42 protein-coding genes, 1 tRNA gene and 2 pseudogenes are annotated in these 53,583 nt (G+C 66.1%); 32 read left to right on the top strand and 13 right to left on the bottom strand.

Annotated elements, in window-relative coordinates; genetic code table 11:
* The 4 genes from ACIQ7H_RS11215 to xseA form a co-directional block, all read right to left on the bottom strand.
* The coding region (locus ACIQ7H_RS11215; RefSeq protein WP_395791425.1) for an IMPACT family protein at positions 1-505 on the bottom strand (505 nt) is incomplete at its 3' end.
* Complete coding sequence (locus tag ACIQ7H_RS11220) at positions 502-1,341, bottom strand: hypothetical protein (RefSeq protein ID WP_395791427.1); 840 nt, start codon at positions 1,339-1,341, stop codon at positions 502-504. The genes ACIQ7H_RS11220 and ACIQ7H_RS11215, both read right to left, overlap by 4 nt.
* Positions 1,342-1,400: 59 nt before the next feature.
* On the bottom strand, positions 1,401-2,006 hold the full coding sequence (locus ACIQ7H_RS11225) for an RNA polymerase sigma factor (protein ID WP_395791429.1): 606 nt from the start codon (positions 2,004-2,006) through the stop codon (positions 1,401-1,403).
* Between the two features lie 33 nt (positions 2,007-2,039).
* Positions 2,040-3,323 (bottom strand): exodeoxyribonuclease VII large subunit, encoded by a 1,284-nt coding sequence (xseA, locus tag ACIQ7H_RS11230; RefSeq protein WP_395791499.1) that lies wholly within the window; start codon positions 3,321-3,323, stop codon positions 2,040-2,042.
* Between the two features lie 463 nt (positions 3,324-3,786).
* Between xseA and ACIQ7H_RS11235 the strand changes: the two genes are divergently transcribed.
* Both ACIQ7H_RS11235 and ispG read left to right on the top strand, forming a co-directional pair.
* Positions 3,787-5,472 (top strand): hypothetical protein, encoded by a 1,686-nt coding sequence (locus ACIQ7H_RS11235; protein WP_395791431.1) that lies wholly within the window; start codon positions 3,787-3,789, stop codon positions 5,470-5,472.
* 14 nt (positions 5,473-5,486) lie between these two features.
* Positions 5,487-6,695 (top strand): flavodoxin-dependent (E)-4-hydroxy-3-methylbut-2-enyl-diphosphate synthase, encoded by a 1,209-nt coding sequence (gene ispG, locus ACIQ7H_RS11240; protein ID WP_395791433.1) that lies wholly within the window; start codon positions 5,487-5,489, stop codon positions 6,693-6,695.
* Between the two features lie 146 nt (positions 6,696-6,841).
* Here the strand turns inward: ispG and ACIQ7H_RS11245 are convergent, their stop codons facing one another.
* Positions 6,842-7,738: a diguanylate cyclase gene (locus ACIQ7H_RS11245; RefSeq protein ID WP_395791435.1), complete on the bottom strand. Its 897-nt coding sequence runs from the start codon at positions 7,736-7,738 to the stop codon at positions 6,842-6,844.
* A 252-nt stretch (positions 7,739-7,990) separates the two neighbouring features.
* Here ACIQ7H_RS11245 and serC point away from each other — a divergent pair, with 252 nt between their 5' ends.
* The 19 genes from serC (at position 7,991) to ACIQ7H_RS11340 (ending at position 32,229) form a co-directional block, all read left to right on the top strand.
* A complete protein-coding gene (gene serC / locus ACIQ7H_RS11250; RefSeq protein ID WP_395791437.1) occupies positions 7,991-9,076 on the top strand; it encodes a 3-phosphoserine/phosphohydroxythreonine transaminase in 1,086 nt (361 codons plus the stop codon).
* Positions 9,077-9,251: 175 nt separating this feature from the next.
* Complete coding sequence (locus tag ACIQ7H_RS11255) at positions 9,252-10,412, top strand: phosphoglycerate dehydrogenase (protein ID WP_395791439.1); 1,161 nt, start codon at positions 9,252-9,254, stop codon at positions 10,410-10,412.
* 65 nt (positions 10,413-10,477) lie between these two features.
* Positions 10,478-11,704, top strand: a complete 1,227-nt coding sequence (gene pheA, locus ACIQ7H_RS11260; RefSeq protein ID WP_395791441.1) for a prephenate dehydratase — start codon at positions 10,478-10,480, stop codon at positions 11,702-11,704.
* Between the two features lie 13 nt (positions 11,705-11,717).
* The gene (gene aroA, locus ACIQ7H_RS11265) at positions 11,718-13,040 is read left to right on the top strand and encodes a 3-phosphoshikimate 1-carboxyvinyltransferase (protein WP_395791443.1); all 1,323 of its coding nucleotides are present in this window, start codon (positions 11,718-11,720) and stop codon (positions 13,038-13,040) included.
* A gap of 365 nt (positions 13,041-13,405) precedes the next feature.
* The gene (locus tag ACIQ7H_RS11270) at positions 13,406-14,614 is read left to right on the top strand and encodes a reverse transcriptase family protein (protein ID WP_395791445.1); all 1,209 of its coding nucleotides are present in this window, start codon (positions 13,406-13,408) and stop codon (positions 14,612-14,614) included.
* A gap of 39 nt (positions 14,615-14,653) precedes the next feature.
* Entirely contained in the window at positions 14,654-15,334 is a 681-nt protein-coding gene (gene cmk, locus ACIQ7H_RS11275) for a (d)CMP kinase (protein WP_395791447.1), read from the top strand.
* A 203-nt stretch (positions 15,335-15,537) separates the two neighbouring features.
* A complete protein-coding gene (gene rpsA, locus ACIQ7H_RS11280) occupies positions 15,538-17,211 on the top strand; it encodes a 30S ribosomal protein S1 (RefSeq protein WP_395791449.1) in 1,674 nt (557 codons plus the stop codon).
* 270 nt (positions 17,212-17,481) lie between these two features.
* Positions 17,482-17,775, top strand: coding sequence for an integration host factor subunit beta (locus ACIQ7H_RS11285; protein ID WP_395791451.1), 294 nt, complete (start codon positions 17,482-17,484; stop codon positions 17,773-17,775).
* 95 nt (positions 17,776-17,870) lie between these two features.
* Positions 17,871-18,146 (top strand): lipopolysaccharide assembly protein LapA domain-containing protein, encoded by a 276-nt coding sequence (locus ACIQ7H_RS11290; RefSeq protein WP_395791453.1) that lies wholly within the window; start codon positions 17,871-17,873, stop codon positions 18,144-18,146.
* The gene (gene lapB, locus ACIQ7H_RS11295; RefSeq protein ID WP_395791455.1) at positions 18,143-19,315 is read left to right on the top strand and encodes a lipopolysaccharide assembly protein LapB; all 1,173 of its coding nucleotides are present in this window, start codon (positions 18,143-18,145) and stop codon (positions 19,313-19,315) included. Before ACIQ7H_RS11290 ends, lapB begins: the two co-directional genes overlap by 4 nt.
* Positions 19,316-19,356: 41 nt before the next feature.
* Complete coding sequence (locus tag ACIQ7H_RS11300) at positions 19,357-20,328, top strand: glycosyltransferase family 4 protein (protein WP_395791457.1); 972 nt, start codon at positions 19,357-19,359, stop codon at positions 20,326-20,328.
* On the top strand, positions 20,328-22,223 hold the full coding sequence (locus tag ACIQ7H_RS11305) for a polysaccharide biosynthesis protein (RefSeq protein WP_395791459.1): 1,896 nt from the start codon (positions 20,328-20,330) through the stop codon (positions 22,221-22,223). Before ACIQ7H_RS11300 ends, ACIQ7H_RS11305 begins: the two co-directional genes overlap by 1 nt.
* A gap of 48 nt (positions 22,224-22,271) precedes the next feature.
* Positions 22,272-23,180 (top strand): UTP--glucose-1-phosphate uridylyltransferase GalU, encoded by a 909-nt coding sequence (galU, locus tag ACIQ7H_RS11310; RefSeq protein ID WP_395791461.1) that lies wholly within the window; start codon positions 22,272-22,274, stop codon positions 23,178-23,180.
* A 451-nt stretch (positions 23,181-23,631) separates the two neighbouring features.
* Positions 23,632-26,031 (top strand): WD40/YVTN/BNR-like repeat-containing protein, encoded by a 2,400-nt coding sequence (locus ACIQ7H_RS11315; protein ID WP_395791463.1) that lies wholly within the window; start codon positions 23,632-23,634, stop codon positions 26,029-26,031.
* 134 nt (positions 26,032-26,165) lie between these two features.
* Positions 26,166-27,509, top strand: a complete 1,344-nt coding sequence (rimO, locus tag ACIQ7H_RS11320) for a 30S ribosomal protein S12 methylthiotransferase RimO (protein ID WP_395791465.1) — start codon at positions 26,166-26,168, stop codon at positions 27,507-27,509.
* A gap of 2 nt (positions 27,510-27,511) precedes the next feature.
* The gene (locus ACIQ7H_RS11325; RefSeq protein WP_395791467.1) at positions 27,512-28,363 is read left to right on the top strand and encodes a DUF3025 domain-containing protein; all 852 of its coding nucleotides are present in this window, start codon (positions 27,512-27,514) and stop codon (positions 28,361-28,363) included.
* A gap of 96 nt (positions 28,364-28,459) precedes the next feature.
* A complete protein-coding gene (locus ACIQ7H_RS11330; RefSeq protein WP_395791469.1) occupies positions 28,460-28,906 on the top strand; it encodes a hypothetical protein in 447 nt (148 codons plus the stop codon).
* A 225-nt stretch (positions 28,907-29,131) separates the two neighbouring features.
* Positions 29,132-29,455 carry a low molecular weight protein tyrosine phosphatase family protein gene (locus ACIQ7H_RS11335; RefSeq protein WP_395791501.1) on the top strand — a complete coding sequence of 108 codons (324 nt, stop codon included), beginning with the start codon at positions 29,132-29,134 and terminating at the stop codon, positions 29,453-29,455.
* A 206-nt stretch (positions 29,456-29,661) separates the two neighbouring features.
* Positions 29,662-32,229 (top strand): M12 family metallo-peptidase, encoded by a 2,568-nt coding sequence (locus ACIQ7H_RS11340; RefSeq protein WP_395791471.1) that lies wholly within the window; start codon positions 29,662-29,664, stop codon positions 32,227-32,229.
* A gap of 146 nt (positions 32,230-32,375) precedes the next feature.
* On the opposite strand, the gene rnt is transcribed toward ACIQ7H_RS11340, so the two are convergent.
* Positions 32,376-33,035, bottom strand: coding sequence for a ribonuclease T (gene rnt / locus ACIQ7H_RS11345; RefSeq protein ID WP_395791503.1), 660 nt, complete (start codon positions 33,033-33,035; stop codon positions 32,376-32,378).
* A 309-nt stretch (positions 33,036-33,344) separates the two neighbouring features.
* On the opposite strand from rnt, the gene ACIQ7H_RS11350 reads away from it, so the two are divergent.
* On the top strand, positions 33,345-33,980 hold the full coding sequence (locus tag ACIQ7H_RS11350) for a M24 family metallopeptidase (protein ID WP_395791505.1): 636 nt from the start codon (positions 33,345-33,347) through the stop codon (positions 33,978-33,980).
* Between the two features lie 278 nt (positions 33,981-34,258).
* Here the strand turns inward: ACIQ7H_RS11350 and ACIQ7H_RS11355 are convergent, their stop codons facing one another.
* On the bottom strand, positions 34,259-34,963 hold the full coding sequence (locus tag ACIQ7H_RS11355; RefSeq protein ID WP_395791507.1) for a PP2C family protein-serine/threonine phosphatase: 705 nt from the start codon (positions 34,961-34,963) through the stop codon (positions 34,259-34,261).
* A gap of 256 nt (positions 34,964-35,219) precedes the next feature.
* On the opposite strand from ACIQ7H_RS11355, the gene ACIQ7H_RS11360 reads away from it, so the two are divergent.
* Positions 35,220-35,310 (top strand) — tRNA-Ser (locus ACIQ7H_RS11360).
* Between the two features lie 356 nt (positions 35,311-35,666).
* On the opposite strand, the gene ACIQ7H_RS11365 is transcribed toward ACIQ7H_RS11360, so the two are convergent.
* Together ACIQ7H_RS11365 and ACIQ7H_RS11370 are read right to left on the bottom strand one after the other, a co-directional pair.
* Positions 35,667-37,424 carry an ABC transporter ATP-binding protein gene (locus tag ACIQ7H_RS11365; protein ID WP_395791473.1) on the bottom strand — a complete coding sequence of 586 codons (1,758 nt, stop codon included), beginning with the start codon at positions 37,422-37,424 and terminating at the stop codon, positions 35,667-35,669.
* A 219-nt stretch (positions 37,425-37,643) separates the two neighbouring features.
* Positions 37,644-38,147, bottom strand: coding sequence for a macro domain-containing protein (locus ACIQ7H_RS11370; RefSeq protein WP_395791475.1), 504 nt, complete (start codon positions 38,145-38,147; stop codon positions 37,644-37,646).
* 443 nt (positions 38,148-38,590) lie between these two features.
* Between ACIQ7H_RS11370 and ACIQ7H_RS11375 the strand changes: the two genes are divergently transcribed.
* Positions 38,591-40,174: an IPTL-CTERM sorting domain-containing protein gene (locus tag ACIQ7H_RS11375; RefSeq protein WP_395791477.1), complete on the top strand. Its 1,584-nt coding sequence runs from the start codon at positions 38,591-38,593 to the stop codon at positions 40,172-40,174.
* A gap of 184 nt (positions 40,175-40,358) precedes the next feature.
* Here the strand turns inward: ACIQ7H_RS11375 and ACIQ7H_RS11380 are convergent, their stop codons facing one another.
* Complete coding sequence (locus ACIQ7H_RS11380) at positions 40,359-40,844, bottom strand: Slp family lipoprotein (RefSeq protein WP_395791479.1); 486 nt, start codon at positions 40,842-40,844, stop codon at positions 40,359-40,361.
* A gap of 2 nt (positions 40,845-40,846) precedes the next feature.
* Complete coding sequence (locus tag ACIQ7H_RS11385; RefSeq protein WP_395791481.1) at positions 40,847-41,746, bottom strand: 23S rRNA (adenine(2030)-N(6))-methyltransferase RlmJ; 900 nt, start codon at positions 41,744-41,746, stop codon at positions 40,847-40,849.
* Positions 41,747-41,863: 117 nt separating this feature from the next.
* Here ACIQ7H_RS11385 and ACIQ7H_RS11390 point away from each other — a divergent pair, with 117 nt between their 5' ends.
* The 5 genes and pseudogenes from ACIQ7H_RS11390 (at position 41,864) to ACIQ7H_RS11410 (ending at position 48,431) form a co-directional block, all read left to right on the top strand.
* Complete coding sequence (locus tag ACIQ7H_RS11390) at positions 41,864-43,681, top strand: DUF885 domain-containing protein (protein WP_395791483.1); 1,818 nt, start codon at positions 41,864-41,866, stop codon at positions 43,679-43,681.
* Between the two features lie 349 nt (positions 43,682-44,030).
* Positions 44,031-44,432: pseudogene (locus tag ACIQ7H_RS11395) on the top strand (nuclear transport factor 2 family protein).
* Between the two features lie 356 nt (positions 44,433-44,788).
* The gene (locus tag ACIQ7H_RS11400) at positions 44,789-45,829 is read left to right on the top strand and encodes a TerC family protein (protein ID WP_395791485.1); all 1,041 of its coding nucleotides are present in this window, start codon (positions 44,789-44,791) and stop codon (positions 45,827-45,829) included.
* A gap of 91 nt (positions 45,830-45,920) precedes the next feature.
* Positions 45,921-47,723, top strand: a complete 1,803-nt coding sequence (locus ACIQ7H_RS11405; protein WP_395791487.1) for an AbgT family transporter — start codon at positions 45,921-45,923, stop codon at positions 47,721-47,723.
* A 285-nt stretch (positions 47,724-48,008) separates the two neighbouring features.
* Positions 48,009-48,431, top strand: a complete 423-nt coding sequence (locus ACIQ7H_RS11410; RefSeq protein ID WP_395791489.1) for a universal stress protein — start codon at positions 48,009-48,011, stop codon at positions 48,429-48,431.
* A gap of 371 nt (positions 48,432-48,802) precedes the next feature.
* Here ACIQ7H_RS11410 and ACIQ7H_RS11415 read toward each other — a convergent pair whose 3' ends face one another.
* Positions 48,803-50,260, bottom strand: a complete 1,458-nt coding sequence (locus ACIQ7H_RS11415) for an amino acid permease (protein WP_395791491.1) — start codon at positions 50,258-50,260, stop codon at positions 48,803-48,805.
* A gap of 741 nt (positions 50,261-51,001) precedes the next feature.
* The gene (locus tag ACIQ7H_RS11420; protein ID WP_395791493.1) at positions 51,002-51,394 is read right to left on the bottom strand and encodes a YkgJ family cysteine cluster protein; all 393 of its coding nucleotides are present in this window, start codon (positions 51,392-51,394) and stop codon (positions 51,002-51,004) included.
* A gap of 328 nt (positions 51,395-51,722) precedes the next feature.
* On the opposite strand from ACIQ7H_RS11420, the gene ACIQ7H_RS11425 reads away from it, so the two are divergent.
* From ACIQ7H_RS11425 to ACIQ7H_RS11435, 3 genes and pseudogenes are all read left to right on the top strand, one after another.
* The gene (locus tag ACIQ7H_RS11425; protein ID WP_395791495.1) at positions 51,723-52,922 is read left to right on the top strand and encodes a pyridoxal phosphate-dependent aminotransferase; all 1,200 of its coding nucleotides are present in this window, start codon (positions 51,723-51,725) and stop codon (positions 52,920-52,922) included.
* Positions 52,923-53,273 (top strand): glutaredoxin family protein, encoded by a 351-nt coding sequence (locus ACIQ7H_RS11430; RefSeq protein ID WP_395791497.1) that lies wholly within the window; start codon positions 52,923-52,925, stop codon positions 53,271-53,273. It begins immediately after the preceding gene.
* A 62-nt stretch (positions 53,274-53,335) separates the two neighbouring features.
* Positions 53,336-53,583 (top strand): annotated as a pseudogene (locus ACIQ7H_RS11435) (malate dehydrogenase); the annotation flags it as partial.

Consider the following 53,583-nt stretch of genomic DNA (forward strand, 5'->3'; position numbering starts at 1 on the left):
GACTGCCGACCACGCGCAACCGCGACATCGACAGCTTGCTGCCGATCGAGGGCTGGGCGCCGATCTGCAACTGAGGCTCAGCACGGCGAGTGGGGAAGCGGTAGGTGGCTTGGGCGGACGCATACGTGGCTTCGACGGTGAGGCGCTCCGCAGTGCGCAGGCATTCGGCTGCACAGCCACCGTAGGCGCGAACCAGGCCACCGGCGCCGAGCTTGATGCCGCCGTACCAGCGAGTCACCACCGCGACGACGCCATCCAGCCCTTGCCCATCGATTGCTGCGAGGATCGGTCGACCCGCGGTACCCGCCGGCTCGCCGTCGTCGGACGAGCGGTAGGCGCTGCCGATCCGGTAGGCCCAGCAGTTGTGGGTGGCGTCCGGGTCTGCGACCTGCTGCAGGTGGAGCAGGGCCGCCTCGGCGCTGTCGATCGACGCAGCCTGGCAAACGAAGCGGCTGCGTTTTACCTCCAGCACGTAGCGCGCCGGAACGGCCAGGGTGATGCTCACCGCGGCTCGCTGAGCAGCGGCCTCAGGTCGGCCGGAACCACCAGATAGGGATAGCTGCGCACGAATTCCTGCAGGCTGCGCCGAGCCTGCTCGGCCTGGCCGGCCGCGCGCCGCGCACGCACGCGCTCCAGCCATTCGGTGGGCGGCAGGCGTGCATCCAGCTGCAGCGGTGGGAATCCGTGCGCATCGACGTTGTCGGCGGCGCGAATGCGGCTGCCGGTGACTTCGATCGCTTCGAGACGGGTGTCAGCCGCGGCGCCCGCCTCAGCTTGATCTGCTCCACCCAGCGGGGCGGCGCGAGCTTCTGCCGCCAGCGCGGGCTCCGGCGGCGGTGCGGGCTCCGGCGGCGTTGCGGGTGATGGGGCAGGCGGGGCTGCTGCAGCGGGCGCCATCTGCGGTTCAATCGCCGCCGGGGGGGGCGACTGCGCGTCAGCGCGCGCCGGTGCCGCTGCACGTCCGAGTCTCGAAGCCTCCGCGTCGATGAGCTTGGCGCGCTCGACGCCGGTCGGCTCCGGGCTGGCTGGCGCGGCTGCCGGGCGTTGGATCACCTCAATCTGCATCGATTCTTCCAAGGCTGCCGACCGCGTTTGGGACTCGCGGGGTGCCGGGGCTGGTTCGACCGAACCCGGGCCATGCTCGGCGAGTTGCCAGCCGATACCGGCCGCCAACACCGCTCCGGCAACGCTACCCATGGCCAGCCAGCGGCTGCGCGGACGTGGGCTGCGCCGGGTGACGGCCGGAGCCGTGGCAAGTGCCGCATGCGCCAGCGCCAGGATTCGTGCATCGAGTTCGGCGCTGGGTTCGGCTGCGGGCAGGCGCCGCAGCGCTTCGGCCATGGCGCGTTCTTCTGCGTCCAAGGGCCCAGGTGGCGCTGTGTTCGGGGGCGGCAGGGGCGTCATCGGCGCAACCGTTCCTTGAGTTTGTCCAGCGCGTAGCGCAGCCGGGACTTGACAGTCTCGCGTCCGGCGCCGGTGATCGCGCCGATCTCCTCCAGCGAGAGCTCCTGCTCCAGACGCAGCTGCAGCGCGATGCGCTGCTCGTCAGGCAGTTCGGCCAGCGCCAGCTGCAGGCGCCGCGCCTGTTCGAACTCGCCCAGGGTTTCCTCCGGTGTCAACGCAGCATCTGCACCAAAGGGGTTGTCCTGGGTGTCGGCGGCCTCGGCCGGTTCATCGACGGCGATTTCTGGACGCTGGCGCCGGTACTGGTCGATCAGCAGGTTGTGCGCGATCTGGTACAGCCAGGTGGCGAAGCGCGCCTCCGGGCGATAGCGCGCGCGTGCCGCGATCACCCGGCTCCACACGTCCTGGAAACACTCTTCGGCGGTCTCACGGCGGCCGAGGCCGCGCTGCAGAAACCGCAGCAGGCCGCCGCGGTGGCGCCGGTACAGGGTTTCGAAGGCGGTGGCATCGCCGCCAGCAAATCGCAGCATCAGCTGCTCGTCGCTGATCTCGTGCTCAGCCGTGGCCGGCGCGGCCGCCGCGCCGCCGTCAAGCAACTGCATCGGCTTGCCTCTGCACGGGCCGCGGCATCGTGCTCATTCGCTGCGCACGCCGATCTCGCCATCGGCCAAGCGCACGCGCAGTGCTTGCCCGCTGCTGACTTGGGCCACGCTGTGGACCACGCTGCCGCTGTCCGGGTCGAGCACGATCGCGTAGCCGCGGCCGAGCGTCGCCAGCGGGCTGACCGCGGCCAGGGTCCGGGCCAGCGCATCGCAGCGTTGGCGCCGTCGCTGCAGCGTGACCAGCACGCCGCGCTCCAAACGGCCGATCAATTGGCCGATCTGCAGCCGCTGCTGCGGCAGCTTCTGCGCCGGTGCTGACAGCTGCAGCCGGCGCTCGAGCTGGTTCAGCCGCTCGCCCAGCAGGCGGCTCTGGCGGCTGCGCCACAGCGCGGTCCGCGTACGCAAGGCCTCGATCCGCTCGCGCACACGTTGCAGGCGTAACGACGGCGCCTGTGCGCGCAGGCGCAGTTCCAGTTGGTCCAGACGTTGAGCCTGCCGTGACTGCAACTGCTGATGGCTGCGATGGACGCGAAGCGCAAGCATGCGCAGTCGCTGCAGCAGGGCGAGCTTGTCCGGCACCAGCAGCTCGGCGGCGGCCGAGGGCGTTGGTGCCCGCAGATCGGCGACCCAGTCGCTGATGCTGAAATCGATTTCGTGCCCGACCGCTGACACCACCGGGGTCGAAAGCCCGGCGATGCAGCGCGCCAGCGCCTCGTCGTTGAACGCGAGCAGGTCTTCAAGCGAACCGCCGCCGCGGGTCAGCAGCAGAGCGTCGTAACGGCCGCAGGCGTCGGCTCGACGCAGCATGTCGATCATCTGCGCCGGGGCCTCTTTGCCCTGCACCAGGACCGGCAGCAGCTCGACCTCGATCAAGGGAAAGCGCCGCGCCAGCACGCTGAGTACATCGCGGATCGCGGCGCCGGTCGGTGAGGTCACGACCGCCAAGCGATGCGGTGGCACCGGAACCCGACGCTTGCGCTCGGCGGCGAACAGGCCTTCGGCTTCCAGACGCGCCCGCAGGGCCTCGAAGGCTCGGCGCAAGGCGCCTTCGCCGGCGGGCTCAAGATGCTCAGCGATCAGTTGGTAGTCACCGCGCGGCTCATACAGAGATAGTCGTCCGCGCACCAGCACCTGCTGACCGTCGCCGGGCACGAAATCCAGCCGATGACTGCGGGGCTTGAACAAGGCGCAGCGGACCTGGGCGCGCGCGTCCTTCAGCGTGAAGTACACGTGCCCGGAAGCGGGGCGCGAAACGCCGGACAGTTCGCCCTCCACCCAGACCAAGGGGAACGCGCCTTCCAGCAGATCGCGCGCCATCGCGTTCAGGCTACTGGGGCTGAGTACCGGACGTTGGAGGGCAGGCGAGTTCACGAAGGCCAGACAGTTCCGGGGTTATGCCAAGCAGGCGCGAAGGTCGGGGCGGCATCCTAACCCGGACCGCAGTGTCGGTCTGCCGTCGCCGCGCTTGGACAGCGCTGCGGCCTCGACTTTGCATCCACCCGACCTGCGGGTCGGAATCTGGATCTGCCGGCCCGCACGGCGGTGGACTCTTGGCCACGATCCAATCGTGCGGGTGTTGCGAGCGCACCTGGCGCAGGCCGAGTCGTCTGCTCGGCCCGGTTTGATCGGAGAGTGGCGACCAGCGGAGCAGCGCAAGGCACCGGCGGATCCGTGGCCCGACCGTTCGGAAATCGACAGGCTGTTAGACTCGTCGCCGAGCTTCGAAGCACGGCGATGAGATTGATCTCCGCCGAAGCATATCGTTGAGGATGGCGTACGCATGACTGAGTCTTACAAGCAGCTCGGCGAGCAACTGCCTGATCGGTCGGGAACGACGTCCGGCAGTTTCCCCATCGAGCCGAAGGCCGTCGCCCGCTGGGTCGAGGATCTCCCTCGCGCAAATCCCCAAGTCACGCTGGCACGTCTCGCCGATGCGTTCGGCCAGCTGCGCCGTCGCGGTCTGTCGGGTGGCCTGCGCGCGGCCATCCTCGACATGCTGCGGCCGGTGGTGCTTGAGGCCATCCAGTTTCTGGATCGTCAGCTGCAGACCAGCAATTTTCCGCTGACGCCACAGGCCTCGCAGGCCGCCGAGGCGTGTCTGAATCTGCATCGCGAGATGGCCAACGGCTATCGCGCCGCTCTGCATGAGGCGTTGGCGCCCAGCGGATCGGTGTCGTTTCTGCGCCGTGGCGCCACCGCCCAGGTGTTGGTGCGCGCTGCCCTGCATCACGTGCGCCTGCTGTCGCTGTCGTATTTCCTCTATCGCATGCCGCTGCCGGGCGTGTGGTTCGGCCTGCATTCGATCTACCGCTTCGCACGCGCAACCGGAATGGCCGCCAAGAGCGTCGATGAGCCACACGATGGCGGCAGTCGTTCGGTGGAGCAGCTCTACCTGCAGTCGGTCTTGTTGGCGCTGTCCAATCCGTTCCGGTTCAGTCAGCGCGAACAGCACGACCTGTGGCCGATCAGCCGTGATCTGGTCGGCGAGATCGAGCTGTCGGACACCTGCCCGCACGATGGCGCGTTCGCTGTGCCGGTGATGACCGATCGCGGCCCCGGCTACATCCCAGAGGAGCGCGAAGGCGGCGTCGAGAGCGTGCTGTGGCTGGATCTCGGCCCGTTGCGCGCGCTGCTCGAAGCGCCGCTGCAGCACTCCGGCATCGAACAGGTCAGCCTGAAACTCAAACGTCAGAAGCGCAGCCTGGGCGCGCCGGCCGAGCTGATGCGACGGCTGCGTGCCGGCTGGGGCACGGCCGCCGAGCGCCGCGCCCGCCGACTGGGTGCAACCCACACTCTGGATACCGTGATCGGTCTGAGCGGCTTGCATTACTTCCTGTCGGGCGAAAGCGATTTCGACAGCTTCATGCATCAGGTCACCGGCCACCGCGTCGGTGCTGCACCGCATGCAGCGTGGGCGCAGGCGACTCAAGAGACGGTCAAATCATCGCGGGTGCGCGCGCAGGTGCTCGACCAGAGCCTCGGCGGCTATCGACTTCTGTGGGCGCGCGAGACCGGCATTCGCATTCGGGTTGGCGAGCTGATGGGCCTCACCATCGCCCATGAAGAAGACGATCCCTTGTGGATGGTCGGGGTGGTGCGATGGATGCGCTATCACGGTGATGGCTCGGTCGATGCCGGCATTGAACTGCTGGCTCGGCGCGCGCGCGCGGTGGGCTTGCGCGCGCTGGACATGCTTGGCACGCCCAAGCCGCCGCAGCGTGGAGTCGCGATTGAATGGCTGCGCGATGCGGGCACCGATGCCAGCTACTTCGTCGCCCCCTCGCAGATCGACAACGCGGTCAGCCGCATCGAGGTGGCCGGGTTGGCCTCCACCAAGGACGATTTCGATTCCCCCGCGGGCGAAGTGATCTCGTTCTTCAATCAGCTCACCGCCGTTGAACAGGCCGGCGACTATGTTCTGATACGCGCCTTGCGTGGCAGAGAAATCGATTCAGCGGTGGCCTAATGTCCGAGCTTCAAATGATCGAGCGTCGCACGACGCTCCGCACCCTCGTGGGTTCCGTCGCCGTCGGTGGTGGTGCACCGGTGGTGGTGCAATCGATGACCAATACCGACACTGCTGATGTGGCCTCGACCGCCAAGCAGGTGGGGGAGCTGTGGCGCGCCGGTTCGGAGCTGGTGCGGATCACGGTGAATACCCCAGAGGCCGCCGCCGCGGTGCCGCGCATCCGCGACCGGCTGGCGATGATGGGCATCGAGGTGCCGCTGATCGGCGACTTCCACTACAACGGCCACCTGCTGCTGGCGAATGAACCCGCCTGCGCGGAGGCCTTGGCCAAGTACCGCATCAATCCCGGCAATGTCGGCTTCGGGCGCAAGCGTGATACCCAGTTCGCGCAGTTGATCGAGTTCGCCCTGCAGTACCGCAAGCCGATACGGATCGGCGCCAATTGGGGCTCGCTGGACCAGGATCTGGCCGCGCGTCTGATGGATGAAAACGGCGCGCGCGCCGAGCCCTGGGATGCCGCGCGGGTGCTGCGTGAGTCCTTGATCCGTTCGGCGCTGGATTCGGCCGAGCGCGCCGTCGAGATCGGGCTTGCGCCGGAGCAGATCATCCTGTCCTGCAAAGTGTCCGGCGTGCAGGATCTGATCGCCGTCTATCGAGATCTGGCGCGGCGCTCACGGTTTCCTCTGCATCTGGGTCTGACCGAGGCCGGCATGGGCTCGAAGGGCATCGTCGCGTCCACCGCGGCGTTGGCGATCCTGATGCAGGAAGGCATCGGCGACACCATCCGCGTGTCGCTGACGCCTGAGCCCGGGCAGTCGCGTACGACCGAGGTGATCGTTGCGCAGGAAATGCTGCAGACCTTGGGCTTGCGTGCATTCACGCCGCTGGTCACCGCCTGCCCGGGCTGCGGCCGCACCACCAGCGAGTTCTTCCAGGAGTTGGCGAAGCAAGTGCAGACGCATGTCCGCGCACGCATGCCTGAGTGGAAACTCAAACATCCCGGCGTGGAGAACCTCACGCTGGCGGTGATGGGCTGCATCGTCAACGGCCCCGGCGAAAGCAAGCACGCCAACATCGGCATCTCGCTTCCCGGCACCGGCGAATCCCCGGTCGCGCCAGTATTCATCGACGGTGAGAAAGCCGCGACGCTGCGCGGCGACCACATCGTCGAAGAGTTCATCGGGATTATCGAGGACTATGTTGTGGGGCGCTACAAGTAGCGGCTTGTTCGGGATTCGGGATTCGGGATTCGCAAAAGCCTCGCGAGCCGTTCCGCGCGCTGTTTCAAAGCCTGCGACGCGAATCATCGCCCCTGCAGCCAGACACCGCCGGCTCTGACGAATCCCGAATCCCCAATCCCAGCCCGTCAGGGCTCGCAACACACCCGATTGCGCCCTTCATCCTTGGCCCGATACAGCGCCGAATCGGCGGCCTTCATCAGCCTGGAACGGTCGCCGCGGTCTGAGCGGGCCTGGGCGATGCCGACGCTGACGGTGATGTGCTGTGGCACTCCGCCCGGGTGGAACAGGGTGCCGGCAACTGCACAGCGAAACTGTTCGGCGAACTCTCTCGCGCCTTCCAGATCCGTTTCCGGGAGAAGCACCGCAAACTCCTCGCCGCCGATGCGCGCAGCGACGTCTTCGCGTCGGACCTGGCTGCGCAGAATCGCTGACATCTGTTTCAGCACGCCGTCGCCGGCGATATGCCCGTAAGTGTCGTTGACCGGCTTGAACAGATCGACGTCGATGATGCACAGGCTCAGCGGCCGGCCGTGGCGCAGGGCGCGGGCGATCTCGGTGTCGAGCTGCTCGGCGAAATGGCGGCGGTTGTAGAGGTCGGTCAGTGGGTCGTGGGTGGCGAGCTGGTAGACCTCTTCGTGGTAGCGCGCCTCAAGGCTGGCGTGGCTGATGAACTTCAGCAGGATCTCGCCGACGGTGATGTGGTCGCCGTCCACCAGCACCGCCTCGGCGCGCGGTTGATCGTTGACGCGGGTCGGGTTGGTCGCGCCAAGGTCACGCACTCGATAGGTATCTCCATCGCGCCAGACTTCGCAGTGCCGCCGCGACACGCTGGCGTGAGGAATGTGCAGGCGCGCTTCGGGCGTGCGTCCCACCAGCACTGGATCGGTCTCGACGTCCACACGCTTGCCCAGGCCTTCCCCGTGGATCACCACCAGGCAGGCCGAATGGTGCTGGGTGGGCTGCGCTGGGCCGGGGCTCAGCACGGTCCGTTGGGTGGTGGGATTGTCCGAGGACGGGAGCATGGTGGGACGCAGTGGTCGGCAGTGGGCGAATCAGCCGCCGAAGAGTAGCACCGAGGCCGCTGGTCGAGAACGCGGGCGCCTGTGCTGATGGGTGTCATGCCTGATTCTCGTTCCTTCCTGGCAGGTTGCATGTGTCGTCAACGGCCGCTTTGGCGCTTGTTTCCCATGCCCTGGCGCGGCCCTTTCTTGCTGCAGGGCAGCATGCTAGCCTCCGATGGATTCAGTGATTCTTCCTCCTGCGGAGCCCCCAGCATGTCGCGAACCTTCAACTTCAGCGCCGGCCCCGCCGCGCTGCCCGAACCTGTTCTTCTGCAGGCCCAGCGCGAGCTGCTCGAGTGGAGCGGTGAGCGCGCCTCCGTGATGGAAGTCAGCCATCGCGGCGCCGCATTCGTTGCTGCGGCCGAGGAGGCAGAGCGCGATCTGCGCGACCTGCTGAGCGTTCCATCGAACTACAAGGTGCTGTTCCTTCAGGGCGGCGCCACCCAGCACTTCGCGCAGATTCCGATGAATATCGCCGGTGTCGATCGCGTCGCCGACTACATCGTCACCGGCGCCTGGGGCCAGAAGGCGGTCGCCGAAGGCAAGCCCTACGTGCGCGCTCAGGTCGCCGCGACTTCGGAAGCCGGCAACTTCACCTCGATCCCGGCGCGCTCGGAGTGGCAGCTGTCCGCCGAGGCTGCGTATGTGCACTACACCCCGAACGAAACCATCCACGGCGTCGAGTTCCATCAGGCCCCGGAGGTCGGAGACGTGCCGCTGGTCGGCGACTTCTCGTCGACCCTGCTGTCGCGCCCGATCGACGTCGCGCATCACGGCATCATCTACGCAGGCGCGCAGAAGAACATCGGCCCGTCCGGTCTGGTGGTGCTGATCGTGCGCGAGGACCTGATTCCCACGCCGCCTTCGAACATCGCCAAGGTGCTGAGTTACGCCGCCCAGGCCAAGGACGGCAGCATGCTGAATACGCCGCCGACGTTCTCCTGGTATCTCGCCGGCTTGGTGTTCAAGTGGCTGAAAGAGCAGGGCGGGCTGGGCGCGATGGCCGAGCGCAACCGTGCCAAGGCCGAGTTGCTGTATTCGACGATCGATGGTTCCGGCGGCTTCTATCGCAACCCGGTCGAGGTCTCTTCGCGCTCGTGGATGAATGTGCCTTTCACGCTCGTTGACGAGGCGCTGGACAAGCCCTTTCTGAAGGAGTCCGAGGCTGCCGGCCTGCTGGCTCTCAAGGGGCATCGCGCTGTGGGCGGCATGCGCGCCTCGATCTACAACGCGATGCCGATCGAAGGCGTGCGTGCCTTGACCGACTTCATGGCCGACTTCGCCAAGCGCCACGGTTGATGGCGCATCGCGGCGCGGCCGCCTTCGTTGGCGCAGGCGGCCGCCCGCGGTAGCGTGTCAGTTGCAGTGCGGCGCACGGCAGGCGGGCCGCGAATGGTTGGCCGTCAGAACAACAATTCCGCAGATCGCGCATACCGCGCGTCTCCCCAGCTTTCCCTCTGCAGGTAGCTCCCACATGTTCAAGATCCAGACGCTCAACAACATCAGCCGTATCGGTCTGGACCGCTTGCCGGCCGACCGCTACCAGATCGCGACCGATATGCCGGTGCCGGATGCCGTGCTGGTGCGTTCGGCCGACATGCACAAGTTGGACATTCCCGCATCGGTAAAGGCGATTGGCCGCGCCGGCGCCGGCACCAACAACATCCCCGTGGCGGCGATGAGCGAGCGCGGCGTACCGGTGTTCAATGCGCCGGGCGCCAATGCCAATGCGGTGAAGGAGCTGGTGCTGGCCGGCATGCTGCTGTCGGCGCGCAACATCAGCGAGGCGCTGGGCTTCGTCGCCAACCTGCGCGAGCACGCCGACCCGCACCACGCCATCGAGGCCGAGAAGAAGCGCTTCGCCGGCTCCGAGTTGGCCGGCAAAACCCTTGGCGTGATCGGCCTCGGAGCGATCGGTGTCAAGGTCGCCAATGCCGCGCGCGCGCTGGGCATGCGAGTGGTCGGGTTCGACCCGCACATGACCATCGATGGCGCCTGGCAGCTGTCCTCCGATGTGGTCAAAGCGGGCAGCTTGAACGAGCTGATCGCCTCGGCCGAGTACATCAGTTTCCACGTGCCGCTGAACGATGCCACGCGCGGCATCTTCGGTGCGTCTGCGCTGGAGGCCGCGCGCCGTGGTGTGGTGCTGCTCAACTTCGCCCGCGAAGGCATCGTTGATCCGCAGGCGCTGCGTCAGGGCTTGGAGACTGGCGTGATCGGTCGCTACGTCTGCGACTTCCCGACCGTTGACCTGGTCGGCAATCCGCGTGTGATCGCGCTGCCGCATCTCGGTGCATCGACCGAAGAGGCCGAGGAAAACTGTGCGGTGATGGTGGCCGACCAGATTCGCGACTACCTCGAAAACGGCAATGTTCAGAACTCGGTCAACTTCCCGAACACGCGGATGTCGCGCGAGGGCAAGGCCCGGCTGTGCATCGCCAACCGCAACCGCCCCAACATGATCGGCCAGCTCTCGCATCTGCTCGGCGAGGCCGGGGTCAATATCGCCCAGATGCACAACGCCTCGCGCGGCGAGCTGGCCTACACCCTGCTGGATGTCGATGTTCCCGTCGATGCCGCCCTGGTGGCGCAGATCGCGAGCGTTGACGGCATCCTGTCGGTGCGGGCGGTCTGATGGCCGCGCGTGGGGGCAAGGGGAAAGGTGTCCCCGCCAAACCGCCGGCCGTTGATCCAGCGGAAGTGAAGGGTAAAGCGGCGCGCACGAAGACCGCCAAGCCTGCAGCGACCAAGAGCGTGGCGGCCAAGGCCGTCGCGAAAAAGTCGGCTGCGAAAGGCCGCGGCGCGCACGCGCCCGCGGCCAAGATCGAGCTACCTGCATCGACGGCCCTGCCGCCGGCGCTTGCACAGGCGCGCGAGCGCATCGACAGCATTGATCGCGGCATCCAGGATCTGATCGTCGAACGCGCGCGCTGGGCGCAGCAGGTCGGTCGCGCCAAGGGCCCGCTGAAGGCTGCGGTCGAGTACTACCGGCCCGAGCGCGAGGCCCAGGTGCTGCGCAAGGTGGTCGATCGCAATGACGGCCCGCTGCACGACGAAACCCTGGTGCGCCTGTTCCGCGAGATCATGTCGGCTTGCCTCGCCCAGCAGGAGCCGCTGCGGATCGGCTTCCTCGGGCCGGAGGGCACCTTCAGCCAGCAGGCCGTGCACAAGCACTTCGGCCACTCGGCGCTGGGCATGCCGCTGTCGAGCATCGAGGAAGTGTTCCAGGAGGTCGAGGCCAAGAACGCCGACTTCGGTGTGGTGCCGGTCGAGAACTCCGGCCAGGGCACCATCCAGTCCACGCTCGACATGTTCCTGACCTCGAAGCTGAAGATCTGCGGTGAAGTCGAACTGCGAGTGCATCAGCACCTGCTGAACCGCTCCGGCCGGATCGAGGACATCGAGCGCATCTACTCGCACCCGCAGTCGCTGGGCCAGTGCAAAACCTGGCTGCGCCAGTACCTGCCCAAGGTCGAGAAGATCGCGGTCTCCAGCAATGCCGAGGCCGCGCGGCGGGCTCGCACTGCTGACGATGCGGCAGCGATTGCGGGCGAGTCGGCGGCGCATGTGTACGGTCTGAAAATCGTCGCTGGACCGATCGAGGATCGCCCAGACAACACCACCCGTTTTCTGGTGATCGGCCGCGAACTGTTTCCGCCGTCCGGCCACGATCGGACCTCGCTGCTGGTATTCGTGCGCGACCAGCCCGGCGCGCTCTACAACGTGCTGCGGCCCTTGGCCGAACACGGCGTCAGCATGAACCGCATCGAATCGCGGCCGTCGCACGAGGGCAAGTGGCAATACGCATTCTTCATCGACATCGCGGGCCATGTCGAAGACCCTGCGGTACGCGCCGCCCTGGGTGCACTCGGCGAGTTCGCTTCGCAGGTGCGCATCCTCGGCAGCTATCCGGTGGCGGTGCTGTGAGCGAGGCCTTGCAGTGAGCGGCAGTGGCGGCACCTATCGCGCTACCCGCGCCCCTCAAGGTCTGAGTGGTCGGCTGCTCGTGCCCGGCGACAAGTCGGTCAGCCATCGCGCGATGATGCTGGCCTCGCTGGCCGAGGGCGTCAGCGAAGTTCGCGGCTTTCTTGAGGGCGAGGACACCCGCGCCACCGCGCGCGCCTTCGCCCAGATGGGCGTGCAAATCGATGCGCCCGAGCCCAGCGTGCGACGGGTGCATGGCGTCGGCTTGCACGGGCTCAAAGCGCCCGCGGCCGCGATCGACTGCGGCAATGCCGGCACCGGCATGCGCCTGCTGTCTGGCCTGCTGGCGGGACAGGGCTTCGACAGCGAGTTGATCGGCGATGAGTCTCTGACTCGGCGACCAATGAATCGCGTGGTGCTGCCGCTGCGACAGATGGGCGCGGTGATCGACACCGCGGCCGAGGGTCGCCCGCCGCTGCGCATCCGCGGCGGCGCCAAGCTGCACGGCATCCGCTACGAGCTGCCGGTGGCCAGCGCCCAGGTCAAGTCGGCCCTGCTGCTGGCGGGTCTGTACGCCGAAGGTGAAACCGAAACCATCGAGCCGCATCCGACCCGCGACTACACCGAGCGCATGTTGTCCGCCTTCGGAGTGGCGATCGACTTCACACCCGGACGCGCCCGTCTGCACGGCGGCCAGGTTCTGCGCGCCACCGACGTGCAGGTGCCGGCGGATTTCTCTTCGGCGGCCTTCTTCATCGTCGCGGCGAGCCTGATTCCGGGCTCGGATCTGCTGATCGAACAGGTCGGCATCAACCCGCGGCGTACCGGGCTGTTGGAAGCGCTGCGGGTGATGGGCGCGGATATCCAGCTTGAGAATCGCAGCGAGCACGGCGGCGAGCCGGTGGCCGACCTGCGCGTGCGGCATGCGCGACTTCGCGGTGCGGTGATTCCAGAACAGGTCGTGCCCGACATGATCGACGAGTTCCCGGCCCTGTTCATCGCCGCCGCCTGCGCCGAAGGGCTGACCACGGTCAGCGGTGCGGCAGAACTGCGGGTCAAGGAATCCGACCGCATCAAGAGCATGGCCGACGGACTGAAGGCCTTGGGCGCGCGGATCGACGAGCGCCCGGATGGTGCGCTGATCGAAGGCGGCCGTTTGCATGGCGGCAGAGTCGACAGTCGCGGCGACCACCGCATTGCGATGAGCTTCGCGATCGCCGGTCAGCTGGCGGAAGGCGAGGTGGTCATCGACGATTGCGCCAATGTGGCGACCTCATTTCCGGGCTTTGTCGAGCTGGCGCGTGGCTGCGGATTCGAATTGTTCGAGTCGGCAGGCTGAACTTCCCGGCCGCTCGCCGCATGAGTTGACGGCGGACACAGGCCTCGGCAGGGTGGGTTCCGGCGGCTCACGCCGAGCAGATGCCCATCAGGTGACAGCTTCGCTGGCTTGGTGTGCGGCTGCGGGGCATCCCCGCAGCGCGGTTCCACAGTTGCTCTATCCACGGCAGCGACTTCGTTGCGGCACGCCGCAAATGTGTCGCTGCGAATATCGAGGTCGGCGTGGGTCCGCCAATTCAACTGCTGCCATCGCCCGCGACTGATCGCGCACTTGCCTTGCTCGCATTGGCGGGTGCATGGACTGCCGAGGGCATTGCCGCGCGTTGGAGCGCGGCCTGGCCGACCGTCAGCTCATGGAGATGGTTGTTGGAAGCGCTGCTTGCCGAGTACCCGGCCTCCAGCGCCGCGCGCCTCTCCGCGGAAGCCTTGGCTGCGTGGATGAGCGCCCATCGCGATCGACAGTGGCTGCCTGCTGCAGCGCCGCTGCGTGCACCGCACCTTCCGTTTCTGCTCGCGCTGCCCGCAAAGCCCAAGCGCTGGTTGATCGAGTCCGCGGCGGCGCCGATGCCAAGGCTGGACTTCAGGCCGACAGTGCAATCGCTGCCTGCGCTCGCCGCACATCTGGGCCTCAGTCTGGGCGAGCTCGACTGGTTGCGTGCGCGTTGCCGCGGTCATAGCCACTACCGGCTGCGGCTGATTCCGCGCCCGATGGGTCGCATGCGGATTCTCGAGATTCCGAAGCAGCGCTTGAAGCAGGTCCAGCGCGCGATCCTGCGTGATCTTCTGCCCGCCGAGGCCTGCTCCGAGCATGCCCATGGTTTCGTGCCCGGCCGCTCCGCACTCAGCCATGCGCGTCTGCATTGCGCGCGCGGCGGCCTGTTGCAGCTGGATCTGCGCGATTGGTTCGCCGGCATCGCCCTGCCGAGAGTGCGCGCGGTGTTTGTCGACCTGGGCTATCCGATGCCGGTGGCGAACGCGCTTGCGCAGCTGTGCACGGCGCGGCATGACTCCGTCAGCCTGGCCGGGCTGCCGTCAGCGCAGCGAATGCAGGCCCGGGATCGCCACCTGCCGCAGGGTGCGCCGACCTCGCCTGCGCTGGCCAATCTTTGCGCCCGTGGTCTGGATCGACGGCTCGCGGCGTATGCCGCTGCCGCCGGTTGGCGCTACAGCCGCTATGCGGATGACCTGGTCTTTTCGAGCGAGCTGGGCTGCAGTGATGACTTTCGTCGCGCGCTGCCAACGATCGAGCGGGTCGTCCGCGACGAAGGCTTCGCACCGAATCCATCCAAGACGCGGATCCAATCGCAGGGGCAGCGCCAGCGCGTCACCGGCATCGTCACCAACGCGCGTCCAGCGCTGGCACGCGAGGACTTCGATCGTTTGAAGGCCGAGGTGCACGCCTGGTGCTGCGGTCGCGAACGCGTTATCGATGGCGAGGATCGGCAACTCAGCCTGCAGCGGCTGCTGGGTCGCATCGGTTGGCTGCGACAGCTGCAGCCGGCGCGTGGCGATCGACTGCTGGCGCGTCTGCGTACGGCCGGTATCACCCAACGATTCGATCGTCATGACAGATGACGCCTCGCCGATCGAGGGTGCCGCCGCTAGAATGCGCGGATGACCATTTCCCCGCCGAACCCACCCCCTGTTCTCACCATCGATGGCCCTTCGGGCTCTGGCAAAGGCACGGTGGCGCGGGCGGTGGCGCAGCGGCTCGGCTGGCATTTCCTGGATTCCGGCGCGCTCTATCGCGCGGTGGGTCTGGCTGCGGGTTGGCATGACCTTGATCTGAGTGATGCCGACGCGCTGGAGCGCTGCGCGCGTGAGACCCAGGTGCGCTTCGAGGCGCGTCAGGGTGCCGAGCCGAGAGTGTTCGTGGATGGCGTCGACGCCACCGACGAGCTGCGCACCGAAACTGCAGGTGCCGCCGCTTCAGCGATCGCCGCGCTGCCGCCGGTGCGCGCGGCGCTGTTCGACAAGCAGCGCGCATTTCGCCAGACGCCAGGCCTGGTGGCCGATGGCCGCGACATGGGCACGGTGATCTTCCCCGATGCCGCCTTCAAGGTTTTTCTGACCGCCAGCGCCGCTGAACGCGCCGACCGTCGTTATAAGCAGTTGAAGGATAAAGGACTCGCAGTTACACTCGCCGGTCTGCTGGAGGAGATTGTCGCGCGCGATGCGCGTGACGCCGAGCGCACCGTGGCCCCCCTGAAGCCCGCAGCCGATGCGGTCCTCATCGATTCCACCGGCGTTCCCGTCGAGACCGTCATCGACCGCGTGCTGGCTGTGCTGCGCTGATCCTCCGGGATCCGCACGGCGCGGCTGCAGGCCGTCTGTCGCGTGTGCGCACTCTCGCAACAGCAGATCCCATGCCCGGGCCACGATGGTCCCGGGTCAACCAACAGATGTCCGCAGGGTTCGCCCTTGAGGATGTCGCACAGCCGGTGGCCGACGCAGATGTCGCGTGTCAGGCCGTGTGTCCAACCTGGAAATTCACCCCCATGACCGAAAGTTTTGCTGAACTGTTCGAGCAGAGCGAAAAGCTCTCCAAGCTGAAGCCGGGCGCCATTGTCGTCGGCGTCGTCGTCGAGATCCGCTCCGACGTGGTCGTCGTCAACGCAGGCCTGAAGTCCGAAGGCATCGTCCCGATCGAGCAGTTCAAGAACGAGCAGGGCGAGCTCGAAGTCGCCGTTGGCGACGAAGTCAAGGTTGCGCTCGATTCGCTCGAGAACGGCTTTGGCGAGACCGTCCTCTCGCGTGAGAAGGCCAAGCGTTCGCTGGTTTGGGACGAGCTCGAGGAAGCCCTCGAAGCCAACGCCACCATCACCGGTCGGATCAGCGGCAAGGTCAAGGGTGGTTTCACGGTCGACATCAAGGACGTCCGCGCGTTCCTGCCCGGTTCGCTGGTGGATGTGCGCCCCGTGCGCGATCCGGTGTACCTGGAAGGCAAGGACATCGAGTTCAAGATCATCAAGCTCGACCGCAAGCGCAACAACGTGGTGGTTTCGCGTCGCGCCGTGGTCGAGAGCGAGTTCAGCGCCGAGCGCGAGCAGCTGCTTGAGCGCCTGCAGGAGAACGCGGTCGTCAAGGGCGTGGTCAAGAACCTCACCGATTACGGCGCATTCGTTGACCTCGGCGGCATCGACGGTCTGCTGCACATCACCGACATGGCGTGGAAGCGCGTGCGTCATCCGTCCGAAGTCGTCAACGTCGGCGACGAGCTGGACGTCCGCGTGCTGAAGTTCGACCGCGAGCGCAACCGCGTCAGCCTCGGCCTGAAGCAGCTGGGCGAGGATCCGTGGGAGAACATCGCCCGCCGTTACCCGAACGGCTCGCGCATCATCGGCAAGGTCAGCAACGTCACCGATTACGGCTGCTTCGTCGAAATCGAAGCCGGCGTCGAAGGTCTGGTCCACGTCTCCGAAATGGACTGGACCAACAAGAACGTCAACCCGTCGAAGGTTGTGCAGGTCGGCGACGAAGCCGAAGTCATGGTGCTGGACGTTGATGAAGAGCGTCGCCGCATCTCGCTGGGCATCAAGCAGTGCACCTCGAATCCGTGGGAAGCCTTCGCAGCGATGCACAAGAAGGGTGACAAGGTCGAAGGCCAGATCAAGTCGATCACCGATTTCGGAATCTTCATCGGTCTGGACGGCGGCATCGACGGTCTGGTGCACCTGTCCGACATCAGCTGGAACGCCACTGGCGAAGACATCGTCCGCAACTTCAAGAAGGGCGAGAACGTCGAAGCCGTGGTGCTGGCGGTTGACCCCGAGCGCGAGCGCATCTCGCTGGGCATCAAGCAGCTGGAGCAGGATCCGTTCGGTCAGTTCATGGCCGGCAATCCAAAGGGCAGCATCTTGAATGGCGTGGTCAAGGAAGTGGACGCCCGTGGCGCCACCATCGAACTGGCTGACGGCATCGAGGGTTACCTGCGCGCGTCCGACATCGCCAAGGAGCGTATCGAAGACGCCACCCAGCATCTGAAGGTCGGCGACGCGGTCGAAGCCAAGTTCATCGGCATGGATCGCAAGGGCCGCACCCTGCAGCTGTCGATCCGCGCCAAGGAAGAGGCCGATCTGCAGGACGTGCTGGACGATTACCAGAGCGCCTCCGGCGGCACCACCAAGCTGGGCGCGCTGCTTCGCGAACAGCTGAGCAACAAGGGCGAGTAACGCCTGACCGCCCTGCGGCCGCGCTCACGTGCGGCCGCAGGGCATTGCTGTTGTGGGCGTCCGGGGGACGATTGCAGCGGCTGCAACGACTGAACTGCGAGACTCGCGAACTGCGTACAGACCTCTGTCGGCAGTCCGGGAGCCTTGCCCTCCGCCCGCCGATGCAGTGGCCGCAGGCTGCCTCGGCAGTCGCGCCCGCCGCTTCGAGCCGGTCGCGCTGCGTCCATCGTGGACCCGCGCTCTCCGCCGTCGAGCCTGCAGAGTTGCTCCATGACCAAGTCCGAACTCATCGAAGCGCTTTCCCGCAAGCAAGCCCACCTCAAGGCCGACGATGTCGATCTGTCGGTGAAGACCCTGCTTGAGCAGATGAGCACGGCGCTGGCGACGGGTGATCGCATCGAGATCCGCGGCTTCGGCAGTTTCTCGCTGCATTTCCGCCCGCCGCGCATGGGGCGCAATCCCAAGACCGGCGATTCGGTGGCCTTGCCCGGCAAGTACGTGCCCCATTTCAAGCCCGGCAAAGAGTTGCGCGAACGCGTCAACGACGGCAACGCCGAGCTCTGAGCCACCCCGCGTCGGCGGCGGTCGCTCGTCTACAATGCGTCCCGATGTCGCCCGGCCCCGTGGTCGCGATGCGGCCTGAGTCTTCGGGAGAACCTATGCGCATTCTGCTGCCCCTGATCGCCCTGGCATTTCTTGGCCTGGGCTTCGCGTTCGGCGCACTCAATCCGGACACGGTGACTGTCAATCTGCCGGGTTTGGAGTTCGAGCTTGGTCTTGGCCTGGCCTTGCTGGGGTCGGCCCTGCTGGGCGCCAGCGCTGGCGGCCTGCTATTGGGCGTGCTGGTGATCTGGCCGCTGCGGCGCAAGCTGCGGCGATCCGCGTCCAGCCAGGACAAGGCGCTTGCGACAGGTCGCGAACCGGTCAGCGCGTGAACGAACTGGTCCTGCTGTTTCTGTTGCTGCCGGTGGCGGTCCTGTCGGGCTGGTACAGCGGCAGGCGTTCGGCGGAACGCTCCGGTGGGCGCCGGGTCAGCCGACTGTCGACCAGCTATTTTCGCGGGCTCAACTACCTGTTGAACGAGCAGCCCGACAAAGCGATTGAAGTGTTCCTGCAGATCTCGGAGATTGACAGCGACACCGTCGAAACGCACTTCGCCCTGGGCAATCTGTTTCGCCGCCGCGGTGAAGTTGATCGCGCGATCCGCATCCATCAGAACCTGATTGAACGCAGCACCTTGAACGATGAGCAGCGTGTGCAGGCGGTGCTTGAGCTCGGTGAAGATTACATGCGCGCCGGGCTGCTGGACCGCGCCGAAACCCTGTTCGCCGACCTGGTGCGGCTGGGCGCGCAGGCGCCGCAGGCGCTGCGGCATCTGCTGTCGATCTACCAGCAGGAACGCGACTGGGAAAAGGCGATCGAACACGCGCAGCGGCTGGAGGCCGCCACCGGCGAGCCGATGGGCCGTCTGGTCTCGCACTTCCACTGTGAGTTGGCCGAGCGCGCGCGCCGCCAAAGCCGCCTGCCGGATGCGCGTGTGCACCTGGCCGAGGCCTTTGTTGCCGAGGCGAACAGCGTGCGTGCGGGCATCATCGAAGGCCAGATCGAACTGGCCGAAGGTCGCGACAGCGCCGCCGTGCGCGCGTTTGAGCGCGTCGCGCGAAATGACCCCGACAGCCTGCCGGAAGTCCTGAAGCCACTGCTGTCGGCCTACGATCGCATGGGCGAGCGCGCGCGCTGCCGGGCGTTTCTGGCCGAGATGAGCGAACGCTTCACCGGGGTTGCGCCTGTCCTGGCACTGGCCAAAGTGATCCGCGAGGATGACGGCGACTGCGCCGCGGTCCAGTACCTCAGCGAGGCGCTCAAGCAGCGGCCCTCCGTGAAGGGGCAGGTCGCCTTGATCGAACTCGGCAGCGCGCGCCCGGAGGCCGAGGCCCTGCCGATTCTTCGGGTGCTCGGCCAGACCACCGAGCATCTGGCCTCCAGCGTATTGACCTACCGCTGCCATCGCTGCGGTTTCGGCGCGCGTCAGCACCACTGGCAATGCCCCAGCTGCAAGGGCTGGAGCACGGTGCGGCCCATCCACGGTCCGGCGGGCGACTGATGTCCCTCGCGGTACCGGGTCCGGAGTCAGTAGCCGGTCTGATGCTCCTTTCGCTTTGCGGGCTGGGCTCGTTCGGCCTGTGCCGGCTCGCGCTTGCATACGCGCACAGACGCGGTCTGCTGGACGACCCCGGCCGCCGCCGTTCGCACGCGCAGCGGACCGCGCGCGGCGGTGGTATCGCCTTCGTGCTGGTGTTGGCCGTGCTGGCCGCGTTCGTGCTGCCTTCCGCATTCGCCGGCGGTGTATTTGTACTCAGCCTGCTGGCGGTCGCCGGGGTCGGCTGGTGGGACGATCATCGATCGCTGCCCGCATCGCTACGCCTGCTGGTGCACCTGGGCGCGGCGCTCGCCTGGCTGTTGGCCTTGTACGGGCTTCCGGCAGACCTGACCGAGTGGATCCGTTTGGTGATCAGCGTGCTGTGGTTGGTGACCCTGCTGAACTTCTGGAACTTTATCGACGGTATCAATGGTCTCGCCAGCCTGCAGGCGGTGCTGGCGTCAGGCCTGTATGCCGGCCTCGCCCTGGCCGCTGGTCTGCCCGCGGTGGCCTTGGTGATGCTTGGTCTCGCGGCTGCGGTGCTCGGCTTTTTGCCCTTCAATTTTCCGCGTGCGCGGATGTTCATGGGCGACGTCGGCAGCGGCGCGCTCGGCTTTGCGATCGGGGCCTTTGCGCTGATGCTTGAACCGGTCCTGGTTTCGCCGTGGATCCTGCTGCTGCCAGTAGCGCCAGTTGCCGTCGATGCTGGCCTGACCCTGTTGAAGCGGATGGTGCTGGGGCGCCGCTGGTATGCTGCGCACCGGGAACATCTGTACCAATGGTGGGTCCGACGCGGCGCGAGTCACGCCCGCGTGAGTCTCGCCTACGCACTGTTCAGCCTGCTGGTAGTCCTGCCCGCGATGATGCTCTCCCTGCACCAACCTGACCTGCGCCTGCCGCTCGCGATCGTCGTCTACGGCCTGGCTGCTGTGCTGTGGCTGTGGGGCCGCATGCGCCTGCGGCGGAGGACGCGCTGATGGTCCGGCGTGCGGCGGGTTTGATTGGAGCGGTGCATCCGCGGCTGGCCGTGGTGCTGCACGATCTGCTGATGGTGTGGGCGGCCTGGCTGATCGCGAATGTGTTGCGCTTCAGCCTGGAGCCCTCCGCGCCGCCGTTCACTGTTTTCCCGCCTGAGCTGCCGGTCGTACTGATCGCTCAGGGTCTGGTGCTGTGGTGGACAGGGCTGTACCGCGGCCTGTGGCGGTTTGCCAGCCTGCCTGATCTATGGAACATCGCACGTGCCTGCCTGTTCGGCGGGCTCGCTGTGTTCAGCGCGCTGTTTCTGCTGACGCGGCTGGAGAACGTTCCGCGCACCGTCATGGCGCTGTATCCGCTGACCCTGCTGGTGTGCCTGGGCGCGCCGCGCTGGCTGTACCGGTTCTGGAAAGACAGCCGCTACGGCGGCGGCCCACGCCTGCAGCCGATGCGGGTGCTGGTGGTCGGTGCGGGCAGCGCCGGTGAGGCGCTGGTGCGTGATCTGCGCCGCGAAGGGCGCTTCCGGCCGGTCGGTTTGATCGACGACAACCGCGCCCTGCGCGGCGCCAAGGTGCATGGCGTGCCGGTGTTGGGGGAGCTTGCCCATCTGGGCGAGATCGCCCGTGAAGTCGCTGCCGAGATGCTGCTGATCGCGATGCCCTCGGCCAGCAACCAGCAGATGCAGCGCGCGGTCGAGCTGTGCGAGGACAGCGGTCTGCCGTTCCGAACTGTGCCGCGCCTGCAGGATGTTATTGACGGCCGCTCCAGCTTCAACGAACTGAAAGAAGTCGCGATCGAGGATCTACTCGGGCGCGAGCCGGTGGCGCTGGACTGGACCGCGATCCGCACCGGGCTGTCCGGCAAGCGCGTGCTGATCTCGGGCGGCGGCGGTTCGATCGGTTCCGAGCTGTGCCGTCAGGTCGCTCGCCTCGGGGTCTCGTCGCTGGTGCTGCTGGAGCAGTCCGAATACAACCTCTACCGCATCGAGCAGGAGTTGCGCGCCGAGTTTCCGGAGCTGCTGATCCAGCCGTTTCTCGGTGATTGTGGAGACCCGGCGGTGGCCGAGTACGTATTCGCCCAGTGCCGCCCCGAGCTGGTGTTCCACGCTGCCGCCTACAAACACGTCCCGCTGCTGGAAGGCATGGTGCGTGAGGCTGTCCGCAACAATGTGCTGGCCACCCAGGTGTTCGCCCACGCCGCGCAGCGCCACGGAGTCGCCAGCTTCGTGCTGATCAGCTCCGACAAAGCGGTGAACCCGGCCAACGTGATGGGCGCCAGCAAGCGCCTGGCTGAAATGCTGTGCCAGACCCTGGACGGGCAGGGCAGCACGCGCTTTGTCACCGTACGCTTCGGCAATGTGCTGGACTCCGCCGGTAGCGTAGTGCCGCTGTTCCGCGAGCAGATCCGGCGGGGTGGCCCGGTCACGGTGACGCATCCTGAAATTACCCGCTACTTCATGACCATTCCCGAGGCCTGCCAGCTGATTCTGCAGGCCGCCACGCTGGGCGAAGGGGGCGAGATCTTCGCGCTGGACATGGGCCAGCCGGTGCGGATCCAGTACCTGGCGGAACAAATGGTGCGGCTGGCCGGCAAGCGTCCGGGCGTCGATGTGCGCATCGAATTCACCGGCTTGCGCGCCGGCGAGAAGCTGTTCGAAGAACTGTTCCACCCGCAGGAAGACTACCAACCGACTCGGCACCCGAAGATCATGCTGGCGCAGCCGCGTCAGCTGCCGGCCGAGTCGATCCAGCAGCAGCTGCAGCGCATGCGCCAGGCGAGTCTGCAGTACGACTCCGCACAGTTGCTGGAACTGCTGCGCGCTATGGTGCCGGAGTTCAGCCGCGGCGCCGCTGAACACGCTGAGGCTGCGGTGCTGCCGTTCAATCGAGTCCGCTGAGCCAAGAGTTCCAAACCTCCATCCTGATTCATGACGCCAAGGCCAACCATGACCCAACGCATCCGCAAAGCCGTATTCCCGGTCGCAGGTCTCGGTACTCGCTTCCTGCCCGCCACCAAGACGGTGCCGAAGGAGATGCTGCCGATCATCGACAAGCCCTTGATCCAGTACGCCGTGGACGAGGCGATCGAGGCCGGTTGCGACACCCTGGTATTCATCACCAACCGCTACAAGCACGCGGTGGCGGACTACTTCGACAAAGCGTACGAGCTGGAACAGAAACTCGAACGCGCCGGCAAGACCGAATTGCTTGAGGTGGTGCGTGGCGTGCTGCCCGCCCACGTGCGGGCGATCTTCGTGACCCAGGCCGAGGCCCTGGGTCTTGGCCATGCGGTGCTGTGCGCGGAAGCCGTGATCGGCAACGAACCCTTCGCGGTGCTGCTGCCGGACGACCTGATCTGGAACGCCAGCGGCCCCGGCGCGCTGAAGCAGATGGCCGATTTGGCCGAGCAGCAGCAGTCGAGCGTGATCGCCGTGCAGGATGTTCCGCGCGCGCAGACCTCGAGCTACGGCATCGTCGCCACCGACGACTTCGAAGGCCGCGCCGGGCGAATCCAGGCGATGGTCGAGAAGCCCAAGCCCGAACTTGCTCCGAGCACGCTCGGCGTGGTCGGCCGCTACATTCTCGGCCCGGATATCTTCGAAACGCTGCGCGCCACCACCCCGGGCGCCGGCGGCGAGATCCAGCTCACCGACGCGATCGCAGCACGCCTGGCCGAGCACAAGACACTCGCCTATCGCTTCGCAGGCACCCGCTTCGACTGCGGCAGCCATATCGGCCTGATCCAGGCCACGATCCGCTTCGCCCTCGATCACGAGAAGCTGAGTGCCTCCGCGCAGAGCTATATGCGCCAAGCCCTGGAAGAGCTATCGCACAACCAGGCGCCGCTGGATTGAGCCCCAAGCGCCGCCCCGACCAGGGGCGGCGATCCCGCACGCAGCACGTCTCCTTTGTGTCGTTCGCAGATCGGGCGGCCGGCCCGGTTCGCGCGTGGACAGTTTCTGCCGGCCGCGCGCGTCCGGCGGCAACACGAACTCGGCACGGAGCTGATCCAGCGCCCTGCTGCGCCTGGCAGCCTGTCGGACCTTGGGGGTCAAGGCGATGGCCGATTGCGCGAGCACCGTTTTTCGACGATTCGCAGGCTTCAGCGGGCTCTCGGCCAAGACTCGGCGGAAACGTGGGCCGCGCAGGCGGACTCGTAGCGCGGCCAAGCGAAGCCCGACAGTCCGCTAGACGGGGAGGGATAGTCCGACTGGTTGCCAGGCATATTGAGGTTCGCGCGCGTGTCTTGCGGGTCGGATCGAGTTGGCCCACCTTTCGCCCATCCAATCCCGTCGGAACTGTGACATGCGTTTGATCACGCGCGGCGCCCTGCTATTCGGTTTTCTCGCCTCAGTCGCCTTCGCCGGCTTGAGTCTCCGTGGCGGCCCGGTTGAGCCGGTCGAGTCTCCCTACCTGCCCAAGCCGACGGACCAGATTCCCGGCGAGGGGGGCAAATCGGAGTTCTCGCGGCAGCGCCGCGCCTGGATCGCGTCGATGCGGCTGGCCGCGCCCGGAGTCGACACGGGCGCATTGGACGCGGCCTATCGCAGTGAGCGCGACCAGCGCTTTCAGGCGCAGCGCGAAGCAGCCTTGGACGCCAGTGGAAAGCCCCAGGATCTCCTGCGGTTCAGTGCGTCCGCTGTGTCCGGCAGCTGGAGCGAGCGTGGCTCCAGCAACCAGTCGGGGCGCGTGCTGGCGACGGCCTTCGACAGCGCCCAGCAGCGCCTGACGGTGCTGTCCCACGGCGGCAACGTGTGGCGGGCCAACCGCACAAGCTTGAACTGGAGCAGCACCAATGACGCCGCCGCCTTCGAGTCGAATGGCGCTCAGGGCTTTCTGCTGCGGCTTGCCGGTTCTGCCGGTGAGCGCTTGCTGGTGCTGGGGGACCAGCCGGCACAGGTGCGCTTCAGCGACAACGGCGGCACCAGCTTCGCGACGCCAGGTGGAAGCAGTGTGGACAATCCCTGGTACGCAACCGCGCTTGTCGCGCGGGACGTCGCCGCCAGCGAGGTGTACTACGCGCGGGTGCACTACGACTTCACCGCACCAGCGTCCTGGCGAACGCATCTGTTCGCCTCGGTTGACCGCGGCGCCAGCTTCAGCCCGGTGGCCTTCGTCGGTGAGCGCAACCAAGCTGCTTTGTTCTCGCCTCGCTACGGCGACACCCGAGTGTTCCTTCTTTCAGGCACACAGCTGTTCACGATCACTCCGGGCACGCATGCGCGCGTGCCGGTGTCGACCGTGCCTCATACGCTCACCAGCGCTGAGACCGTGGCCCTCGCAGGTGGCGTTGCCACGGGCGGACAGACCTTTCTCTTCGCGTTCTACTCGAATGACGGTGACGGCCTGACCCGCGTTTACTACTCTGCGAACGCCGGTGCCAGCTGGACAGCTCGAACGCCAGCACCGACCTCGATGTTCAGCCTCAACAGTGTGGCGAGTTCGACCCGCGATCCCAGCCGCGTGTTCGTGGGTGGCGTCGACCTGTTCCGCAGCGCCGACGGTGGCGCCAGTTGGACCCTCGTGAATCCCTGGGGCGAGTACTACGGTTCGCCGGCGACCAAGCTGCACGCGGACATCTGCGGCATCGATGTGTTCGTTGATGCCTCGAACGTCGAGCGCGTCTTCGTGAGCACCGACGGTGGGCTGTACGAGTCCACCGATCAACTGCTGAGCGTGCAGAACCTCTCGCTCAGCGGCCTGAACGTGTCGCAGTACTACGGCAGTTACACGTTGCGGCAGGCGCCTTTCCACATTTTTGCGGGTGCCCAGGATCAGGGCTATCAGAAGGCCTTGAACCCCGGGGCTGGCCCGCAGCCCTTCGTGCAGACCATCTCGGGCGACTATGGTCACTTGGTTTCGGCCAACGGTGGCGCCACTACCTGGAGCGTCTATCCGACGTTTGCGATGGCCGAAACCAATGCCGGGGCGACCAACCAGAGCGGCCTGCGCTACTACCAGTTCGGCAGCGCCCAGCTCAGAGGAACCCTGTTCCTGCCGCCGCTGGCAGCGCTGCCGGGCGAACCCAACAAGGTGCTGCTCGCGGGCGGACGCATCGGTGGCGGGACAGCGCACAACCTGATCGAGCTGAGCGTGGCTGGAAACTCGATCAGCGGTGTGGCTGACCCCTTCAACTTTCTGGATGCGATCACGGCGGTTGCTGTTTCGCCGCATGCCGGGGCGACCCGCTACGCAATGGCGACGCCCGCGAGCGCCTCGAACCCGGGCGCACGCTTCTATCGGCGCAGCGCCGGCACGTGGACGCAAACGGTCAGCCAGCTGCCCAACGGTCAGTTCTTCTACGGCGCGCGCATCCTGCCCGACCCGGCGCGCCCCGGCCACGTGTACGTAGCGGGCTCGGGCTACGGCGGCGGCAATGGCAATGCCGTCTACCTGTCGACCAATGACGGCCTCAGCTTTGCGCCGATGTCGACCGGTCTGCCCTCCACCCTGGTGCTGGGCCTCGCGATCTCTTCCGATGGCCAGCACCTGTTCGCGGCAGCCGAGACAGGCGCGTTCTACTACGATCGGGCGCAGCAGCGCTGGATCGACATCGTCAGCGCGGGTGCGCCCAACCAGACCTACTGGCATGTCGACTACGTTGATGAGCTCCGCACCGCGCGCTTTTCCACGTTCGGCCGCGGCATTTGGGATTTCAAACTTGACGGCCTCGACGCGGTCTTCGCCAACGGGTTCGAACCCTGAGTTGCGCCGCCGTCGGTTGATCGGGCAGGTGCTGCCGTTCCTGCGCCAAGGCTGTGGCGCTGGGGCGCATTGAGGAGTCGGGGGGTATACTCCGCGCCCCGCGCCCAGCCGCGCCCGCGTAGCCGTCGCCGCCCATGTCCAGCACCGCCCACAAAGTTGGTTTCGTCAGCCTTGGCTGCCCCAAGGCCCTGGTCGACTCCGAGCGCATCCTCACCCAGCTCAAAGTCGAGGGCTACGAGATCGTGCCGACCTATGACGAGGCGGACGTAGTGGTCGTCAACACCTGCGGATTCATCGATTCCGCGATCGACGAATCGCTGGACGCGATCGGCGAGGCGATCAGCCAGAACGGTCGCGTGATCGTTACCGGCTGCCTGGGCAAGCGCCCGGAAACCATCCGTGAGGCGCACCCGGAAGTGCTGGCCATCAGTGGCCCGCAGGACTACGCCAGCGTGATGAACGCGGTGCACGAGGTGCTGCCGCCGCAGCACAATCCTTACGTCGATCTGATGCCGGACTACGGCCTCAAGCTGACCCCCAAGCACTTCGCGTACCTGAAGATTTCCGAAGGCTGCAACCATCGCTGCAGCTTCTGCATCATCCCCAGCATGCGCGGCGATCTGGTCAGCCGGCCGGTCGATGATGTGCTGCGCGAAGCCGAAAGGCTGACTCGCGGCGGCGTGCGCGAACTGCTGGTGATCTCGCAGGACACCTCGGCCTACGGCGTGGATGTGAAGTACGCCGAGCGCGAATGGCGCGGCAAGACCTACCAGACCCGAATGAAGGCCTTGTGCGAAGGCTTGTCTGAACTCGGCATCTGGACCCGTCTGCACTACGTGTATCCGTACCCGCACGTTGACGACATCATCCCGCTGATGGCCGAGGGCAAGCTGCTGCCCTATCTCGACATCCCGTTCCAGCACGCCAGCCAGAAGATCCTCAAGGCGATGAAGCGCCCGGGTTCCGTGGACAAGACCCTGGAGCGCATCCAGCGCTGGCGCGCGACCTGTCCGGAGCTCGCCATCCGCAGCACCTTCATCGTCGGTTTCCCCGGTGAAACCGAGGACGATTTCGAGGAGCTGCTGGATTTCCTTGAAGAAGCCCAGCTCGACCGCGTCGGCGCCTTCGCCTACTCGGCGGTGGAAGGCGCGGCCGCGAACGATCTGCCCGGCAGCGTGCCCGAAGAGGTGAAGCAGGAGCGCCTGCAGCGCTTCATGGAGCTGCAGGCCGAGATCAGCGCGCAGCGTCTGGAGACCCGCGTCGGCACCGTGCAGCCGGTGATCATCGATCACCTGGAAGGCGAGCTCGCGATCGGTCGCTCGCGTTTCGATGCGCCTGAGATCGATGGCCTGGTGCAGATCCAGGACGGCGAGGCGATGGGGGTCAAGCCGGGCGATATCGTCAATGTGCGAATCCTCGGCAGCGACGAGCACGACCTGTTCGGCTTGATCGGCGAAGGCGAGGGCGACGAGGACTGACGGTGGCGAAACGCCGCTTCCAGGCGCCTGCGCGCGATGCCGTTGATCGTTCAATCTTTGAACACCCGGCATTCGCGCCCTACCGGTTCGAGCTCGACCTGCTGAGCGCCGAGCACTGGCCCGACGTCGGTACGCTCAATGCGCGTGCCTGCGGACTCAAACACGCGCAGACCGGCGCCCGCCTGCGATTCGTGGACCAGACCGCAGCCCTGCTCGGTGAGGGCATTCACTACGAAACCCGGATTTTCGAGCGCGGCGAGATTCCTACCCGCGCCGACAACTGGCACGACCTGCTGAACGCGCTGGTGTGGCTGCGCTTCCCGCAGATCAAGAGCGCACTCAATGCGCGGCAGGCGGCGGATGTGCTGGCCGTCGGTGCGGCACAACGCACCCGCGGCCAGTGTGCGTTGACCCATTTCGATGAAGCCGGCGCCATCGTCCGTGTGTCGGATATCCACACCCTGGCGTTGTGGGATGCGCACGACTGGGGCAGCCTCAGCACACGGCTGCAGCTTGATTCCGAGGCACTCGATGTCTGGGTGTTCGGTCATGCGCTACTCGAACACGCGCTGTGGCCCGAGCCGATGCTGGTAGCCAAGGCGATTGCGGTGCTGGCGGATCCCGAGGCCAGTGCCTCGAATCTGTTCAGTCGCATCGCGGATGGCATCGCCCAGAGCGAGCTGCTGTCCGACCCGCAGCAGCTGCGCCCACTGCCCACGGCCTTGATCCCGGGCTGGCACCCGCGCAGCACTGAAGCCGCCTTTCTGAGCGAGGGCGAGTGCTTCCGGCCGCTGCGGATGGGGCGGGTGTATCCGCGGCCGCTGACCATGCATACCGCAACGCCGGGCGAATAGCGAGCCACTGCAGTTTCCCGTCCCGGTACCTTCGGCGGATGGCACAGGCACTTTGACGTGGCCAGATGAGCAGACCCCTCGAACGGAGTCAGTCCCGTGGACCATGAAGCTGCGATCTCCACGCTGCTGGACGCGCTCTACGCCCAGGTTTCCGGCCCAGCCGGGCATCGACGTGACTGGTCGCGACAAGCGGAGATGTTCCTGCCGACCGCGCGCATGCTCCGCACCGGTGTGGACGAGGCCGGCAAACCCTGGGCGCTGGAGATGAAGGCGGCGGACTACCCGGCCAACTTCGAGCAGATGATCCGCGACGCGCCCTTCTTCGAGGTCGAAATCCACCGGGTGATCCAGCGCTTCGGCAATATCGCGCAGGTGTTCAGCACCTACGAGGCCTGGCGCGATGCCGAGCACACCGACTTCATCAAGCGCGGCATCAACAGTGTTCAGTTGTACAACGATGGCGAGCGCTGGCGCGTCGTCAATATGATCTGGGACGACGAGCGCGAAGGGCTCGCGATTGACCCGGCGTACCTGCCGGGCTGAGGCCGGTTGCCAAGGCGAGCTGCATCGGGCCGCCTCGCGCGGTCGCGTTTTGCATTCGAGAGGTCGCCGCGAAACAGCGCAAAGCCCGATGGTTGGGGAGGCCCGAGGGTTCGGACGTGTCGCCTGCAATGAGGTGCTGCGGAATCTCTAGGCGAGCGCGAGCTGTAGACGAGCTCTGGCCTACAGCTCGCGTGGACGGCACACTTTCCTGACAGGACGCGCAAGCTGCTCTTCATCTGCACCCAGAACCGACTCCGCAGCCCCACGGCCGAGCAGGTGTTTGCCGCATGGCCGGGTGTTGAGACGGAGTCCGCGGGCTTGGGCAATGAAGCCGGCAATCCCGTGTCGCCCGAGCTGCTGGCCTGGGCTGACCTCATCTTCGTGATGGAGAAGAATCATCGTGTTCGGCTGGGCAAGCGCTTCCGCCAGCATCTGTCAGGCAAGCGCGTCATCTGTCTCGATATCCCCGACGACTATGGCTACATGCAGCCGGAACTGGTGCAGCTGCTGAAATCGAAGGTGTGCACGTTCCTGCCCGGCTTCGAATAGCGGCGCCTGCGCTGACTGCGGGGTTCTCAGGCCAGCGGGTCCACTGAACCAACGCAAGGCCGGCGCCCCGCTTTTTTCGTCAGAGAAAGTCGGGGATTCCACTACACGACGGCATTTCGAGTCCGCACTGGGTCACAGGCCGCGCGGCCGATCCTGTTTAGACTCAGCGGCTTGGCGGCGTGCTGCCGCGTGACCTGATCCCGCCGATGAACCGCATCGCGAAAACTGTTGTGATCTGCCTTGTGCTGGCTTGTCTGCTGCCACGTTTGCTCTGGGCCGCGTCGGATGATGCCGCATTCGCCATGCTGGACGGCGAGGCGCTCGCGGATCTGAGTGCACTGGAGCCGGGTGCTGAGGTCGGAGTACTGCTGCATTGGCACAGCGGCGAAGCGATGCGCGCGGGCGAGGCTGCCCTGCCGCTGGAGGCACGCCTGCGTCGGATCGAGGTGTACGCCGATGACGCCAGGGTGCTGGAAGCGACCGCCGATGGCTACCGCGAACTGCCTCGCGATACGCGCTTGCATTTCGTGGCGGAGGCCAGCGCCGGCCAGCGTATCGGGCTCAGTTTCGATCCCGACACCGGCCGCGCCGAAGGCGTGTTGCTGCGCGCGGGGCGCATGTATGCGCTGAGCGGCGACGCCGATGCGCGAGGTCTTGAGCTGCAGGCGCGCGCTACGGATGCGCCGCTTGCCGACGGCAGCGTTACCGATGCGACCTGCTCGGGCGATATGGGCGCTGCGGCGGATGCGCTGACCAAGGCGCGGCCGCGCATTTCACAGCCACTGCAGCCGTCCGATGCGCTGTTGGCGCGTGGTGCGGCCGGCTCATTCGCACCGAAGGTGGCGACGCGGCAGGTGACCCTGGCGATCGACACGGACAACGAACTGCTGCTCAGCAAGTTCTCCAACAACACCGCATCCGCCACCAGCTATGTCGCGGCTCTGGTGACGGCGCTGAACGCGATCTACGAGGACGATCCCGCCCAATACGGCCTGCAGCTGCGGCTGGTGCAGGGCACGGTGATTCTGCGGCCGTCAACAACGCCGGACCCGTACAACAACACGAGCACCTCGGCCAACAGCGCCGCCTTGAATGAGTTCGGCAGCTGGTGGAGCAGCAACCAGTCCGGTGTGCCGCGCGCGTTTGCACTGATGCTGTCGGGCAAGTCGGGCAATCAGAACAGTTCCTCCGGCATCGCCTGGCTGCTGACAAGCGGCACCTACTGCACGGCCACGAGTGCAACGGGTGGGCATTACAGCGTCAATCAGGTGTTCCGCAATCCCGGCCTGACCGCCGCACAGGATGCGTATCTGGTTGCCCACGAGCTCGGCCACAACCTGGGCGCTCGGCATACGCACTGCGCCAGTTCGAGCAACGGCGCACAGGCGTCTACCGGCACCATCGACCGCTGCTTCAGCGGTGAGTCCGGGCAGGGCTGCTACGCAGGTGCCCAGGCCTGTCCAAGCGGCGGCGAGTCGCCGTTGGCGCCGCAAGGCACCTTGATGTCCTATTGCCATCTGAATGGTTTGGGCTGCGGCGTGTCGACCGAACTGCATCCCACCCACGTCACCCAACTGAACGCACGACTGGCCAGCCAGCCGGGCTCCTGCCTCGCGCCGATCGGAGGCAACCCGGCGCCAACCATCAATGCACCGGCGAGCTTTGCTGCCAGCGAAGACACCACGCTCGCATTGACGGGCATCAGCTACACCGATGCGGACAGCGCCAGCCTGACCGCAAGCTTCAGTCTGCCCGCCGGCAACGGCAGCCTCAATGCAAGTGCGGGCGGTGGCGTCACGGTGGGCGGCACCGCGAGCACACGCACGCTGGTCGGTTCGCCGGCGGCTCTCAACAGTTTCATCACCGCCGGAGCCCTGGGCTATGCGCCCGCTGCGAATGCCAACGGGGCGGTTACGCTGTCGCTGCAGGTGAGTGATGGGAGCAGTCAGGCATCGCGCACCGCGACGATCAATATCAGCGCGGTCAACGATCCGCCCACGCTCAGCCTGCCGGCTTTGATCGCCCTGAGCGAGGACGAGGCGGGTGCGGTGCGCCCGCTGAGCTTCGCCGATATCGATGCCGGCACTGCCAGCGTGCTCGCGACGTTCTCGGTACCGGCCGGCACGCTGTCGGCGACCAGCAGCGGCGGCGTCAGCGTCGGAGGCACCGCAACCGCGCGCACCCTCAGCGGCTCGATCGCGAACCTCGACAGCTTTATCAGCGCGGGCTCGCTGGGCTATCTCGGCGCCCCGAATGCCAACGGTGAGATCAGCCTGACGGTGTCCATCGACGACCAGGGCAACACGCCCGGCCCGCCTCGGCAGGCGCAGGGCACGCTGAGCCTGCAGTTGGCTGCAGTGAACGATCCGCCAACAGTATCTGCGCCGATATCCAGGCAGGTGCAGGCCGGGCAATCGGTGGCGATCACGGGTGTCAGCTATGCCGACCCGGATGCACCCAGCGGCGCGATCTCGGTTGTTGCGACTTACTCAACCGCGGTCGGCAGTTTCAGTGCGAGCAGTGCGGGGGGCGTGACGGTGGCAGGATCGGGCAGTGCCAGCCTCAGTCTGGCGGGCACGCTGTCGGCACTGAACGCCTTCGTCACATCGACACCTGTGCTGTTCGTGGCACCGTCGTCTGCCTCGGGCAGTGTGACTGTGAGCCTTGGCATCAACGATCAAGGCAACCTCGGCGGCGGACCGTTGACCGGAACGAGAACAGTCAACGTCGTGGTGATGAGCGATGCCTACCTGTTCGCGGACGGCTTCGAGTGATTGACGCGCCCGGTGCGGCTCGCTGAGACCCAAGGTGCATCAACAGATCGACGACTTGAGCGGCCTCCCAGACCGGATCTGGGCTTGGCTATGCGGCACAGCGCATTCGCGTCGCCGTACAGCAGGCGCGGCGCTGGGGGTAGCGATCAATCCTGGATGGCGGTCTCGTCCTGCGGCGTTTGCAGCAGGACCTGATCCACAGCAGTCACATCCAGCGTACAGAGCTCGCGCCAGCGATTGACGATGCGACAGAACAGTTCGGCGGTCATTTCGGTGTCGTACACCGCTGAATGCGCTTCGGCCGCGTTCCATTGCAGGCCTGCGGCCTGAGCTGCTCGGCTGAGCACTGTTTGTCCGTAGGCAAGCCCGCCGAGCGTGGCGGTGTCGAAACAACTGAAGGGATGGAAAGGGCTGCGCTTGTGCCCGGTGCGACGGATCGCGGCGTTCACGAACCCGAGGTCAAAGGATGCGTTGTGCCCGACCAGGATGGCGCGCTGGCAGTCGTACTTGCGCATGGCCGCGCGGATCGGCACGAACAGATGATCCAGAGCGGCGCGTTCATTGATCGCGCCCCGAAACGGGTGGTCGACATCGATGCCGGTGATTTCAAGCGCCCGCGGGTCGATTTCCGAGCCGGGAAACGGCGTCACGTGAGTCGATATGGTGGTCCCGGGAAACACGCGGCCGCTCTCGTCCATCTCGATCGGCGTGGCGGCAATCTCCAGCAGCGCATGGCGTTCGGCGTCGAAGCCGCCGGTCTCGACATCCACCACAACGGGCAGAAAGCCGCGGAATCGCGCGGTCATGCGGGTGGCTGGCATCACCGGGTTCACGATCGATCGCCTCGCTGCAGCCGCGCACGAACGAGCTGCGCGATGAGTGTGGCGGGGTGATGTGGTGCTGCGTTGGGTGTGGTGTGTTCGGATTTCATCGGCGCTCAGAATAGCAGTTGGCTCTGGAACGACCCGCAGCAGGTGCTGCGGTGGGCGCGATGGCTTGACGCTGCCACGAGTTGGACGCATGGTTCGCGGCCATCGGGGCTTGTCGGCAAAGGTTTGCTCAACATGGATCGGAACGAGGTGTCGTTGGGCGCTGGCCCCAATGTGGGCGAGGGGGTGGGCGAGAGCTTCGACGCTGCGGCGCTGCTGCAGGCGCGACAGCGTTCGCGGCAGGCGGTCGAGCGCATAGCGGCAGGTATTCGCCCCGGGATGCGTGAATCCGATGCCGAGCGTTTGGCCGCGGAAGTATTCGCCGAGCTCGGTTTCGAGCGGATCTGGCATCCGACCCACATCCGTTTCGGACGCAACACGCTGAAGCTCTACAAGGAGGCGTCGGAGCCTGATGTTGTGCTGGGTGAGGACGATCTGTTCTTCATCGATATCGGCCCGGTGTGGGCGGGACATGAAGGCGACTACGGAGACACCTTCTGCACTGGCGACGCCCCCGCGCTGCACTCGATCGCAGCGGCCGCGCGCACTCTGTTCGACCAGATCGCCGCCGTTTGGCGCACCGGTGCAAGCGGGCGCGAGCTGTATCACTTGGCTGAGCAGCGCGCGCTTGCGGCCGGCTATGTGCTGAATCTGGGTGCGCCTGGGCATCGTCTGGGCGACTTCCCGCACGCGGTGCACAAGGGCGGGAAACTCGCAGCGGCCGAATTCTCGCCGGCGCCGGGCCTGTGGGTGCTGGAAATCCAGATCCGTCATCCGAGCCTGCCGATCGGCGCCTTCTTTGAGGATCTGCTGTTGCCGTGATCGGCCGCCCGCCGTGTGCTCTACGGCTGTGGCCGGTCGCGCGCTGGCGCATTGGGCACAGCCCGAACCTTGGGCTGGGATCGCAAACACGAGCACAGATCGACAGCGGGCTCTCCGTCTGCACAGGCCGGCCCGCGAGCGCGGCAGAGTCCGTGCATGCCACGTGTGGGCGGTGGGCGTGCGGCGCGCCTCGCAGCACCGATCGAGGTTCTCGAACTGGCGCAAGCCTTTGGCAATGGTCGGCGTCGTAGCAGAGGCCGTTCGGCCCGACAGCCGGTTCAGTTATGGCGGCGAAGCAGCAGCACGGTGACGTTGTCCGACCCGCCGCCGTCCAGTGCCGCGACGATCAGTTGGTCAACGCACTCTTGTGCGCTCAAGTCACTGCGACCCAAGGTGCGCTCGATTTCAGCGTCATCCACTTCCTCGGTCAGACCGTCGCTGCAGAGCAGTAGCTGCATGCCGGGCTTGAGCTCGCCGCTGATGGTTTCCACCCGCAGGTTCTCAGGGTCGGTCACGCCCAGCGCCTGAGTGACCACGTTGCGATGTGGATGGCTGCGCGCCTGCTCGGCGGTGATGGCGCCCTGGTCGATCAGCTCCTGCACGTAGGAATGATCCTGCGAAAGCTGCTGAAGTCGACCATTCCACAGATAGGCGCGACTGTCGCCCACCCAGGCGACCTCGAAGCGATCCTTGTGCAGTTGCACCGCTGCGACGGTGGTGCCCATCGGCAGCGCGTCGCTGCGGCGGCGACTGTGATCGATCAGCTCTTCGTCCGCGCGCTGGATCGCCATGCTCAAAGAGGTGCCCGCGCGCACTTCGCGGACGATCGAGTCGCGCGCCATGGCGCTGGCGACCTCGCCGAACTCGTGACCTCCCATGCCGTCCGCGACCAACCACAAGCCCAGCTCACTATCGCCGTAGTAGGTGTCTTCGTTGTGCTCGCGGCGCAGTCCGACATGACTGAGTAGGCCGAATTCGATCATGCATGCGGACTCTTGAAGGGGATTGACCGGTGCGGTGCCGGGTAAAGGGACATAAGTTCTCTGTAATCGTATACGCAGAAACGCCGCCGCGTCCGCCATCCGGACATTCATTGACACACTCCGGCATCGAGCACTCGCCGCAGGTGATGTTGGCAAGGCTTGTGCGAGCTGCCGCCTCTGCGTATGATCCGCGGCCTCGCAGGGCGGTCGCTTCAGCGCCGCCGCAGACAGCACAGCTGCCCGTGCGAGCACCTTTGGAGAGGTGGCAGAGTGGTCGAATGCGCCGGATTCGAAATCCGGTTTACGTCTCCGACGTAACGAGGGTTCGAATCCCTCCTTCTCCGCCAGACAAACGCCGGAGGCCCTGAGAAGTCAGGGCCTTTCGCGTTCTTGGGGCTGGCGTCCCACACCCTGTCCCATACTTGGGTCGGTGCTTCGCTCGCAGCGCATATGGTGCCTCTGCCACTGTTCCGGCCGATCCGCGATCAACGGAGCCGCGTTCAATGATCGCGATGTACGGCGACTGCCACAGCTTGCCAGCCCGGCCGTCGGCCAGGGCGTGGCATCCCTGCTTTCGTCGGGTCCTGCTTGTGCACAAGTGCGCCTCGTGGAGCCGTGATGTCGCCGGCATCGCTGTGCACCGTTGCCCACCTGTCCGAACCCCGAACTGCTGGCGGGGACATGCGGGTCGGCAGTGAACAATTCAGTCTGATGCTTCTCCGGTCTGCAGGCGCCACAGGCCAGCGTAGAGGCCGTTGCGCATCAGCAGTTGATCGTGGCTGCCAGATTCGACGATGCGGCCTTCGTCCATCACGTGGATGGCGTCGGCGTGTCGCACGGTGGACAGCCGATGCGCCACCACCAGCACGCTGCGCCCCTTGGATGCGCGCGCCAGCGAACGCTGAATCGCTGCCTCGGTCTCGTTGTCGACCGCCGAGGTCGCCTCGTCCAGCACCAGCAGCACCGGATCGCGATACAGCGCGCGGGCGAGGGCAATGCGCTGGCGCTGGCCGCCCGACAGCGTGTGCCCGCGCTCGCCGACCTGGGTGTCAAGGCCGTCCGGCAGTCGCTCGATAAAGCCCAGCGCTTCGGCATCGCGGGCGGCGGCTTCGATCCGGCTGCGGTCCGGGCGAGGATCACCGTAGGCGATGTTCTCGGCCACGCTGCCGTCGGTCAGGAACGGGTCCTGGGCGACATGGCCAATGTGCTTGCGCAGCTGGCTGCGCGGCAGGCTGTCGATGGTCTCGCCATCCAGGGTGATGCGCCCGGCCTGCGGACTCTCGAAACGCAGCAGCAGTTTGATCAGGGTGCTCTTGCCGCTGCCGGTGGCGCCGACCAGGCCGACGGTGTGGCCGGCCGGTACGGCGAGGTCGACCGCGTGCAGCACGGCGCGGCCGCCGTAGCCGAAGTCGATGCCTTCGAATGCCAGCGCACCCTGCGGTCGCGTCGACAGCTCACGGCTGCCGGTTTCGGCTGGCTGCGGCAGGTCGAGCAGATCGAATACGCGGCGCACCGAGGTCATGCTGCGCTGGTACAGGTCGGTGAGCTCGGCCAGCCGGGTCAGCGGCCACAGCAGGCGCTGGGTCAGATAGACCAGGGCCGAGTAGCTGCCGACGCCCAGCTCGCCGCGCAGGGTGAGCACGCCGCCGTAGAGCAGGGTGGCGACGAAGCCGGCCAGGATCGCGATGCGGATCACCGGGGTAATCGCGGCGGCGACCTTGATTGCTTCGGCGTTGCGCTGTCGATAGGCCTGGCTGGCGGCTTCGATGTGGGCCAGTTCGGCGGCCTCGGCGGTGTAGGCCTGGATGGTCGCCATGCCCTGCAGGTTGTTGCTGAGGCGTTGCGAGATGTCGGCCGCGGCCTCGCGGGTGGCGGCATAGCGTGGCTGCAAGCGACGCATGAACCAGAACGCGCCGAACAGGATCAGCGGCACCGGCAGCAGGGCCAGGATCGCCAGCGGCGCCGACAGCGCGAAGAACACCGCGCCGACCAGCAGGGTAGAGCAGAACACCTGGATCAGATCGTGCGCACCGGCATTCATGAAGCGCTCGATCTGGTGCACGTCCTCGTTCAGTACCGATGACAGCCGGCCGCTGCGCGCGTCGGCCAGCCGGCCCGGCGCCATGCCCTGCAGATGCGCATAGGCCTGGATGCGCAGGTCGTGCTGCAGGCTTTGCGCCAGGTTGCGCCAGCGCACCATCGCCAGGTATTCGGTCAGCGATTCAAAGCCCCAGATCAGCACGGTCAGCGCGGTCAGCAGCAGCAACTGATGCAATGGATCAGGCAGACCGAGGCCGGCGATGAACGACTCGCGCTGGTTGACCACCACGTCGACCGCGATGCCGATCAGGATCTCCGGCAGCACATCGAAGACCTTGTTGAGCACGGTGTAGACCGAGGCTACGGCGGCATTGTGCCGATAGCTGTGGGCGTGGCCGAGGAGGCGGCGCAGTGGGTGCATGGCGGAGTTCGCGCGGAGCCAGGGGAGCGGAAGCTTACGCGCTGTCCGGGGTGCGGATTCACTCTTGCGCGGATGCTGAGCTCCGCATCGGCCGACCGCTTCTCGACACCTCGTGTCGATGCGATCCCACGCACTTCGGCATACCTGTGCCGGGCTGCAGACACGCAAACGGCCGGACCCGAAGGCCGGCCGTTTGACAGAGTTCGGGTGCTGAACGGGTCAGGCCGCGCGTGCGGGAAGCCCCTCGTCGGCCTTTTCACCCGGCCGGTAGGTTTCGTACACGATCACCGTGATGTCGAGCTCGCCGAGCTGCTGCTCGATCAAGGGTTTGACCTCGGCCCAGCCCAGGCCGCCAACGCCGGTGGCCAAGCGCGGCAGCGCGAGGCTGGTCCAGCCTTCCTGCTGGGCTGCTTTGGCCAGCGCGCGCAGGGCATGGTTGACGTTGTGCACGCTGGCCTTGCCGGCGCGCGCACCGTGATCGTAGGCGGCTTCCTGGGTGAACAATGCAACGATGCGGTTCGGGTACACCCCGCCCCAAGTCCACAGGCCGCCGGCCTTCGGGTGCTGGGTGTGGCAGTAGTGGCGGAAGTCCTTGTACATCGCCGGCACGGCCTCGTGCAGGGCGAAGGCCAGACCCTGATCAAAGGCATCGTTGGGGGCGACACCGTGGGCGATGGCATCGGCTTGGCTGAAGCGGATATCACCGGATACGTAGCGGATCATGGGGCCTCCTGAAGGCGTGTGGGTGTGAGCCCATGCTGAGCCCGGCCGCGTCAGCCTCGCTTGACTGCGGTCAAGTGGCAGAGCGGTCTTCCACCGCGCTGACGGGGCAAGACGGGGGAGCCGCTCGACAGCGCCGGCTGTGATCGCATCGGCCGGTCACAGCGCAAGCAGACCGCCTGGGTGTTGGGTGGCGTGATTGATACAACATAATTTGCAATCTGTGTGCCGCACGCCACGTTGCGCAGAAAGGCAGCAATTTCAAACGACTGCATTCAGGTGTGAAGAAGCGGGGTGAAGTTCGCGCTGCGTCTGCCCGCGCAGGCACGTTGTGAAGGCGGCGATCGCGCGGATACAGTCGGCGGCCGAAGGGGGCACTGGCACCGGGGTGGTGCTCGCGCGCTCGGAAGCAACGATCAACAACGGGGAGAAACTCGATGCGTTCTATGAAGAAGTGGGCTCTGGCGCCGCTGGCCTTGTCATTTGCATTCGCCGCGATGGCGCAGGGGGGCGCGCGGCCGGGGACGATCCCGGACACGACGGTCGTTGCGCCGCATGGAGGCTTTCTGCCGCGCGCGGTGATCACCCAGGATTTCACTTCGGTCGCGACCGCGCCCAACGCCGCTGTGGCGGGGGTCTGCGCGCTCAACCAGCCGGCGATGGCGGGCTGGTTTGGTCGCAACAACGCTTCGCCGGCCGGCACGACCTGCATCTTCAACCCCAGCGACCCGGCGCCGTTCGTTGCGCAGGATGGCGGCGCGACTACCTATGCCAGCATGAACTTCAATTCCACCACGGGCTCGAATCCGATCAGCACCTGGCTGGTCAGCCCGCGGGTGAACTTTGGCACCGGCGCGCAGCTGTCGTTCTACTTCCGCAGCGCCAACGTCACGGGGACCAATTTTGCTGACCGCATCCAGGTGCGCCTGAGCACCGCGGCTGACACCGGCACGCCGGATGTCGGCACCGCGGTGACCGACGTCGGCACCTTCACCACCCTGCTCGCGGACATCAACCCGACCCTGGCACAGGCTTTTGTGACCTGTCCCGCCGGTGGCTTCGTGCTTGGCGCGCCGAACTCGGTGATCAATGGCACCGTGGAAGGCGCATGGTGCCAGGTCACCATCAACAACGCCGCGGGCATTCCCACCACCGGTAGCGGCCGCATCGCGTTCCGCCATTTCATCCAGACCAGCGCGGGTCCAGAAGGCGCCAACTCCAACTTCGTCGGCATCGATACCTTCAGCTTCGACGAGGGTGTCACCGGCACGTTCAACTACACCGTATCCCCATCCGCATTGAGCTTCAGCGGTGGCGTCGGCACGGGCACCGCCACGCAGAACGTCGTGGTCAGCGCCAGCGCAGGAAACACGGGAAATGTCACCCTCACCGGTTGCACCTTCGGTGGCGCCAACGCAGGCGACTTCTCGTTCTCGCCGGCGCCGGCATTCCCGATCGCGGTGGCGCCGGGCGCCAGCGTCAATCTGCCCGTCCGCTTCACCGCCGGTGCACTTGGCGCCCGCCCAGCGTCGCTCAGCTGCACCTCTGGCGTTGGTGTTGCGGTCGGCGGCGGCTTCCCGGTGGCGTTGAATGGCACGGGCTCAAGCGGAACGCTTTCGGTGTCGGCCGCCGCCGTCGCGTTCGCCAATCAGAACATCGGCGGCACGCAGCAGCGCACGGTGACTGTCAGCAACACCGGCGCAGGCCCCTTGACTGTTTCCTCCATCAGCGCCCCGACCGCGCCGTTTGCGCTGACCACCGCCGGTTCCTGTGGCGCCACCCCGTTCGTGCTGCAGGCTGGAGCCAGCTGCACCTTGATCTACGGCTTCTCACCCACGACGGCCGGTGCGTTCTCCAGCGCGGTGACCATCTCGACGAACGGAGGCAATGCTGGCGTTTCTCTGACCGGCACCGGCGTCAACATTCCCCCGGCCCCTCAGCAGGTCGACACTCTGTCGCCTTGGGGGTTGGGCCTGCTGGCCATGCTGATCGGTTTGATTGCCGTTGCAATGGTGCGTCGTCGCGACTGATTCCACGCTTGCATCGATAGCGTTGCCGCGCGAGCCCCAGGAGCGATTCCGGGGCTCGCTTGTTTCTGCGTGGCCGCGGTGATTGCCTGAGTGGCGAATCCGGTCGCGCCGGCAGGCTGCTCAGACATCAGTACGCCTACCCGGTCCGTGTGGCGCCCGATGCTGAGGTCTGCGTGTGGGTCGGCTAGCGACTCAGCTGTACACCAAGGCCGATGCGGGTACGCGGATGCTCGCGGAGATTCAGGTCGCGCGGCCACAGGTGCATTTCGAGCGCATCGACCTCGGGCCAAATGTAGTCTTCGCCGTTCAACCGGCCGAGGCGCTCCCCGCTGATCCGGCCCGATACGGTGACAAAGCGCCCGGGCACCACTTCCGCCGGGTCGAGGCGTCCTGCGCGCACCGCGATGAAGCGGCCACCGTCGCGGGCCTGCGGCACCGGTCGCGCCTGCGCATCGAGCGGATAGCCCAGCAGTTCGATCGCGGCATGGCCGGCGAATTCGCGCAGCTCGATCACCATGCCGCCCCAGAGCACGCTGCGCTCCAGCTGCTCGTTGATGCTGCGGGCGACATCCCGTGGCGCCGGGCTGGCGTGCGCGGGGATGTGTTTGAACACCGGCGTGGCGACGCAGCCGCCGAGCAGCAACACCAGGGTGACCGCCAGCGGGCGCATGCTCAGGCTTCCTTCTTCAGCCAGTCGAGCCGCGAGCTGGGCAACTGTTCGCCAAGGCTGTCGCGCAGCACCGGCAGCGCCTGCGCCAGTGCCTGATCGAACCGGTACGGCGGGTTCACCAGCACCAGGCCGCAGCCGTTCATGCGCAGCGGCGAATCGTCCGGCCGCACCAGCAGTTCGGCCAGCAGCACCGATTGCGCAGGAAGGTCGGCGGCGCGACGCAGAAAGCGGGCCACACCGGCACGGCGCTTGATCGGAAACCAGATCGCGAAGCTGCATTGGGCGAAGCGTGCCAGTCCATCGCGAACCGCGCCGAGAATCGCGTCGTACTCGTCTTCCTGCGCCTCGTACGGCGGGTCGATCAGCACCAGCGCGCGGCGCTCGGGCGGTGGCACCAGGGCACGTACTGCCGCATAGCCATCGCGCAGCTCCGAGCGTGCATTGGGGTAGGGCGCCAACGCCTTCGACAGTGCGGAGTGCTCGCCGGGCTGCAGCTCGCAGACGATCAAGCGATCCTGCGGCCGCAGCGCGCGCGCCGCCAGCAAGGGCGAGCCCGGGTAAGCGCGCAGCGCGGCGATGGTATTGCCGCCGGTGGGGAAGGTCTCCGCATCGAAGCGGTCCACGGCCTCCAAATAGGCGGCCAGCAGCGGCGGTGGCGTGGCCTTGCGCTTGGGCTGCTGTTCGATCGGGCGGCGATCGATCAATTTGAGGATGCCGCCCTCGGATTCGCCGGTGCGTTGGGCGTCACCTGCGTCCAGCAGATAGCCACCTCGGCCGCCGTGGGTATCGACCAGCAGAAAGCCGCTGTCTTTGCGCTGAAAAGCCTCGATCAGCCCGAGCAGGGCGGCGTGTTTGAGTACGTCGGCGAAGTTGCCGGCATGGAAGCTGTGCTTGTAATTCATGCCGGCATTATGGCGTACGCCTGCCGACCAAAGGCTGCAAAGAGCGCACAGCCTGCCGGCTTGCGCTTAAAGTGCGCGCACACAAGACACCGCCTTGGGGGCGACATGAAGCGCGTATTGAAATGGATTTTGCGGCTGCTGCTGGTGCTGTTGATCGGTAGCGGTGGCTTGCTCGCCCACACGCTGTGGTTCAAGCCGCTGAAGATCGAGTGGTTCTACGAGCGCGTGTTCGCCGAATTCGCCTTCAACAGCCCCGAGCTGCTGTCTTCGCTGCGTATCCTGCCCAGCTGGCTGGACTGGTACAGCGATGATCTGGACGACGCATCAATGGCCGGCGAGCAGGCGCTTCGGCAGAAAGTGCAGGACGACCTCGCCACCCTGCGCAGCTACGACCGCGAGTCGCTGGATGCCGACGGCAAGCTCTCCTACGACCTGCTGGAGACCTTCCTGGCGACCCAGGCCGACGGCGATGAATACGCGTATCACAACTACCCCTTGAACCAGCTGTTCGGTATCCAGAACGGTCTGCCGACCTTCCTGGCGACGCAGCACCCGATCAACTCGCCTGCCGATGCGACCGCATACATCTCCCGCCTGGGCCAGATCCAGCGCAAGTATTCGCAAGTGATGGAAGGGCTGCGCCATCGCGAGACGCTGGGCATCCTTCCGCCGCGATTCGTGGTCGAAAAAGTGCTGACCGAGATGCGTGCCTTCGTCGCCGGCACGCCGGAGAGCAACCTGCTCTACACCAGCTTTGACGAGAAGCTGCGCGGCCTGCAGGCCAAGGGCCTGAGCGAGGCCGAGGTCGAGGGCCTGCGCGCCGAGGCCAAGCGGCTGATCCAGGACAGCGTGTATCCGGCCTATGGCGAATTCATCGCCTACTACGAAGCCCTGCTGCCGAAGGTTCAGGACAACCACGGTGTGTGGTCGTTGCCGGATGGCGCCGCCTACTACGCCTGGGAAGTCCGCTCCAACACCACCACCGACATGACGCCGGACGAAGTACACGCGCTGGGCCTGAGCGAAGTCGAGCGCATCGGTGCCGAGATGGACGCGATCCTGCAGGCCGAGGGCCTGACCGAAGGCAGCATCGGCGCACGGGTGCAGGTGATCGCCCAGCGCGAGGATCAGCTGTATCCGGATACCGACGAGGGCCGCCAGCAGATCATCGATGACTTCCAGACCATCATCGACGAGATTGATCAGGGCGTGGGCGATGTCTTCAACCTGCGCCCGGATTCCGGCGTCAAGGTCGAGCGCGTGCCGGAATTCCGCGAGAAGACCGCGCCGGGCGCCTACTACAACGGGCCGGCCTTTGATGGTTCACGCCCGGGCATTTTCTACATCAACCTGCGCAACACCAAAGAGGTCGCGCGTTTCAGCATGCGTACCCTGGCCTATCACGAGGCCATTCCTGGCCACCATTTCCAGATCGCGATCCAGCAGGAGCTGACCGGCGTTCCGACCTTCCGCAAGCTGCTGCCCTTCACCGCCTATGCCGAGGGCTGGGCGCTGTACACCGAGCGTCTGGCCTGGGAGATGGGCTTCCAGGACAAGCCGCTGGACAACCTTGGTCGGCTGCAGGCTGAAATGTTCCGCGCCGTGCGTCTGGTGGTCGATACCGGCATGCACCACAAGCGCTGGACCCGCGAGCAGGCGATCGCCTACATGCTCGACATGACCGGCATGCCGGAGACCGATGTCGTCGCCGAGATCGAGCGCTATCTGGTAATGCCCGGCCAGGCCCTGGCCTACAAGGTCGGCATGAACGCGATCCTTGAAGCACGTGAGCGCGCCAAGACCGCGCTGGGTGAGCGCTTCGATCTCAAGGCCTTCCACGATGTGGTGCTGAAGTCGGGCTCGATGCCGATGACCTTGATGAACCGCCAGGTTGATGACTGGGTCAAGGCCGAGCTGGCCAAGACTGCAGGCTGATCGGATCACGGGCGGCTGCGCGCGGACTGCGGTCCGCCGCGTCGCCCGACACTCTTGGCCTGTAGCACTCCGCAGAGCGCCTGTGCAGCGCTGCAATGGCCTGCACACGGCGGAGGCCTGGGCTAGCAGCCTGTCGGACTTTGGTTGGCCGGGCTGCAAATCCGCCTACGCGGTCCATTTTTCCGCCGATTCTTGGCCAATAGATCCCACTATTGGCCTGCAAATCGTCGAAAAACTGTCCTCTCGCAGTCGACTATCGCCTCGACCCCCAAAGCCCGACAGGCTGCCAGGCGCCGCAGTTCGAACCTTGTCGAGGATCGGAACCAGCAATGCACCGATGAGCCCTCCGATGAGTTCAGTCGACACCCTCGCCCTGATCGAAAGCCACTACGCCGCCTTCAATCGCGGTGACCGCGAAACCATGCTCGCCCAGCTGGGCGAGGCGGTTGTTCATGATCTGAACCAGGGCGCCCGCGAGACCTTTCATGCCTCCATGCAGCGGCTGGATCGCTGCTACGCCTAGCAGCTCAGCGACATCTTGCTGATGGTCGGCAGTGATGGCGCTCGCGCCGCCGCGGAGTACGTCGTGCACAGTCAGTACAAGGCCGATGACGAGGGCCTGCCGTCCGCGCACGGCCAACGCGACGTGCTGCCCGGCGGCGCGTTCTTCAGCATCGAGAACGGACACATCAGCCGCGTCAGCAACGGCTACAACCTGCAGGACCAGATCGCGCAGGTGCAGGGCGGATGAGGCTGCGGGTCGGCCCCGCCGAGAAAGTCGGCGCCGGGGCTGGACCGGCCGCCGAAGGAGGCACCCTGTGCCAGCGTGCTCTGCTTGCCGGAGCGCGTCGCTTGCGCGAGTGCCTTCGCACCCGAGGCGTTGCTGCGGCCGCGCGATGAACTCTCCAATCCGCTGGCGGTGCCGTCGCCTTCACTCGGGGTTCACTTCCGCATCACGAAACTCGCGGCGCGACTGCGGGCCCCTCTGGTCATGTGCAATGCATGGCGATGTCGGAGTCGTTTACCGATGCTCAGGCCCGCCGTCTGGACTCTCCAAGCCTCTCGCGAGGCCGGGCATCGAACTTACGATTGCCTTCGGAGTGACTCATGGAACTGTTGACCGGCCTCTGGCTGGGCATGCCCGTTTGGGTATGGCTCGCCTTCTTCGGCGCTGTGCTGGCCATCCTCGTTTTCGACCTCGGCGTCCTGCACAAGGAAGCACACGAGATCGACGTCAAGGAAAGCCTGTGGATGTCGGCGCTCTACATCGGACTGGGCCTGCTGTGGGCCGTGGCGGTGTGGTTCATCTACTACGAATACGGCGGCGAAAAGGCGATCGACCCACAGATCGCAAACCTGCCGACGAACGAGGCCAAAGCCTGGGAAGCGGTCAAGCTGTACCTGACCGGCTATCTGGTCGAGAAAGCGCTGGCGATGGACAACGTCTTCGTCATCTCGATGATCTTCACCTACTTCGCTGTGCCGCGGATCTACCAGCATCGCGTGCTGTTCTGGGGCATTCTCGGCGTGCTGGTGCTGCGCGCGATCATGATCGGCCTGGGCGCCGCCCTGGTGATGAACTTCTCGTGGATCCTGTACGTGTTCGCAGTGATCCTGATCGCCACCGGCGTCAAGATGCTGATGTCGATCGACGATCAGCCCGATATCGCCAACAACCGCGTACTGGCTTTCCTGAAAAAGCGGATGCGCCTGACCGAGGATCTTCACGGTGAGCGCTTCTTCGTCAAGCAAGCTGGGCCCGGCGGCAAGCTGCTGTGGTTCGCCACGCCGCTGTTCCTGTGTCTGGTGCTGGTCGAGATCGCCGACGTGGTGTTCGCGATTGACTCGGTGCCGGCGATCTTCGCGATCACGCCCGACCCCTTCATCGTCTACACCTCGAACATCTTCGCCATTCTCGGCCTGCGCGCCCTGTACTTCGCGCTGGCGGCGATGGTGCATCGCTTCCACTACCTGAAGTACGCGCTCGCCTTCGTGCTGATCTTCATCGGTTCGAAGATCTTCGTCGGCGATTGGCTGTTCGGCGGCAAGGTGCCGGCTGAGATCAGCCTGGGCGTGACCTTCGGCCTGCTGCTTGGCGGCGTGGTGTATTCGCTCTGGAAGTCGCGGGATCAGGCCACACCGACCTGAAACGACTGACGCCCGAAGGCCCGCGGTTCGCCGCGGGCCTTCGATTGTCTGCATCCAGCAGACTGCCTCATTCCCTGGAACTCTCCGCTCAATGAGCTCTAATTTTCCGAACGCTTCGCCCTCTGCGACCCCCACGCGCCGCGGCGTTCTCGACTGGATCGAATGGCTCGGCAACAAGCTTCCGGAGCCGGCGCTGCTGTTCGCACTGCTCGCCTTTCTTGTGGTCTTGCTGTCCTTCGCGGGCTCCCAGCTGCAGTGGAGCGTGCAGCCCGTGAAGCCCGTGCTGCAGATGCAGGAGATCGTTCAGGCCGATGGCAGCACGGTGAACCAGCCGGTGCTGGATGCCAGTGGTCGGCCCGAGCTGGATCTTGTTGCAAGCGGGGCACCCATTGAGCCGCGCTCTCTGCTGACGGCCGATGGCGTGTACTGGATGCTGTCCTCGGCGCTACGCAACTTCGCACTGATGCCGGCGCTGCCGCTGATCTTCGTGGCCATGCTCGGCATTGGCCTCGCGGAGAAGTTCGGCTTCTTCTCCGCGCTGATGCGCGCGATGGCCATGCTGACGCCAAAGCGCCTGCTGACACCAGCCGTGGTGATGCTGGGCGCCACCGCGTCGGTGGCCTCGGACGCCGGCTACATCATTCTTCCGCCGCTGGCGGCTGCGCTGTACCTCGCGGTCGGGCGACATCCGGTCGCCGGCATGGCTGCGGCCTTCGCCGGTGTGGCCGGCGGCTTTGGTGCGGGCTTCTTCCCGAACGGAAGCGACGCCGTGCTCACCGGCTTCGCCCAGGATGCCGCGCGGATCATCGATCCCGACTATTCGGTGTCGATGCTGCACAACTACTTTTTCAAGGTCGTCTCGGTCTTCGCGGTGATGGCGGCGGGCTGGTTCGTCACTGATGTCATCGTTGAGCCTCGCCTCGATCGGCAGCATTCCGGCGACAAGCACAGCGGCCCTGACGACACTGCCGGCGCGATGGCCCTGACGCCGATCGAGCGGCGCGGCCTGAAGATGGCGCTTGCCAGCCTTGTCTTGGGGCTGGGTCTGCTGATGACCGCCGTGCTGGTGCCCGGCATGCCGCTGTATGGCTACGGCCAAACCAGCCTGCCAAACGCTCGCGCGCTGACCGAAACGAGCATTTCGGTGCAACCGGCTGGAAGCGCGACGGCGAGTGGCGCGACCGTTCTGGCGGACACGCCGCTGGTGATTGCCGCCGAGGGCGCACCGCGCCTGCGCGAGTCGCCGGGCCCGCGCTGGTCGCATGTGATCGTACCTGCGATCGTCATCCTGTTCCTGCTGGCGGGCATCGCGTACGGCCTCAGCACGGGTGCCCTGCGCGGTCAGCAGGACCTGGCCGATGCACTGAATCACGGCGTGAAAAGCATCGTGCCGGTGCTGGTGATGCTGTTCTTCCTGGCCCAGTTCACCGCGTATCTGAACTACAGCGGCCTCGATCGCATGCTCGCCTACGCGGGTGGCAGCTTTCTGTTCGAGGCTGATCTGCCGATCTGGGGCCTGGTGATCGCCTTCGTGCTGGTGGTGGTTTTCGGCGACTTCGCGATGAGCGGCATGCTCAGCAAGTTCGGCGTGCTGGCACCGATCTTCATCCCGATGTTCATGATCGTGGGCATGAGTCCGGAGCTGACTACAGCGGCGTATCGCATCGGCGATTCGGTGGTCAATATCGTTACTCCGCTGAACTCCTACCTGCTGATCATCCTTGCGGTCTTCCAGAAGTACCGCGCCAGCGCCGGGCTCGGAACTCTGATCGCACTGATGGTCCCGTACTCGATCGTTATCGGTCTGGTATGGACCGCGATGCTGGTGGCATGGGTGCTGATCGGTGCGCCCTTGGGCCCGGACTCGCCCCTGTACTACGTGCCCGGCGGGTGATCCGGCCGGGCAAGCCCGCGAACAGCAATACGGTGATCGCGCCTTGGCTGGAGGACAGCGATAGAGGGCGCTGCGGCGGCGCTCATGCGTGGTCTCTGTTCCGGCTTTTCTGCGCGAACTCGGGTCTTGCAGTGGGTGGCTGCTGCCAGCCGAGATGGTTCAGATGCTGAGCTTCCGCGTGCTGCTGCGCGGGGGTGATGTGCGCTTCGGAGCGTGCGAGTTCAGGCCGTGCCGGGCTGATACTCTCGCGGCTTCACAACCTGTGTTCAAAGGAGACCAAAAGCCATGCGAATTCTTGTCGCCATCGACGGCAGCCACTTCGGCGAGGCCGCGCTCGCACACGCGCTGGAACTCAATGGGCGGCTCAGCCAGCCCGCCGCAATCACCCTGATTCACGTTGCGCTATCGGCGCCGCCGCGCGCGGCGAGCGCAGTGGGCGGCGAGATTCTGCACAGCTACTACCAGCAGGAGCACGACGCGGCCCTGGCGAAAGCGCGGGAAACGCTTGCGGCCGCGCAGCTGCAGGCCACCGAAGTCACCTGCGTCGGTGCGCCCGGCCGGCAGATTGCCGAACATGCGAATCAGGGCTCATTCGATCTGGTGGTGATGGGATCACACGGACACGGAGCATTGACCGGCCTGCTGCTTGGCAGCACGGTCAGCGCCGTACTGTCACTCACCAAGGTGCCGCTGCTGATCGTCCGTTGATCTTGCGAGCGTCGCGCCCACGGCCCGCATCGCCGACGAAGCGACGGAGATCGAGGCTCTCCATTCTCTCAGCGGCCTCCAGCACGGCGGTGAGGCGTGAAAGCAGTGAAGAAGGCCCAGAAGCCGCAGCGGGGACGTCGCTGGGCGTTCGTTGCCAAGCGCGGTACGCGGGTTCAAGGGAGTTTCGCGAGCCAGTACTCCCGGAATTCCCGTAGCGCGTGAATGCGACGGGTGTTCAGCGACAGCCGCAGTGGGCGGATGGCAATTTCCCATGCATTGCAGCGTGCTCGAGCTTCTGCTGGAAACCCGAGCTGTGTTGAAAAAACATTCGCGCGGGGCGTCGAGATCTGCTCGACGCCCCGCGACGGGTGCTAGGCGGGGCGGGCGAGCTGGCTATTGCGGTAGCCGTACAGGAAGTACACCACCAGGCCCAGTGCGGTCCAGCCGAGGAACAGCAGCTCGGTGTGCCCGGACAGGTTCAGGAACAGGAACAGGCAGCCGAAGATCGCCAGCGGGCAGATCAGCCACGCCATCGGCACCTTGTAGGCGCGCGGCCGGTTCGGTTCGGTACGGCGCAGGATCAGTACCGCAGCGGCGACCATCGCGAAGGCGAACAGCGTGCCCGAGTTCGAGATGTCGGCCAGCATGCGGACTGGGAACATGCCGGCGAACAGCGCGACCGCCACGCCCGTGATCATCGTGATGATGTGCGGCGTGTGGTACTTCGGGTGCACCTTGGAGAGCCGCTCCGGGAGCAGGCCGTCGCGGGACATCACGAAGAAGATGCGGGTCTGGCCGTAGAGCATCATCAGCACGACCGAGGGCAGGGCGAGGCCAGCGGCCACGGCCACCACCGTGCCGACCCAGGGATAGCCGAGCTGGCGCAGCACCAGGGCCAGCGGTTCCTTCGAGTTCGCGAGTGCACCGTCGGGCTGGGCGCCCATCGCGCCGATGGCGGCGGCGGCGACCAGCAGATAGATCAGCGTGCAGACGCCCAGCGAACCGAGGATGCCGATTGGCATGTTCCGCTGCGGATTCTTCGTTTCTTCGGCGGCGGTCGACACCGCGTCGAAGCCGACGTAGGCGAAGAAGATCGTCGCCGCGGCGGCCGTAACGCCCACCGTCAGCAGGCTGCCGCCGATCTCACGCTCATTGGCCCAGAAACCGTTGGGCAAGAAAGGTGCGAAGTTGGTGCCATCGAAGGACGGCAGCGCGATGGCGATGAAGATGCCCAGCGCCACCAGCTTGATCACCACCAGGAAGGCGTTGAATGCCGCGCTCTTCGAGGTGCCGAGGACGAGCAGGCCCGCGATCAGCAGGGCGCAGCCGGCGGCCAGGACGTTGAACGTGCCGGGCTGCTCGACGCCGTTGACCGTGATGGTGTCGAACGGTCCGGCCATCATGCTTGGAGGCAACTGGATGCCAATCTGGTAAAGGATCCCATGCATGTAGCCTGACCAGCCGACCGAAACCGCGCCGGCCGCGACCGCGTACTCCAGCACCAGCGCCCAACCGACGACCCACGCGGCCAGCTCGCCGAGGACGGCGTACGTATACGTGTAGGCCGAGCCGGAGACCGGGACCATCGAGGCCAGCTCGGCGTAGGACAGCGCCGCCAACGCACAGACCACGGCGGCGATGACGAAGCTGATCATCATCGCCGGCCCCGCAGACTGGGCGGCGACCGAGGTCAGAACGAAGATGCCGGTACCGATGATCGCGCCAATGCCGAGCAGGGTGAGCTGCAGGGCGCCGAGCTGCCGCTTCAGCGACTTCTTCTCGGCGTTTTCCAGGATCTGGTCGAGCGGCTTGACGCGCCAGAAAAGCATAGTTTGTTCCCTCAATGAATCGGTAGGCGTTGGGTTTCAGGGCGCCCACGACCGCGCGCCCGGGAGGAGAGTAGTCGCACTCAGCCGGTTGGGAAAGCCCGCACGAGGGCGCAGGCGCTGGAACCACGGGTCACCATGCTTGGGTGCATTTGCTGGCAATCTCGGTCTCGCGGATCGGATGCAGCACTGCCCGGTCTAGACGTCGCGCAGCGAACCAGCCTGCGCTGGTACAGCGTTCTCGGCGACCTCGGAAACGGCGAAGCTGCGCTGTATCCAGGATTGTGCCGGCCAGCTGGCGGGCGCGTGGTTCACGTTGGATTCCGCGGGCCGTAGCGACGACGCCGACAGCCCGCACGGGTTCTCAGTGCTTGGAAGCCCGCAGCCGAACGACAGCGGCATCGCACCGCTGACGATCCCGCGCACGCAGGGCGGTGTGTTCGATGCGGCTCCGAGGCAGAACAACTGCCGCGCAGGCAATGCCGAGTTGGTGTTCGCATCCGGAGATCGCGCCGTGCTGCGCTACCGCTTCGACGCCAATGCGGGTTGGGCCGGGGACTACGCCGGGCGCGCCGGCGAGATCCCGCTGCAGCGCTTCGAGTCCGGCGCGCAGTGCCCATCTTCCGCCGCGACATCGATTGGGCGATCGACGCGCTCAAGGCCGCAGTTGCCGGAACGAGGTCGCAGCTTTGGCGAGTGGCCCAGCCCGGTCAAGCGCCGGAGTAGAGCCAACCCTTCGGGCGCTCACCCATGCAGGGCGGGCGAACCGTGGACGCCCGGCGCGTCGATCCAGTCTTCGCGTTGCAGCGGCGACAGCCCGTGGCGGACTCGGGCGCGGTCGCACTTCGCGCTTGGTTGGCCGTCTTCCCAGGCGGCCTGCAGCTCGCGGCAGGGCGAAGGCCGGCGCGCGTAGACGCTGCAGCGGGTAGCGCGGCCGATCGTGCCCTCCAGTGCGATGCACTGCGGTTGCGCGGCGTCGGTGCCGCGCATTGCCACCCGCTGCGGGTCGAGCTTCTGGGTCAGGGCCTCGGGCACGCCATCAGGCGAATGCGGTGCGGCCTCGGCCCAGTAGAACGAAACGCGGAAATACGCACAGCAGGCCCCGCAGCTGAGACATGGGTGAGCGGCTGAGGGCATGGCAAGGCTTCCAGTGCTGCGGCATCGGATGAGTAGGTTGCATCGACGAGAGTCGACGGCATGGGTGGCGCAGCGTAACGGCATTGCGCCCCCGCAGCATGCCCGTGCCGGGAGCGATGCAGCGGCGAGGCTCGCGAGGACGCGAGCGGTCGTCGCGTGCGCCGAGCTGCGCCGGTCAATGGGCTTGCGGATTTGCCGAGGGCCAAGCCGACGGCCGGGGATGGGCTGCATGGTAGAATTCGCCGGTTTTTCGCGGCGGGCCGGCGGCTTTCGGGCCACCGTGAACCGCGCTCGCGAACCCTTCCATCCAGCCCTAGATTGGACCCAGATGCCCAAGCTTGCCCAACGTATGGGGCGCGCCAAGCCCAGCGCGATCATGCAGATCGTCGAGAAAGCCCGAAAGCTCAAGGCTGAAGGCCGCGACATCATCAGTTTCTCGATCGGGGTGCCGAATTTCCTGCCGGGTGAGCATGTCTATGCCGCCGCGCGCGAGGCTTTGGCCAAGGACAGCGGCCAGTACGGCAGCAACCGCGGCAGCGATGCGCTGCTGGATGCGTTCCTCAAGCACATCGAAGCGGCCGGCCTGATCGGCTACCAGCGCAAGCACTGCGCCACCGGCATCGGCGCGAAGCACATCCTCTACAACCTCGCCGAAGTGCTGCTCGATCCGGGCGACGAGATCGTGTTTCCGTCGCCGTACTGGACCACCTACGCGGATATCGCCGAGATCGTCGGCGCGCGCGCCCATGTGCTGCCGTGCCCGGCCAGCCAGAACTACAAGCTCACCCCGGACCAGCTCGATGCAGCGCTGGCGCGTGGGCCCAAGGTGTTCCTGTTCAACAACCCGTCGAACCCGACCGGCATGGTCTACACCCGCGATGAAATCGCCGCGCTGGCGGATGTGATCGCCCGCCACCCCGATATCTGGGTGATCTGCGACGACATCTATCACCGCATGGTGTTCAGCGGCCACGCGTATCACAACATCCTGCACTTCCGGCCTGAGCTGGCCGACCGAGTGGTTTTCGTCGATTCGCTGTCGAAGACCTACGGTATGCCGGGCTGGCGCGTCGGCTTCATGGCCGGCCCCGAAGTGGTGGCGCAGGCGCTGACCACGATGAACTCCAACCACATCACCAATGTGCCCGAGGTCGTGGTGGCTGCCGCCATCGCAGCGCTGTCCGGCCCGCAGGACGTGCCGGCAGCGAAGGCGCGCGAGTTCGAAGCCAAGCGCGATCGTGTGCTGGCCGCGCTTGCGCAGATCCCCGGGTTGCGCTGCCCGCGGCCGGATGGCGCGTTCTATGTGTTTCCGGACATCTCCTGCGCGTTCGGGCGCAAGCACGGCGAGCGCGTAATCCGCGATGACATCGATTTCTGCGCGGTGCTGCTCGAAGAAAAGGGCGTGGCCTGCGTGCCCGGTTCCGCGTTTGGCGAGCCTTCTGCGCTGCGGATTTCCTACACCTGCACGGATGCCCAGCTGGACGAAGGTCTGCAGCGCATCCAAGCGCTGTTCGCGGAACTGGTCTGAGTGCGCCTGTGGCTAACCGCTCTGGTCGTGCTCGTGCTTGTTGCGCTGTTGCGCTCCGGGCCCTCGCAGCAGGACGTACTGGCGCGGCTGCCGGATGCCGGAAATCCCAAGCGCGTGCTGATGGTCAGCGCCGAATGGTGCGGTTACTGCCAGCGTCAGATCGCCGATTTCAAGTCAGCTGGGGTCCGCTACACCGTGCTCGATTTCGACCAGCATGAGGGCCGCAGCCTGGTCGCCGATCTCGGCGGTCGCGGCGTGCCGCTGACCGTGATTGGCGACGAAGTGATCAACGGCTACAACCGACCGCTGCTGAAACAGCGGCTTGCTGCAATCGGCTACACACTGCGCTGAGGCTGCGGCTTGAGCGCCGAACTTTCACCCCTGACTCCACCCCAGACCGACAGGACCTCCCCATGAAAACCCCCGTCCGCGTTGCAGTGACCGGCGCCGCCGGCCAGATCGGCTACTCCCTGCTGTTCCGCATCGCCTCCGGCGAAATGCTGGGCAAAGACCAACCGGTGATCCTGCAGATGCTTGAGCTGCCGATGGAGAAGGCCCAGGCCGCGCTCAAGGGCGTGATGATGGAGCTCGAAGACTGCGCGTTCCCGCTGCTGGCCGGCATGGTCGGCACCGATGACCCGATGGTCGCGTTCAAGGACGC

Origin of the sequence: Aquimonas sp., from assembly GCF_044377145.1 — a bacterium.
GTDB lineage: Bacteria > Pseudomonadota > Gammaproteobacteria > Xanthomonadales > Xanthomonadaceae > Aquimonas.

What these genes read in the sequence shown, in the direction of transcription:
- ACIQ7H_RS11220 (WP_395791427.1), bottom strand. Translation starts at nt 1,341, where the DNA reads ATGGCCGAAGCGCTGCGGCGCCTGCCCGCAGCCGAACCCAGCGCCGAA.
- ACIQ7H_RS11225 (WP_395791429.1), bottom strand. Translation starts at nt 2,006, where the DNA reads ATGCAGTTGCTTGACGGCGGCGCGGCGGCCGCGCCGGCCACGGCTGAG.
- xseA (WP_395791499.1), bottom strand. Translation starts at nt 3,323, where the DNA reads ATGGCGCGCGATCTGCTGGAAGGCGCGTTCCCCTTGGTCTGGGTGGAG.
- ACIQ7H_RS11235 (WP_395791431.1), top strand. Translation starts at nt 3,787, where the DNA reads ATGACTGAGTCTTACAAGCAGCTCGGCGAGCAACTGCCTGATCGGTCG.
- ispG (WP_395791433.1), top strand. Translation starts at nt 5,487, where the DNA reads ATGATCGAGCGTCGCACGACGCTCCGCACCCTCGTGGGTTCCGTCGCC.
- ACIQ7H_RS11245 (WP_395791435.1), bottom strand. Translation starts at nt 7,738, where the DNA reads ATGCTCCCGTCCTCGGACAATCCCACCACCCAACGGACCGTGCTGAGC.
- serC (WP_395791437.1), top strand. Translation starts at nt 7,991, where the DNA reads ATGTCGCGAACCTTCAACTTCAGCGCCGGCCCCGCCGCGCTGCCCGAA.
- ACIQ7H_RS11255 (WP_395791439.1), top strand. Translation starts at nt 9,252, where the DNA reads ATGTTCAAGATCCAGACGCTCAACAACATCAGCCGTATCGGTCTGGAC.
- cmk (WP_395791447.1), top strand. Translation starts at nt 14,654, where the DNA reads ATGACCATTTCCCCGCCGAACCCACCCCCTGTTCTCACCATCGATGGC.
- rpsA (WP_395791449.1), top strand. Translation starts at nt 15,538, where the DNA reads ATGACCGAAAGTTTTGCTGAACTGTTCGAGCAGAGCGAAAAGCTCTCC.
- ACIQ7H_RS11285 (WP_395791451.1), top strand. Translation starts at nt 17,482, where the DNA reads ATGACCAAGTCCGAACTCATCGAAGCGCTTTCCCGCAAGCAAGCCCAC.
- ACIQ7H_RS11290 (WP_395791453.1), top strand. Translation starts at nt 17,871, where the DNA reads ATGCGCATTCTGCTGCCCCTGATCGCCCTGGCATTTCTTGGCCTGGGC.
- ACIQ7H_RS11300 (WP_395791457.1), top strand. Translation starts at nt 19,357, where the DNA reads ATGCTCCTTTCGCTTTGCGGGCTGGGCTCGTTCGGCCTGTGCCGGCTC.
- ACIQ7H_RS11305 (WP_395791459.1), top strand. Translation starts at nt 20,328, where the DNA reads ATGGTCCGGCGTGCGGCGGGTTTGATTGGAGCGGTGCATCCGCGGCTG.
- galU (WP_395791461.1), top strand. Translation starts at nt 22,272, where the DNA reads ATGACCCAACGCATCCGCAAAGCCGTATTCCCGGTCGCAGGTCTCGGT.
- ACIQ7H_RS11315 (WP_395791463.1), top strand. Translation starts at nt 23,632, where the DNA reads ATGCGTTTGATCACGCGCGGCGCCCTGCTATTCGGTTTTCTCGCCTCA.
- rimO (WP_395791465.1), top strand. Translation starts at nt 26,166, where the DNA reads ATGTCCAGCACCGCCCACAAAGTTGGTTTCGTCAGCCTTGGCTGCCCC.
- ACIQ7H_RS11340 (WP_395791471.1), top strand. Translation starts at nt 29,662, where the DNA reads ATGAACCGCATCGCGAAAACTGTTGTGATCTGCCTTGTGCTGGCTTGT.
- rnt (WP_395791503.1), bottom strand. Translation starts at nt 33,035, where the DNA reads ATGACCGCGCGATTCCGCGGCTTTCTGCCCGTTGTGGTGGATGTCGAG.
- ACIQ7H_RS11355 (WP_395791507.1), bottom strand. Translation starts at nt 34,963, where the DNA reads ATGATCGAATTCGGCCTACTCAGTCATGTCGGACTGCGCCGCGAGCAC.
- ACIQ7H_RS11365 (WP_395791473.1), bottom strand. Translation starts at nt 37,424, where the DNA reads ATGCACCCACTGCGCCGCCTCCTCGGCCACGCCCACAGCTATCGGCAC.
- ACIQ7H_RS11370 (WP_395791475.1), bottom strand. Translation starts at nt 38,147, where the DNA reads ATGATCCGCTACGTATCCGGTGATATCCGCTTCAGCCAAGCCGATGCC.
- ACIQ7H_RS11375 (WP_395791477.1), top strand. Translation starts at nt 38,591, where the DNA reads ATGAAGAAGTGGGCTCTGGCGCCGCTGGCCTTGTCATTTGCATTCGCC.
- ACIQ7H_RS11380 (WP_395791479.1), bottom strand. Translation starts at nt 40,844, where the DNA reads ATGCGCCCGCTGGCGGTCACCCTGGTGTTGCTGCTCGGCGGCTGCGTC.
- ACIQ7H_RS11385 (WP_395791481.1), bottom strand. Translation starts at nt 41,746, where the DNA reads ATGAATTACAAGCACAGCTTCCATGCCGGCAACTTCGCCGACGTACTC.
- ACIQ7H_RS11400 (WP_395791485.1), top strand. Translation starts at nt 44,789, where the DNA reads ATGGAACTGTTGACCGGCCTCTGGCTGGGCATGCCCGTTTGGGTATGG.
- ACIQ7H_RS11405 (WP_395791487.1), top strand. Translation starts at nt 45,921, where the DNA reads ATGAGCTCTAATTTTCCGAACGCTTCGCCCTCTGCGACCCCCACGCGC.
- ACIQ7H_RS11410 (WP_395791489.1), top strand. Translation starts at nt 48,009, where the DNA reads ATGCGAATTCTTGTCGCCATCGACGGCAGCCACTTCGGCGAGGCCGCG.
- ACIQ7H_RS11415 (WP_395791491.1), bottom strand. Translation starts at nt 50,260, where the DNA reads ATGCTTTTCTGGCGCGTCAAGCCGCTCGACCAGATCCTGGAAAACGCC.
- ACIQ7H_RS11420 (WP_395791493.1), bottom strand. Translation starts at nt 51,394, where the DNA reads ATGCCCTCAGCCGCTCACCCATGTCTCAGCTGCGGGGCCTGCTGTGCG.
- ACIQ7H_RS11425 (WP_395791495.1), top strand. Translation starts at nt 51,723, where the DNA reads ATGCCCAAGCTTGCCCAACGTATGGGGCGCGCCAAGCCCAGCGCGATC.